This is a genomic window from Photobacterium chitinilyticum, from assembly GCF_004104355.1.
GTDB classification, from domain to species: Bacteria; Pseudomonadota; Gammaproteobacteria; order Enterobacterales; family Vibrionaceae; genus Photobacterium; species Photobacterium chitinilyticum.
This window is the reverse complement of record NZ_RJLM01000001.1, coordinates 1-56,865: the sequence shown is the minus strand read 5'-3', so window position 1 is coordinate 56,865 and position 56,865 is coordinate 1. Positions and strand designations below refer to the sequence as shown.

Below are 56,865 nucleotides of genomic sequence, written 5' to 3'. Positions count from 1 at the left end.
TTTCAATTCATAGGACAAATTGCGGTCGCCAATCGTCATTTCTTTCCCGCCAAGAGCCAATGGATCCATCGACAAGTCTGTCGATTTATCCAGATCAGAACTGGCAGTCTTCTTGGCCTGAGTCTTCTCTTCCAGCAAAATAGTGACAATATCACCAATCCCACGCGGCTTGGTATCATCATAGAGATCCTGAGCGCCCGCCACATCGAACAGCGAACCTGTAGCCGTCGCATAGTGCTCAGGCTTCTCCTGAGGTCGAATACTTGCCCAGGCCGGATCACCAGCCTGCGGATCCTCACGGCGGCGCAGCATATCAATCAACCCCGTACTTGGATCGGTAGTCCCCTCGACCGCATCGACCGAGGTCGTTGCCTGAGCGACATCCGACTCTTCCGTCTGCAGTTGAGAGCAACCAGAAAGAATAACAGCCAAACCTATAATGATTTTCTTCATCACGACATTAACTCCCTGTTATAACTGCTGGTTGACGTAGCTTAGCATCTGGTCAACGGTTGAAATCACCTTCGAGTTCATCTCGTAGACTCGCTGCGCCTCAATCATATTGACCAGCTCTTCTGTTACGTTAACGTTGGATGTTTCCAGCATCGACTGACGAACCGCCCCCAAGCCATCAAGGCCCGGAACACCTTCCTGAGCGTCACCACTGGCACCGGTTGGCAAAAACAAGTTCTGGCCAATCGGTTCAAGGCCGCCGGGGTTGATAAAATCAACCGTCGTGATCTGCCCCAACACCTGATTTTCCTGCTGACCCCGAATACGCGCGGAGACTTCACCATCGGTACCGACCGTTACACCGACAGCATCTTCAGGAACAACAATTTCAGGCTGCAGTACATAACCGGATCCGGTTGTAACAAGCTGACCATCGCCATTAATCGTGAACTGACCATTACGGGTATAGCCCATATTGCCGTCCGGCAAGAGGATCTGGAAGAAACCATCTCCCTCGATCATCATATCCATCGCATTGTTGGTCGTTTGAGTATTACCCTGGGTAAATACCTTCTGCGTAGCAACCACTTTAGAACCGGCACCCAGCATCAAACCTGAAGGCAACTCAGTATCTTGCGTTGACTGGCCCCCCGGCTGATTAATGTTCTGATAGAACAAATCTTCAAAAACGGCCCGGCTTTTCTTAAAGCCCACTGTTGAGGCGTTAGCCAGGTTGTTAGAAATGGTCGAGATATTCGTTTGCTGAGCGTCAAGACCTGTTTTACTTACCCATAAAGCTGGATGCATGTTCGATTCCTTTTATCGGTTTAGCCTAAACGCAGCAGTGAAGATGACGCAGCATCCATTTCTTCTGCCGTTTTCATTAATTTGACCTGCATTTCGAAATGACGCTGCAAGTCGATCATGCTAGTCATTTCTCCGACAGCATTGACGTTACTGCCTTCCAGCGCACCACTAAGCAGGGTTACGCCCGCATCTGCATCGAATACTTCACCGGGGGTCTTAGATTTGAATAAACCGTTAACGTCTTTATAGACATCACGATTACCTGGGCGAACCAGCTTAAGACGATCCACGGTTTCCATAGCTTCAGGCGGCGCGCCCTGAGGGAGGACAGAGATCGTGCCATCGTTACCGATTTCAATTTTACTGATTGGAAGAGGAATAAAGATCGGCCCGCCATTCTCACCGAGCATCAGGTTACCATTGCTGTTTTGCAGCATTCCCGTCTGGTCGATTTTCAAATGGCCGGCGCGGGTGTAGGCTTCCTGGCCCGAGGGATCCAATACGGCTAACCAACCGTCTCCCTCGACAGTAACATCCAGATCTCGCCCAGTTGTCATCACTGAGCCCTGGGAGAAGTCCTGCCCCGGACGCTCTGTCATCGCGAAGACGCGTGACGGCAAACCTTCACCGTATGCCTGCATGCTACGAGCCTGCTCGAGATCTGCGCGAAAACCCGTGGTTCTCACGTTAGCAAGGTTGTTGGCATGAAGCTGCATGCCATACATATCCTGTTTGGCACCACTCATGGCTAAATACAGTGAACGATCCATTATTGACTCTCCAATCACAATCTAGTGTTTTCGAAGCAATAACTGTGCCACCATTAATATAGTGCAATAAATCAACGAATTGAGAATTTTAGCCCTGAATAGGGGCAAAGAAGGGACAATTTTATGACGGGCAAGGACAAGACTTGCCGCTTATTCGACACTAGGCCAATCAAGCGGCAAATCTTAAAGACTTACTGGCAAGCAGGTAATTATCGGATCTGCAGAATCGTCTGCTGTAGCTGGTTATCGACTTCCAATGCACGCGAGTTGGCCTGGAAGTTACGCTGAGCTGTGATCAAATCCACCAGCTCCTGCGTCATATCGATATTCGATTGCTCAAGCGTACCACTCTTGATCCCACCGAATGCCCCTTGGCTGGCTTCACCCCAGATAGCAGCACCAGAATCCTGGCTGGTAACCCACTGTGTACCACCTTTAGAAACCAAGCCCTGCTCATTCGGCACTCGTACCATACCAACACGCCCCAGCGTAACGTTCTCGCCGTTACTGTATGTCGCGACAATCGAACCTTTAGGATCAATATCAACTTTAGCCAGGTAGCCTGTGGTTGCACCGTCCTCGCTAAAGCGACGGATCTCAAATGGCGCCGCATACTGAGTGGGTTCGTCAAACTTAATGTTCAGTTTCTGGGCTTCACTCGCACCGTTCATTTCCAGACCGGCACCAGCCGCCCCGAGTTCTTCGGTAACGATAGGGTTACCATTATTAACCGACTTCACTGAGCCATCAGTATTAAATTCCACATAGTGACCCTGGTGGCCACTGCTGGACAACGGACCATTTGCATCACCAGAAGCAACTTCGCCATCACCTTCCGGAGTCAGATTAACATCTACCGCCTTTTCACCAGAGGCATCTGTCACGGTATAGTAAACTGCCCAGCGGTTATCGGCACCGCCAGCATCAGCAGCAGCGTCCGCCGCACCATCGGCAGCCGGATCAGCCGGAATGGGATTTCCATCGGCATCAAGTGCCGGAGGCGCCGCAGCCTCACCGCCATTATCCTTGACATAATACGTAGTCATTTTGTACGGCTGACCCAGAGAGTCGTACATGGTCAGCGAGGTTGACTTGTTATAGGTGCTTGCTTCATTGAAATCGAAGTTGCCCGGATTTTTCGCCTCGGCCGATGCCGGAAGATTCACACCAATGTCGATGTTCTCTGATTCTTTTGGCTGGCCAAACTGATCCGGGACTTTCATCGACTGGGATTCATACGATGTAACCTGATCGGTTTCCTGGTCGACCTTATAGCCCAGCAGGTACTGCCCTTCCGAGTTAACAATATTATTATCTTTGTTCAGGTGAAAGGCACCGTTACGTGTCAAACTGTTGTTTTGTGGCTGCAGCTTGTCTTCAGCGACAGCAAAAAAACCGCTCCCCGAGATCCGAAGATCCATTGGGTTATTGGTATAAATACTGGAGCCTTCGTGGAATTGCTGTGCAACCACTGAAGTCTGAACACCACCACCGGTTGTGGTTTTGGCATTCGAAAACACCGAGCTTGAATAAACATCACCAAACTCGGCACGTGACTCTTTAAAGCCGTAGGTATTTGAGTTGGCAATGTTGTTACTGGTGGTATTCAGGTCTTTCTGTGATGCCCCAATACCACTTAGTGAAATATTAAATCCCATTGTATGAATCTCCTAAGACCTGTTATACCTTGCCGACTTCAAGCACTTCAGCAAGTTTGAATGGCGAGTCAAAGCCCGCAAGGTTAAGCATGACATTGCCATCACCATTACCAAGCAACACACTGTTTACATTTGCATAGGTAGACACATCAAATTCCCGGCTTTCACCATCAACCAGCCCGGCAACCTTTAGCTGATAGCGGCCTTCCGGCAAGACATTGCCTCTTTCATCGGTACCGTCCCATTCCAGGCGGTGCTCGCCTGGCGGTTTGGCCCCCATATCGAAGGTTTTGATTAACTGGCCCTGCTCGTTTTCGACCCTGACCATCATGTTATCCAGCGCCTGAGGCAGTTTCACCATTCCGGCCATACCACCTTCCGCTTGCTTCACCCCAGTAGAGCTAGGAATAAGTACATCACGCCCAACCAGTGAAGATGCCTGCAGGGCCTGATTTGACGTCATGGCCGAGTTAAGGCTGCCAAACTGCTCATTCATCTGGGTGATCCCGTCAACCGTGGCAAATGATGCCATCTGGGCAATCATCTGATCATTGCCGACAGGCTTGAACGGATCCTGCTGGGCAAGCTGCTTGGTCAGCAACGAGAGAAAATCTTCCTGCTTCAGTTCATTCTGACCGGTGGTGACTTTCTGATCTTCCTGCAGCTTTTTCTCTTGCATCCCCTTGAGCTGATCAAGGTAGGACAAGTTGCTTTGACCTGCGCCGTTAATACTGGTCATAACAGTTACTCCTTACCTTATTTACCCATCTGCAATGTGCTCATCAGCATCTGCTTACTGGCATCTGCTACCTGGACATTACTTTGATAGGATCGAGAAGCTGAAATCATGTTGGCCATTTCTTCCATCACGTTGACATTCGGCTTATAGATATAGCCTTCCGCGTTCGCCAGCGGGTGCTCTGGATTATATTCAGCACGTAGCGGCTTCTGGCTTTCAACAATGCCTTTAACCTGAACAGGTACGCTTTCATCACGCTGATAGCTGGCATTCTGCAACGCTGCCGCAAATATTGGGTGGCGTGCTTTATACGTTTCTTCCGCAGAACTACTTACACTGTTGGCATTGGCCAAGTTACTGGAAGTGGTATTCAGACGGACTGATTCCGCACTCATAGCCGATCCGGTGACATTAAAGACGTTAAACAAACTCATTTATTATTCTCCTTTTAATGCCTTGCTCAGGTTTTTAAACTTGGAGCCCAGAAAGTCGAGTGAAGCCTGGTATTCCAGTGAATTCTGCATAAATAGGTTTTGCTCCAGCTGTGCATCAACCGTATTGCCGTCGCCGGTATCAGGTTGATTGGGTACACGGTACTTTTGTTCACCCATTATTTTTGTAGAGGCAGATATATGCCGACCATCAGTGCGACTCAGGCCAATCTTTGCCTCTGAGGTTGCCGCATTCAACGCCCGCTGGAAGTCGATATCTTTTGCTTTGTAGCCAGGAGTATTGGCATTGGCAATGTTGCTCGCCAGTGTTTCCGCACGTTTGCCACGTACGCCAACTGTATGCTGGTGAATACCTAATGCTTTATCAAAAGAGATGGACATAACTGCCTCCAAAAATCGTTATCGATATAGAAGCAAATGGTATGCCAAGTTTTATACGGAAAGAGGGATTAAAGAGGAAACTGAGTATCGAGGAACATAGGGCGTTCCTCGATGACTCATTGGGTCTTGCAAGACTGGCTCACCGAACCGAAAAGCTCTTACTTTTCCTAGAGCCTAGGCTCTGTGCTTTCTCGATTCTATTTTAGCTTGTAGATAATCCCAGGATTACAGCGGATCATCTCAAACTTGTCAGTCAGCCCGGTGAGTGACTCTGACGCACCTAGCAGCAAATACCCGCCTGGGTTCAGGCTGGCAGCCATCTGGTTCAATACTTTTCCCTTCATCTCAGGCGAAAAGTAAATCAGTACGTTGCGACAGAAAATCACGTCGAATTTACCCAATAGTGCATAACTGTCTTTCAAGTTCTGCGGACGGAAACTTACCATCCGCTTCACTTTATCGTTCACCTTCATTCGGCCGTCGCCATTATTCTCAAAGAAAACACGACGGCGATCCGGTGAAAGTCCACGGCTCAGTGCCAGATTGTCATAAATACCGGCGCGACACGTATCTAGCATTGTCTGCGATATGTCTGTTGCCGTGATCTGAACGCCACCGGCGATCATTCCCGGACGACGATTCTGAGTTTCCAGCACTGTCATCGCTATCGAATACGGTTCCTGACCTGAAGAACTTGCCGATGACCAAATCTTAATCGGGCGCTTATTGGCAGCAAGCTCCGGTAAGATCTTGTCACCCAGTACCGCATACGGATAGGAATCACGAAACCACAACGTCTCATTAGTCGTCATAGCATCAACTGCTGCGACACGTAGCTCTCGGTTACGGCCGCTGATCACAACTTGCAATAACTCGGAAAGAGATGATAGCGAAAATCGGCTGACCAATGGACTCAGGCGGCTACGAACCAGGTATTGCTTACTGTCGCCAAGTACAATGCCGCATTGCGCTTCTAAAAAGCGGCAAAAATCACGGTATTCCTGGTCTTTAATTGTTATGGCTGTCATCTACTACTCTTTAATCAGATTATTCCGGCATGGCGGCCTTAACCGCAGCCCCCAGCTCATCCGGGTTAAACTTAGGGATGAATGCATTGGCACCTACACGCTCAACCATTGCCTGGTTAAAAACACCACTCAATGAAGTGTGCAGGATAACATGTAAATCTTTCAAATTGGCATCATTACGAATTTCTGCCGTTAAGGTATAACCATCCATCTCCGGCATTTCAATATCTGAAATCACCAACGCAAGCTGCTCATAGATACTTGCCTCTTTAGCCATTTCCCTTAGCTTGTCGATCGCTTCCTTACCGTCTTTAACTAGCACACACTCACAGCCTATTGCCTCGATCGCCCGTTGCACCTGCTTGCGAGCCACACTGGAATCATCGGCAACCAATACACGGCGAAGAGCAGGGAGCTCATCAATCAACTCTTCAAGTACAGTGCCGGTAATATCGGTATTAACAGGAGAGATATCATCCAGGATTTTTTCAACATCCAAGATCTCGACTAGCTCATTATCGATTTCAGTCACCGCTGTCAGGTAGTTATCCTTGCCAGCACCTTTTGGCGGCGGCAGGATTGATTCCCAGTTCATGTTGATGATGCGCTCTACGGATGACACCAGGAAGCCCTGAATCGAACGGTTAAATTCCGAAATGATCACAAAGCAATTATCTAAATCCTCGATTGGGCGGCCACCGGTTGCCAGGCTCATATCAATAACAGAAATAGTTTGTCCACGAATATGAGCAATGCCTTTTACGAGCGGGTGCAAGTTAGGCATCGTTGTCAGTTTCGGGCACTGAAGCACCTCTTTGACCTTAAATACATTTATCCCATAGCGCTGACGTCGGTTGAGCCGAAAGGTTAACAGTTCCAAACGGTTTTGGCCGACAAGCTGGGTGCGCTGATTCACTGAATCAAGTATCCCCGACATAAGGTGACTCCATATTATGCGTTTTTATTTCTATACGTGTTAAATGAGAATTCTCATTACAAATCACATATGATGAGCTGAGGCTAATTGTAGCCCCTTAGACCTTGCATTAAAGAGTAAAAACCGTGACCCAAAGAACACATTTAACACTCTTAACCATTTTTTTCGGCCTACTGGTATTTTTCTTTAGTACTTTTGTATCAGCTGCACCTCAAAATACCTTAAATATGGTACAGCATACCGCTGAAGAATACGTCAAAACAATTGTCGATTTCCCGCCAAAAAGCCAACTGACTGTTAAGGCTGCAAATTTAGATTCTCGACTAAAACTCACGATATGCCCAGAGCACCTCGAGAGCTCCGTTCCCGGCAAACAATCCTTAACAGGAAATGTTACTGTACTGGTAAGTTGCCGTTCGGAAAGCTGGCAAGTCTATGTACCGGTACGTATCCAACTTCTTCTTCCCCGCGTCGTCGCTACCAAGCCACTGGCTCGAGGAGTCGTATTATCCGCCTCCGATCTTGCCGTGCAAATGGTGGAAACCCGTTTTCAACGTGGTGTAGTTTTCGAACACCCGCAACAAATCATTGGCTCTAAAGTAAAACGGAATGTTAACATGGGCGACGCTATTCAAGGCAGTGATATCTGCCTCGTTTGCCGCAATGATTCTGTCCTTATCAAGGCTGGTCGCAGCGGACTGAATATAGTTACCAAAGGGACAGCACTTTCTGACGGCTCTCTCGGGGAGCAAATCCGGGTTCAAAACACCAAGTCAAAACGGGTTGTCGATGGTACTATTACCGGCGTTGGTGAAGTAACTGTAAACTTTTAATTTAATGCTAAAGTTATTACAGACCCTGCCGAAGTAATGGCTGTCTCTAGTAAATTGTTCAAAGGCTTTATTTATGGCAAGTATTGATCAGCTACGCTCAGGTCATCCGATGACCACGACACGCAGCAATCATGGCAGCGTATCGGGCTCAACATCAGGGGCTGCAAAAAATCAACAGCCTACGTCTGTTGGAAGCGGCCAGAAAGATGCAGTTTCGCTAAGTTCGCAAGGCAAGGCGGTCGGACAGATCCACCAGCAGCTTGCAGCCGAGCCAAGCTTTGACAGCGCCAAGGTAGCGGCGATCAAAGACGCCATTTCAAATGGCTCTTACGTTGTCGATGCCGACAAGCTGGCATCTAACATGATGAAATTTGAAGATGAACTCCGTGGTATCTGATATTCAGATTAACGCGTTGCTATGTATAACGAGAGAAGTAAATGGCCCAAACTATTGAACAGTTACTAGAGCTGCAATTAGCAACACTTGTTTCTCTCTCCCGTCTTCTAGAACAAGAAAAAGCCGCCATCGTCGAACGCAAGGCAACTGATATTGCCAGACTTGCAACCGATAAGCTCGCCCTGATCAATCAGGTGCAGCAGCAGGATCACCTGATTGCAAGTCATACCCAACGACAACAGCTCACTGATAATCCTGAATTGGCACAGAAAGTTGAGTCAATTAAGGCAACGGTCAATCGCTGTAAAGAAATCAATGAAGTTAATGGGGAGGCACTCCAGCGTGCCCAGCTCAGCTTCCATAAGCTAAATAACTTATTCCAACAGAGCCGTGGCAAACAACAGATGACCTACAACAGTGAGGGAGTTGCACAAAACATCCGTTCGCTGGGTACTAATATCAAAGCGTAGCGCAAACCAGTATCTTAAATTCTGCTCTCTTAACCTTAAAACTTAGCGATAAAACACTTCGCCACTAAAACATAGTCTCTTGGTTAGTCGGCACATGGTAAACTTCACCGTGCTGCTTCATTCGATCCATCTTACGAAGATCCAACTGCATCTCAGTAACGAAACTGTCACCAACCGGGTAGCTTCGAAGTACCTCTGCGCCACGAATAATTCCATCTACCGCACCGTCGGTGTTTTCAACACCAAGCTGCTGATCTTCCAAGCCGGCACGAGCACTAATCCGCATTCCGTAAACCTGCTCCGTCAGCTCACGATATGCATCAATTTTAGATGCACGCATCGCACGGACACGTTTCTCTTCAATTGTGCGGCCTCGCTGCTCGCTGATGGATGCATAGCCTACCGAGGTGATCAGATCATCATTACGGATCTCTGTTAAAGGCTGACAGCCCGCCAACGCGAAAAAAACTAGCAGAAACCAGTAACGCATAACAACTCCTAAGGTTTTAAGACAACGGTATTACGATCAAAAGTAGTCACTTCGTTGCGAATAATAACACCATTTTGGACCCGCATTTTATTCAATGTATCCAAGTCACGTCCAATTCTATCTGCCGGTAAAAAACCTTGCGCAGAAGCAATCACAACACGAGATCGCATGCCGATGATCCGGGCGTTGACCAGTACACCTGCGCCCTGGCGCAGCATCGTTCCTGTCAGCACATAATCAACAGGCTGTTCACCAGCTAGCTCACGCCAGTTTCGGCTAATGGCAAAGTCACCGTCAGCAGTCACTTTAATTGCCCCTGTGGCTTTGTAGTCCACTACGGTATAGCCGCGCTGCTGCATTTGATACATAAAACCTTCCGTCACGGTATTACCCAGCCAGTTGGTTTCATTCATTTCTTGCAAATCCACAAATGATGTCACAGCAAGGGGGGTTTTTGCACTCAGGTACTGATTCGATGTCACCAACTGCTCGGTTAGCCCTTCAATAAAGAAATCCATCGTATGACGTGGCGTTTCCGTTAACAGAAAAGAACTTCCCATATAGGGCTCTTTACCGTTATATATCGGAGAGTATGAGCAAGATACAGTCATCGCTGCCAGTATCAGGACTATCCATTTTTTCATTCTTGCCAGCTCCGGATGAAAAGAGAGTTGTAGCCTGTTATCGTTTATATAAAGAAAAACTTTACTCATTTATACCTAGCCATTTCAAAAAGTGCTATCAGGAACACTCTTTGCATGAATGTTCCGTACCTAATTAAAGAAACGGCAATTTTTCTTTAGCTAGTCACTGAGTAAGCAATTTTCATACCTAAGTTGAAACTAATGAATAGAAAACTATTTAACACCCTAAGCAGCCTATGCCTTCTTGTCACATTCCAGCTCAACGCCGCCTGGCTAGAAGTCACAGGTTCTGCCGTGCTACTTGAAAGTGAAAATACAGCCAGAACTAATGCGCTGGAGGATGCCGTTTATCAGGCTATGGGATATGCAGGTGCCGATCTTGGCAGCTTCCCTAATCTTAGACCTTACCTGTCTTCGGAGCGTGCAGAGTATCAGTTTAGCGGTAATGAAGTACGTCATGTCATGGTAATCCAAACGCGCAAGAAAAGCGGCAAGTTTTACCTAACAGCACGAATCGATGTTTACCCGTCGGCAAATAGTTGCCACAAGATCCAATACAAGAAAGGGGTGCTGCTGGCTGGCTTTAAGATTATCTCACCGCAACACGCCGCGATGGGTGGAATTTATCAGCTCGGTGATGATTTCTCTACAATGCTAAAACGCCAAATTGAGCGAAAATCACAGAGCTTTGTTGTTTCGGGTACCACGCGAGTTCCTGTCAATGCAGGGCAGCCATCCGCCATGATGATGCTGGCTGAAGATAATGACGCACAGTATATTATTAACGGTCAAATTACCGACCTAACTTCAACCCTGGACCAAAAGTTACTGAAGAGTGACCAGGTAAACCGTCAATTTGCCGTCACGATCGAGATTATGGATGGCAAAACGGGTGAAGTGCTGATGCAGAACAATTATCGAGAAATCGCCGAGTGGCCCTTCTCGCGAGTCAGCCAGGTTGACACTAAAAGTGCCCGTTTCTGGCAGTCCAGCTACGGACAGGCAATACAACGCGTTAGTCGCAACATGATGTTAGATCTTGAGAGCTCATTGTCATGCAGGACTAGCTTACCGGAGATCGTGAACGTTTATGGCAACAAGGTTCAAATCAATATCGGTCGTATTCACGGGGTGAAGCGAGGTGATCAGCTGAAACTTTGGCATAGCGCAGGCTTTATCGATCAGCAGGGAATTCCACGCAATCGTATGGTCCAGACGGACATTACCCTAACGGTAGATCGCGTTTACGAGAAATCGACAGAGCTTTCCGTCGAGCAAGCTGATCTGGCTAGTAGTATCCAACCTGGTGATTTACTGACCAAGCAGCTTCCGCGTTAACACTAATTACTTAAAATCAGTAATATTTTAGGTATAATGGTATTTCAAGCCCAGTCTTGAATGCTCCCTTAGCTCAGCTGGATAGAGCGTCCCCCTCCTAAGGGGAAGGCCGCAGGTTCGAATCCTGCAGGGAGCGCCATTTTCTCTCTTAAGATCAAACCGTACCATCCGTAATTTTTATCCTACGGGCACTGTTCTCAACTTACCGAAACAAATCTCTTCACAGCAACTCTATGAGAAACTCGGCATATACCGTAGCACAACTCCTATTATGCCAATGTGGATATTTTCAAACGCCAGATAACAAAAAACCCCGCATAAATGCGAGGTTTCGTGTCTGCCGAACTTTCTCAACAAGAAGAAAATTCAGATAAATTTGGTGGAGCTATGCGGGATCGAACCGCAGACCTCTTCGCTGCCAGCGAAGCGCTCTCCCAGCTGAGCTATAGCCCCAAATTGTTGCGCCATAATAAAAACTTAACGAATTCATGTCAATAGGCTAAACCTAATATGCAAGCACTAGAGCCATTAGTGATAACCACATCACATTTTTCAAATTCGATAACTAAGAGCAACAATCATGACCTTATGCGTTTGCTTCACGCTCAGCAATAAAAGCCAATGCCATATTAATCCGCGTCACAACACGTTCTTTGCCGATCAGCTGCATTACCGCATCTACCGACGGAGATTGGCCCTGGCCGGTAACAGCAACACGTAAAGGCATACCTACTTTACCCATACCTAGCTCAAGCTCCTCACACGTTTCTTTGATCACGCTGTGAAGATTCTCTGTCGTCCATTCCGCTAATGCTTCGACTTTTGAAAGCGCTAGAGCAAGTGCGTCTTTTGCCACTGGGCGTAGATGCTTCTTCGCTGCGCCAGCTTCAAACTCGCTGAAATCCTGATAGAAATAGCGAGACTGCTCTGCAAGTTCAATCAACGTATTACAACGTTCACCCACTAAAGCAATCACATCAGTAATCGCCGGGCCGTTGGCGGTATCAATTTCTTTCTGATCAAGATGCCACTGTAGATATTTAGCCACATACTCAGGTTCAGCGGTCTTGATATAGTGGTTATTTAGCCACAATAGCTTATCTGTATTAAATGCAGACGCAGACTTACTGATCGAATCAAGAGTGAACAGCTTGATCATTTCCTCGAGTGAGAAGATTTCCTGATCACCATGAGACCAGCCCAGGCGTATTAGGTAATTGAGCAGAGCCTGTGGCAAGTAGCCTTCGTCACGGTACTGCATAACACTTACTGCCCCGTGACGCTTGGACAATTTAGCCCCGTCATCACCAAGGATCATTGCGCAGTGCGCAAACTCAGGCACAGGTGCGCCTAGAGCAGTATAGATATTGATCTGACGAGGAGTATTGTTGATATGGTCTTCACCACGAACTACCTGTGTGATCCCCATATCCCAGTCATCAACTACCACACAGAAGTTGTACGTCGGGCTGCCATCAGTACGGCGGATGATCAGATCATCAAGCTCGCTGTTGGCGATTTCGATACGTCCGCGAACATGATCGTCAAATACAACCGTGCCCTCTTTCGGATTACGGAAGCGAATAACAAATGGTGACTCTTCAGTCGCCACACCGTTCGCCGCGACAATTTTAGGATGGTTAGCATCGTAGCGAGGCTTCAGGCCTGCAGCCATCTGCTCTTCACGTAGCTCATCAAGCAGCTCTTTCGGACAGTAGCACTTGTAAGCCTTGTCTTCGGCAATCAGCTGATCAATTAGCTGGTTATAACGATCAAAACGCTTGGTTTGATAATGAGGACCTTCATCCCAGTCCAAACCCAGCCACTCCATACCTTCAAGGATGGCATCGATCGCTTCCTGTGTAGAGCGTTCAAGGTCTGTATCTTCAATACGAAGAACAAATTCGCCACCCATATGTTTCGCGAATAACCAAGAATATAGAGCCGTACGAGCACCACCTACGTGCAAAAAGCCTGTTGGGCTCGGTGCAAAGCGAGTTTTAACCGTCATCTGAAAGTACCTAAATGAAATAGTAGAGTCCGACAGCACAAATAGCTGCCTGACAACAAATTGGCTGCTATTTTAGCACTGTGAATCAATTGTACAAATATAACAAAACGGAAGATGTTTTCAGACCGGTAAATAATGACTGACTAAGTCAAAAGCAGTCGCTTGAAAAGCGAAATACTTCCAAGCGACTCAAGTTACTAGAAATATGTCTTACCACCTTTCTGCAGGCAAATATGATGCGGTACCCACTCTTCTTTAGCACTACTATCAGTATCAATAACACACCGATAGATTGGCATCGCTGGCGCACCACCGGAGCCATTGCTTGCAATAGCCAAGTTTGAGGAAAGCGACATCATAAGAACAAGACTTGCTGCAAATAGCGTTTTCATACACCCTCTCATCAATGTGGTTCAGATCCACACTGAGTATAGGACAGTGGCCATTTGACAAATAGGACAGGATTATTTTTTGAAACAAAGAAATAGTTCCTCTCATATCTGACACGTTTTGTGTTTCTCCTGTGATACAAGAGAGCCGGGCTAGCGGCCCGGCTCGAGAACTAACAACGGATATACGTATCGTTCTTACTTAATGGTAAACGGAATCGTTAGGGTTACCTTGATATCAGATTCGTCCTGGAACAAGTTGGTATAAGGTGCCCAGTTGCCAGCGTCGGTATCGTTGATGTATTCAGTGTAATAGAAACCTAGATTCGCCCCCTGCAGTGTCCCGCCCTGTATCGCATAATTCGCGAACACGCTGCCGGCATATTCAAACAGGTCATCGACACCACTAATATCGGAAGAAGCGAAACCGAATGCGCCCGAAACACCGGCACTGAACCCTTGAGCGCCAACATCGCTAAAGTCGCGTGAGACAGATGCAAATCCGGCAAATTCGCCATCATGGTTAAAATCAGAACGGTTGTTCCACCAAATATCATAAGTGCCGTTTGAACCACCGTACGCAGAAGTCAGGCGATACGACATGTTCCCGACAGCCGTTGAATCAATAGACTCCGCCGCTGTATAGGTCGCTTCGGCACGAACAGAATAAGCCCCGTACGTTTTCGCAGACATAAACGCTAACTGATAAGCCGTACTGTCAAACTCCTCATCATCATCGACAACATATAATTGACCAGCAAGGTACCAACCGTTATCCAGAGTATCGTTCACTTTCACATGAGCATTTTTACGGTCGCCATCAGTCAGACCGGCATAGGCCACATCAAGCAGCAAACCATTATTGAAGGTGTAACGTGCACCGACAGAGTAGGCATCTCCGGCGTCTTCACCGTTAGTTGTTTGTAGACTGTAAGTATCTTTAAACCATGGCGCTTTGTATTTGGCACCGTATACAACACCCAGCTCTAAGTTATCGAACTTATAGCCAACCTCACCACCAAGCCAGGTGCCTGCTGCATAGCTCCAGTTTACGCCGATAGCCGAAGGAACCGATGGCTGAAAATAACCCAGTTTAGCAGTACCGTCCTGGCCTAACTTGAACTTAGCCGCCACGGTCTGATAGCTGATGCCATTGTCGGTACAGCTGCTATTCCACTGGCTATTACTCTCTTCCAGCTCCCCTGTTTCCGGGTTGGTTGTGACATTCTGACATTCATTGTTAGCTGGGTTCATATCAAATGGATTGTCAACATTCCAGAAATTCATTTCATGATCAGGTGAAGCGTTTTGCCACATATCAAAGGTCGCATAGACATTTAAGTCCAGACCAACGACATCATTCGCGTATCCCGAATTAAAGCCTAGGCTGGTATAAATCGAGCCGTGGTCGAGATTGGGAGTTTTACTTGTATCTTGACCCGTTTCAGCATCAAAACCACCACGAGTACGATCACGCATCCAAAAGTTAATCGCACCGTTAATTGACGAGTCTTCAAAAAAACCACTCGCATGCGCCGAAGGGGTTATGGTGACGGCCGTGCCTGCCATAATACCGACAACAACAGCACTGAGCAGCGAACGCTTGAACATGTTTTCCATGGAAATACTCCTAAAATATTAGCTGTATTTGAATGCACACCTCAGTTGGCCGCCGAAGGAGTACAAGCAAATTTTCATAGTGATTAATCTAATCACAGCTAAGCCTACCTTCTTTTTTTTTGCCGTGAAGATAGAAGCAAAATAACCATGACAACCATCAAACAACGAAGATATAAAAAAATGTAAAACCATAAATAACAACAGTTTATAGATAAAAACTCAGAAAGCATGAAAATAACTCGACATAATTTTCTGTGCGAAACACCGCAAAAATCATGTGGAATCTAATTTATGAGTCACAACTGAAACAAAAAACAAAGGTCAGATTTGAAGCAATTAGAAGTATTTAGATGAAAGGTGTGATCTAACGCAGATATTGCGGGGAGCTAAACGCAAAGCGCTTATTGTTCCGAGACTAATTAAAATAAGTAGAAAGTAAGAGGTAATATTTAGTTAGAGCTTAAATATACAATGAAAAGGTAAGAGTTATGTGGAGAATCCATTCTCCATAAAAATAACTCAGAAGTCAGTCTTCTCCCCTTTTCCACCTTGTATTTTACAATAATGCCAAGGCACAAAAATAAGCTTTCCTGATGGCAACTCGCAAACAGTCTGCCCGAACCCACCAGCTCCACCCGAATTATCAGCACGGACAGAAAATGAAGTTACGCTCGCTAACAATATTACGGGTATAAAGAACGCCAGTGTCTTTTTCATATACAGCCCTCACACATGATTAATGTCACATTTAGTATAGGAGCTACTTGCTATCTGGCAATTTTATAGAATTATTTTTCTTAGAAAATTAATGGCTTATATTTCATTAATAAAAATATCTTGTACAACACGCAAAAAAGCCAGTCATAAAATGACTGGCTTATATTCTTAAATCAATAAACTCGATTAGTTAAAGCTATATGGGATAAGCACTTGGAAACGTAGGTCAGTTTCGTCGTAACCACCAGCTACATTTTGATCAGCAAACTCATCACGCACTAAGTATGTACCGTGGAGACGAACTGTCGAACCTTTCAACGAACCGCTCTGTAGGGAGTATGATACCGTACCGTTTACAGCATACTCACTTTCGAATGCAGAGCCCGCTTGACCATTCTTCGCCTCATCAGCTCCCGTACCGTATCCGAAGCCAGCGTAATAGTTCCAGCCATTACCGGCATCGTAAGCTACGCGGTTATACCAGGCAAGTTCGCCATCCTGGTTCCAGTCAGACAGGGCATCCCACCACTGTGACCAAGTACCATTGTTCGAACCATACGTTTGGATAGTACGTGGCACAAACTCAGCGCCGTTCTTAGTATCGGTATAACGTAGTTCTGATGTCCATGAGATCTTATCAAAGCTCTTATTAAGAGATAAACCCGCATGGTAACCTAAACCATCATATTGGACATCATCAGTGACACCGTAAAAATCGAACGCAAATGTCGTGGTATCATTAAAAGTGTAGCGAGTATAAGCCCTATACGATGTGTTGTCGTTTTTGTCACTATATCCATTAACGACCGAATTATCCCAGTCAACGTCAGTTGCATATACAACATTCGTTGCCTGACCTACACCAAGAGCAATATATAAATCATCATTTACATTGCCGCTAAAACCAAGTGAGTGCAAGTAGCTCCATGTAGTATCAGCCCAAAGAGTTGGAGCGTAATCATCTTCATGAAGAATCCATGGTGCAGTGTATTGATCAGCACCAAAATATGACAAGGTGAAGTCACCAATCTTGCCATTTAATTCAAACCCACGGTAAGTACCTGGAACAAAACTCCATACGTTACCGATAGTGCCGTTGCCACCTGATTGCAGCATACCGAAGCGACCATCAACTTCTTCGGTGGCTTTGAATTTTAGTGCCGCTTTATAGACTTTCAGCGGGTTGCCTTCACCTGAACCCCAGTCAAGGTTATTACAAGTTGAGATTTCGTTACATAGATACTCATCAGTGTCGCCATTCACCTGACTAGAGTTATATAAGTCACCAGAGAAGTAAGCACCGACATCAGCACCTAGCCAGCCATCATGATAACCTGATGAGAAATCAAGAATGGCATTGTATGAGCCATAATCAAAACGGCTCCATACATCATCACCTACGTTCCCGCGATTACGGGTACGGGTACGCGTATCCACAACAAATGTGGCATTTAACGCGGAGTCCTTCATGAACTCGTTAACTGCCTCTACATACTTATCACCAGCCGCACTTTCAGACGATGCGTGCACAGGCAGAGCAAGAACACCAAACATTGCTGCTGTTAATGCTGATACCTTAAAAAGTTTTGAACCTTTTTCCATGGAATAACTCCTAAAAAATACTAGCTGTTTATTCGTGTCTTTATGGTTGGCCGCCGAAGACACCGAATAACTCTCCCATATGTCAGTCAAAATCTAAATTTGACCCAATCATATTTTTTTAGTTTCTCACGAACCCGTGTTTAACTTCAGCTACAAGACTACTTTTGCAGCGCAAAACATCAATAAGAACTTAATTTGCCGTTTGAAAAATATGACTCAGTGCAAACTTTCCCGTTATTAGTGATCCATATCATACCTTTCTATATGAATTTATAAATAAATACAAAATACATATAAAACAAACACTTAAAAATATAAAAATTTATAAATGCGAAGTAGCCCTAATTAATTAATGCACACTGAAATCGTTACGTTACAAAAGAGATATAACTAATATTTGCTTTATGTGGGATATTTTTATCGAGGAGAAAATGAAGAAGGCAGAGAGATAATAGAAAAGAAACAAGGCTCAAAATAAGATTGTGAGCCTTGTTGTTACTTATATAATTAATGTATTGGTATCAATAAAACCAACGTTATACCCAGATACGATACTTGCCGCTATCGATTCATAAAGTCAACAAGAGCCTGTTCATCCCAAATTTCAATTCCCAGGTCTTGGGCTTTCGCTAGTTTCGAGCCTGCCGCTTCGCCTGCCACGAGTAAGTCCGTCTTCTTAGAAACGCTTCCAGTTACTTTTGCCCCAAGATTCTGAAGCGCAGCTTTCGCATCAGTACGAGTAAGCTGAGATAGCGACCCCGTCAAGACTACAGTTTTTCCGTCTAACGGAAGCTCCGCCCCCTCTGGCGCTTTTTCGACTGCAGGCCAGAAAATACCGACGTCAAGCAACTCATTAATAACCGTGAGATTGTGCTCTTCACGGAAAAAGTTAAATAAATGCTCAGCGACAATAGCACCGACGTCAGAAACCTCTATCAACTGCTCCTTGGTCGCCTGCGAAATCGCATCTAGCGTTTCAAAGTGGTTCGCCAAGTTTGCTGCAGTTGCCTCTCCAACCTCACGGATCCCGAGTGAATATAAAAATCTCGCCAGTGTCGTCTGCTTCGACTTCTCCAGGGAATCGACTAGGTTCTGGGCTGACTTCGGTCCCATTCGCTCAAGTACCGTCACGACACCGGCCGAGAGCTTAAATAGGTCTGCTGGCGTTGTGACCATTTCACGATCCACCAGCTGTTCAATGACTTTTTCTCCGCAACCATCAACATCGAGAGCCTTACGGGAAACAAAGTGCTTCAGGGCTTCTTTACGCTGAGCCTGGCAGAACAGGCCTCCGGAACAACGAGCAACGGCTTCACCCTCGACACGCTCGATCTTTGACGCACATACCGGACACTCGGTAGGGAAAACGATCGGCTCGGCGTCCGCCGGACGGCGTGATTCAATCACCGATACAATCTGCGGGATCACGTCACCGGCACGGCGAATAATTACGGTATCCCCAACCATCACTCCCAGCCGTGCAACTTCATCGGCATTGTGAAGCGTGGCATTGCTTACCGTTACGCCACCGACAAATATAGGTTCCAATTTGGCAACTGGGGTAATGGCACCAGTTCGGCCAACCTGAAACTCAACATTATTCAACCGGGTCATCTCTTCCTGTGCCGGGAACTTATAGGCAATAGCCCAACGGGGAGCACGGGCAACAAAGCCTAATTGATCCTGGAGCGCAACATCGTCTATCTTGATCACCACCCCATCAATCTCATAAGGCAGCGACTGGCGCTTTTCACCGATCTTCTGATAGTACCCTATTACCTTATCAAGGCTATCCAGCAGACGAATCTCAGGGCACATAGGTACCCCCCAGCTCTTCAGCTGGACCAAACGCCCATACTGACTCGGCGCAAGCTCCAAGCCCTCCACAATGCCCACAGAATAAGCATAAAAGCTTAACGGACGAGTTGCCGTGATCTTTGAATCTAGCTGACGAAGACTCCCGGCGGCTGCATTACGCGGGTTGGCAAAGGTCTTTTCCCCTTTTTTGAGCGCCCTTGCATTTAACTCGTCAAAGCCTTTTTTCGGTAAAAAGACTTCGCCTCGAACTTCTAGCCGAACAGGCCATCCCTCTCCTTGAAGCTTTAACGGTATCGAGCGAATAGTGCGGACATTGGCGGTAATATTCTCACCGGTTGTGCCGTCGCCGCGCGTCGCCGCCTGCACCAAGATGCCATTTTCATACATCAGGCTGACAGCCAAGCCATCCAGCTTAGGTTCACAGCAATAACTCAAAGAGGCAGGAGCAATCAGGCGATCTGTCATTCGCTTTTCAAATGCCTGTAACTCTTCATCGTTAAAAGCATTATCCAGCGATAACATCGGCAATTCATGGGTCACCTGAGTAAAACCACCAAGTGGCTTACCGCCAACACGCTGGCTAGGAGAATCAACAGTCACAAGCTCAGGATGCTCAGCCTCCAAAGTCAACAGCTGCTGCATCATTCGGTCATATTCTGCATCAGGGATTTCAGGGTTATCTTCGACGTAGTAGCGATGGCCATGATATGCAAGTTGTTCGCGCAACGTTGAAAGTTGCAGCTCAATGTCGTGACTCATTATTCTTCCTATCGTATAAAAATAAGGCCCCTAGAAAGGGGCCTGATTATATCTCATTCAATACCCGCGTTACGGCCGAGTATAAAGCTTGGCTTTTTCTCGATACTCGTTAATACGGTGCGGGGTGATCATCGCTCGCTCATGGTCGAGCACATCAGCACCCAGCTCGTCAGCGACACGCTGAACAGTCTGAAGCATCTGGTTAAAATTAAGATCAGGGCGACCATGACAAGGCAGCATTAGATAAAATGCAATACCCGGTGTTTCAAAACCATCACTACCACCGTCAGGAAAGTGAGCCGGATGGATCATATTGGTTACAGAGAAAATAATCGGCCCGGTGCCAGCAACATCAGCATGGCGGTGATAAACCGAATTTTCACCATAAAATAGATCGTTTTGTTCCAGGCTATTGAACAATTTGGTACCACGCAGGCTGTCACCTTTTCGAGCATGCACATTCAGCACCAAATAATCAGGCTTAAGCTCTGGCTCTGGCTCTGGCTCTGGCTCTGGCTCTGGCTTAACAATGATTTGCTCTTCGACGACAGGCTCAACATGAAGTGGCTGCTCACTTGGCTGTACGACTGTCATTTCTTCAGGGGCTATCAATGTCTGCTGAGGCAGTTCAGGCTCAGCGGTCACCTCTACCGGTGCAACAAACTGCGGCGGCTGGGGGTTATCAGACGCTACATACTCGGGAGCCACAGACGACGATTCAACAGGCACAGGATCAACAGGTGAAGACTGTGGAAGCTCAGTCTGTACTGCTGGCGCACTTAGCGAGTCAGGCTTGACCACAGCAGGCTGTGAATCAGGCTTGGCCGACATTTTAGGCAAGTCTAACGCAGACTCTGGAGAGAAATCACTGGCGCTTGGTTCCATCAACGGATCCGCCTCGATTTTTTCCCCAAAATGGAGTTCAGGCTCTCTTCGAGATACCTTTTCAGGTGCTGGAATATCACTATTCACCACCCTTACGTTACCGACACCATCCTGATCAAAGCCTTCAGCATCGACATTGCTCGCATCATCTAACTTGCCCAGCGGCTTCTCACCAAACTTAGCGGGTTTTTCCTTTCGGCTACTCCACAAGCCATGCAACAATAACGCTGCAATAGCCAGAGCGCCGACAATAATAAGAACCAGACGCAATTCCTGCATATGAATACTCTGAATTTACTCGTTACCCATAACGGGATTAATGACAATACAATAAATGTTTCATCAGGCGATTCAATGGTCAATACATCACATTGAACTAACCTGATAACTCTCTACTAATTCCTTTGATTATCTGCCTAAGTAGTGCAGATAATCAAAGGAATTAGTAGTAATGTACCAAATCTCAAATCAGAAAGAGAAGATGATTATCGTGATTCGTGCAAGATAGTGCTCCTGAGCACAAAATCGAGCAAAATACAGTCAGTTCCATGGCGTTTTTCTACTTTCCTTCCTAAGACCGCTTCAATGAAATTTGATTCTGTGCCCTGCACACCGTTAACATGCTCTTACTATTCTTTTCTTGGCTAAAAAAACCGACCTAGAAAAGCTCATAAAGGAGAATCAGATGCAACAATCACCAGCAATGCAAAGTCCGGTCAGCGGAGCCGGGTATTTCTTTAAGGGAATGTCGTTAGCGATGCAGCCAGGTACCCGCCGCTTCGTCATTTTACCTCTGCTGGTGAATATCGTCCTGTTCGGAAGCGCTTTCAGTTTTGTATTGAGTCAGCTGAGTGACTGGATCAATAGCTGGATGGCTTATCTCCCGCAATGGCTAGACTGGCTTTCATACCTACTGTGGCCACTACTGGCAGTTGCGGCACTAGTCACCTTTTCATATTTTTTCAGCACCATAGCCAACTGGATTGCCGCCCCGTTTAACGGACTGCTAGCCGAACACCTCGAGGCTAAGTTAACCGGAGAGCCTGCGCCAGATGCAGGGCTAAAAGATATTCTCAAAGATCTGCCACGGATCATGAACCGAGAATGGATAAAACTGAAATACTACCTGCCAAAGGCACTTGGCCTGTTTATCCTGCTATGGATCCCCGCAATCGGTCAGACTGTAGGTCCGGTACTGTGGTTCCTGTTCAGTGCCTGGATGATGAGCATTCAATATGCCGACTATCCGTTTGACAACCACAAGGTACCATTTTCCACTATGCGCGATGCGCTGAAGGTAAAGCGCGGCAAGTCCCTCAGTTTTGGCAGCCTGGTAATGCTATTCACCATGACACCGCTGCTTAACCTTATCGTTATGCCTATCGCAGTCTGTGGTGCCACGGCAATGTGGGTAGATCACTACCGGGCGCAGTATAAGCTGCACTAAAGACAAACAGATTCGATTGACTGGTTTCAAGGTTCAAGAAAAAGCGAAAGGTATTAGCCTTTCGCTTTTTTAAAGCCCTCTGGACATATAGCCTTAGGGCTGATCTTCTGCTCTTTTTCACCTATCAAAACGCTGCACCACTTGCTTCCTAAAGCGAAAAATACTTTCTGGTACCCAAGGAAGGCGAGGCCTTCCGCCTATATAACAATAAGATATAACAATAAATTACTTTCCAAATGCCAATCACGGTTTATGCTTTATTTGTCATTTGTTGAAACGTGTCACGAAGGAACGACAAGCATGAGCAAGATTTACGAAGATAACTCCCTAACGATTGGTAACACCCCGCTAGTTCGTCTTAACCGTGTAAGTAAAGGTAACGTACTGGCTAAAATTGAAGCTCGTAACCCTAGCTTCAGCGTTAAATGCCGTATCGGCGCAAACATGATTTGGGATGCAGAAAAGAAAGGCATCTTAAAAGAAGGTGTTGAGCTAGTTGAACCAACGAGTGGTAATACAGGTATTGCCCTTGCTTTTGTTGCATCAGCGCGTGGCTATAAGCTTACTCTAACCATGCCAGAAAGCATGAGCCTAGAGCGCCGCAAGTTGCTGAAGGCTCTGGGTGCCAATCTGGTACTAACGGAAGCACCGAAAGGTATGAAGGGTGCAATTGAGAAAGCGGAAGAAATTGTGGCATCTGATCCATCCAAATACCTTCTTCTTCAGCAATTCAACAACCCGGCCAACCCAGAAATTCACGAAAAGACAACAGGACCAGAACTCTGGGATGCTACTGATGGCGAAATAGATGTGTTCGTTTCAGGTGTAGGAACCGGTGGTACACTCACAGGTGTCAGCCGTTTCATTAAGCAACAGAAAGGAAAAGCCATCACAACAGTTGCCGTTGAGCCTTCCGAGTCTCCGGTGATTACCCAGACAGTAAACGGCGAAGACATTCAACCTGCCCCACACAAAATTCAAGGGATCGGTGCCGGCTTTATTCCTGGTAACCTCGACCTTTCACTAATCGATGAAATCGAGCGCGTTAGTTCCGAAGATTCGATTGAAATGGCACGCCGCCTCATGGAAGAAGAAGGCATTCTTGCCGGCATATCTTCTGGTGCCGCAGTTGTAGCTGCCAACCGAATCGCTGAACGGCCGGAATTTGCCGGAAAAAACATTGTTGTAGTGCTACCAAGTTCAGGTGAGCGCTATCTGTCCACGGCACTGTTTGCTGGTATCTTTACTGAAAAAGAAACCCAACAGTGATCACACTTTATAATGATAGATTGCTAATTGTTGCTTAAAAGCCCCCCTTGAGGGGGCTTTTTTGTTGCATTTTGATCCGAGCTTTAATATAAATCCGTTGCGTTTTATTTTTAGCGTCGAAATAAAAGGTCAAAGATCGACCTTTTTGATGCAACCAAAACAATAAAAGTCACAAAAAATTGACTTGGATTAAGCTAAAACGTCGAACTGTTGGGTAGTTTATACTCCCAGTTAGCAAGCATACGTTATCCACGTTAAGCTTACTTTCAGTTACGTTAATATTAAATAAATACTATATCTACATCGGGGTGAAAAATGTATCAGAAGCAAGTTGAGATCACTGCAGAGAATGGCCTACACACTCGTCCAGCGGCCCAGTTCGTGAAAGAAGCTAAAACTTTCGAAGCGGACATCACAGTGACATCTAACGGTAAGAGTGCAAGCGCTAAGAGCCTGTTCAAACTACAAACTCTAGGTCTAGTTAAAGGTACTGTTGTGACTATCTCTGCAGAAGGTGCTCAGGCACAAGCAGCTGTAGATCACCTTGTAGCACTAATGGACACACTGCACTAATCTGCAGCTGTTTATTACTACTTCCCCTAGTTTTTAGTCAATTTAAGGTAAGGCTATGATTTCAGGTATCCTGGCATCTCCTGGTATTGCATTTGGTAAGGCATTACTGCTGCAGGAAGAAGAGATTGTTCTGAACAAGACTCCAATTGCTGCAGACCAAATCGAGAGCGAAATTCAATGTTTCTTCGACGCTCGAAAAAAATCTTCTGAGCAACTAGAAGAAATCAAAGAAAAAGCACGTGCTACCTTCGGTGAAGAGAAGGAAGCGATCTTTGAAGGTCACATCATGTTGCTTGAAGATGAAGAGCTTGAAGAAGAAATCATAGCCTTCATTAAAGATAACAAAGCGTGTGCAGCCCTCGCAATTCACTCAATCATCGAAGAGCAGGCAACAACGCTAGAGTCACTTGACGACGAATATCTGAAAGAGCGTGCAACGGACATCCGTGATATCGGTAACCGTTTCGTCAAAAACGCACTGGGTATCAGCATCGTCAACCTAAGTGCTATCAACGAAGAGGTTATTCTGGTTGCTAACGACCTGACACCTTCTGAGACTGCACAGATTAACCTGGATTACGTACTGGGCTTCATTACCGATATTGGTGGCCGTACCTCGCACACCTCTATCATGGCGCGTTCTCTAGAGCTACCTGCCATTGTGGGTACAAACAATATTACCGCTCAGGTTAAGAACGGCGATATGCTTGTTCTTGATGCAATCAACAACACGATTGTTATCAACCCAACCGAAGAAGAGCTAACCAAATTCAAAGCAATCCGTGACGCTCACATTGCAGAGAAAGAGGAACTAGCGAAGCTTAAAGATCTTCCGGCAATTACTCTTGACGGTAAGCAAGTAGAAGTTTGCGGTAACATCGGTACAGTAAAAGACTGTGACGGCATCAACCGTAACGGCGGTGAAGGCGTAGGTCTGTACCGTACTGAATTCTTGTTTATGGATCGTGACTCTCTTCCTACCGAAGAAGAGCAGTACCAAGCTTATAAAGACGTTGCTGAAGCAATGCACGGCGAAGCTGTAATTATCCGTACCATGGATATCGGTGGTGACAAAGATCTACCGTACCTGGATTTACCAAAAGAAATGAATCCATTCCTGGGTTGGCGTGCAGTTCGCATCAGCCTAGATCGTCGTGAAATCTTACGTGACCAGCTTCGTGGTATCCTACGCGCTTCTGCACACGGTAAAATCCGCATCATGTTCCCGATGATTATTTCTGTTGAAGAAATTCGTGAACTAAAAGCGGCTATCGAAGAGTACAAAGCAGAGCTTCGCGCTGAAGAACTGGCATTTGACGAAAATATCGAAATCGGCGTAATGGTTGAAACACCAGCTGCGGCAGCCATTGCTCACCACCTTGCCAAAGAAGTTGCCTTCTTTAGTATTGGTACAAACGACTTAACCCAGTATACTCTTGCAGTTGACCGCGGTAATGAGCTGATTTCTCACCTGTATAACCCGCTATCACCAGCAGTACTTACCGTGATCAAGCAAGTAATTGATGCTTCTCACAAAGAAGGTAAGTGGACTGGTATGTGTGGCGAGCTTGCCGGTGACGAACGTGCTACCCTATTGCTATTAGGTATGGGGCTGGACGAATTCAGCATGAGCGGGATTTCAATTCCACGCATTAAGAAAGTTATCCGTAATGCTAACTTTGCTGATGTTAAAGCTATGGCAGAACAAGCACTTGCAATGCCAACAGCAGCTGAAATCGAAGCACACGTAGAAAAATTCATCGCAGAAAAGACCATCTGCTAATATAGCTGCAGATAGAATAACAACGCTTAGGAGCAACGATATGGGTCTGTTTGACAAATTGAAGAAGCTGGTTTCTGATGACAACAACGAAGCTGGTGCAATCGAAATTATTGCACCACTATCTGGTGAAATCGTAAACATCGAAGATGTGCCAGATGTTGTTTTCGCAGAAAAAATCGTTGGTGATGGTATCGCTATCAAACCTACTGGCAGCAAAATGGTTGCACCAGTAAATGGTACTATCGGCAAGATCTTTGAAACTAACCACGCTTTCTCTATTGAGTCTGACGATGGTATCGAACTATTCGTTCACTTCGGTATCGACACCGTTGAACTGAAAGGTGAAGGCTTCACTCGTATCGCCGAGGAAGGCCAAACTGTTAAAGTTGGCGACACAGTCATCGAATTCGATCTTGCTCTACTAGAAGAGAAAGCGAAATCAACTCTGACTCCTGTTGTTATCTCTAACATGGACGAAATCAAAGAGCTGAATAAACTTTCTGGCGCAACAACTGTGGGTGAAACTCCAGTTCTACGCATCAAAAAGTAAGATTGTTTCAGTCTTAGCGAAAACGCTGCCTTCGGGTGGCGTTTTTTGTTGGGGAAAGGAAAAAATGAACTTCTAGGTGCAAGTCTTGAATCGTTACTCGCACCTAGCTTCTCAGAGTTTCTACAGACTATTTAACATTTCTGCAGCTGGTGCAAAGAAGTAAGCACCAGTAACCGCATTAGTGAAACGTAACATCGTATCTGTCTTACCATCAGTTTCGCCATACATACTCTCTAGCATCGCTTTAAAATTATGCTGTGTATTGCAATAGGCAATAAACAGCAGGCCATGCTCGCCCGTTACAGAGCCGTATGGCAGGCTGTGGCGCACGATCTTCAGGCCTTTTCCTTCTTCCTTGATATCGACACGGCCGACGTGAGAATTTTCAGGAACATCGTCCAGCTCAATAGAATCCGGCTTGGTACGACCTATCACTTTCTCCTGCGCCTGCACGCTGAGACGGTGCCATGCCGGTAGGTTATGGACAAATCGCTGAACCATTACAAAGCTACCACCGGCAAAGTCACCCTCTTTGATCAATGCTACATCACTGCGGGATTCCAATGTTTTCGGATTCTCTGTACCGTCAATAAAATCCGTCATATCCCTAGAATCAAGATACTTATAACCATATGTCTCATCCAACACTTCAACAGCTTCAGCAATCGGCTGTAAAAATTGGCGCAATACATAGAAATTCAAATCATGGCGGCTCGAATTAACATGAAGAAGAATATCGCCGCCGGTAGCTGGGGCTGTCACCTCGCCTTCCCCCAGGGCGCGAAAACCATCAAATTCAGCAGGGCCCCCCTTGCCTAGGGAAAGCCAGAAAGACTTGCCAAAAGAAACACTCGCACGCAAGTTTGCGTCTGCTTGCTGCTCATTCAACACGGTCAAGCTCTGGTGGAGGCTCTGACACTGCTGAAGGACAGCTCGCTTATCTCCTACAACCTTCATAACAACATACAAGGCAAAGGGACCGGCTTCCGGTAAGATTGCAGGTTGTGCGATAGCCATATTATTCTCCTAATTAGCCATTTTACAAAAAAACATTTGAGTATATCGCGCTTCTATAGCGTGATTTTGATCGTGGTCATTGCTCTCAATAAATCACATCCCCTCTTTACTTCACAGCATTAGTTCACCAAAATTGGCTCCGGGCAAAAAACGAATCCAGCAGTTGCATATTGTGAAAAGAATACTATCTCTGCTTCTCTCCATAAACCTAGCATTACTGGCTATGCCAGCTACTGCACTGGAAAGTGTATCACTGCAGCTACGATGGTTACATCAGGCCCAATTTGCCGGGTTTTATATGGCAAAAGAGAAGGGCTTCTATCGTGATGCCGGACTGGATGTAACAATTAGAGCTGGCGGCAATAGTAAAGTCCCGCTCAATGAAGTCTTAGATAGAAACGCTGATTTTGGCGTCGGAAACACCGAGGTTCTCGTTGCCTACGGACACGGCTTTCCGCTCACAGCCCTCGCTGCAATTTTCCAGAGCTCCCCCTCTGTGCTCGTCGCGAAAGCCGATAGTGATATTCAAACTATCCATGATTTAATTGGCAAACGCGTAATGATGTTCTCGGGGACCGAAGATGCTGAACTGATTGTACTACTATCGCGCAATAACATCGCGCTATCCGATCTGGAGCAGGTTACAACCTCTGCAAATATTGATGACCTGTTAGACGGTAAAGTCGACGTATTTAATGGCTACCTCACCAACGAGCCCTTCTATTTGCAAGAACACGGAGAGCAAGCCCTTACTTTTGCACCTTCGGATTACGGTATTAATTTTTATAGCGACGTGATCTTTACCCACCAAGACTTCGCAGATAGCAATCCGAAGACCATTGAGAACTTTCTCGCAGCTAGCCTGCAAGGCTGGAATTATGCGCTCGCTCATATAGAAGAAACTCTTGATATCATAGAGCTGCAATACCAGCCGCAAAAAACACGGGCCAACCTCGCCTATGAGCTGAAGGCAACTGCGCAACTGATCATGCCCGATCTCATTGAAATCGGACATATGAATCCCAACCGCTGGCAATCCATCGCCAACGAACTGACAAAGCTAAATATTATTCCCCAAACCACGATAGATGACGATTTTCTATATCCGCTACGAGCCCAGCTTTCCTGGCAAGGCTTCAGGTTATGGATTCTGCTTGGCGGTTTGCTCTTAGCCGTGACGTCATTGACCACAGGCTATTTTTCATATGTCAATCGACAACTCAAACTGGAAATTTCACGCCGTATCAAAGCCGAACAAAAAGCGGAAGAAATGGCCAGGAAAGATACGCTTACAGGAATAGCCAATCGCTATGCCCTCGTTGAAGAGCTGCATCGTGTGGTCAATGGCATCAAACCCCGCCAGGCCAACCCCGCCTTACTGTTTATCGACCTCGATAACTTTAAAACGGTAAACGATACTTATGGTCACCATGCTGGTGACCGGGTATTACAGCAGTTTTGCTTTCGAATAGAAGGTCTTTTGAACGATGAGCACAGCTTTTTTTCCCGGCTGGCAGGCGATGAGTTTGTCATCTTGTTGAATACGACATCGGAAACTGATGCCATGAAGCTGGTAGAGGAGATTTCTTCTATTGCCCGCAAAATCTTTACCGTCGGTCCCCATAGAATCCAAATTGGTGCCAGTGTTGGGATCACCTTCTACCGCCAGGGAGATACACCCGACTACTTCCTGTCCCGGGCCGACAACATTATGTACCAAAACAAAAAGCGCTCCCAAAAGGAGCGCTTTGAAGCAACAATAAAAGCGGAATAACGATTACACAGAGGTCACTTCGACCTGAAGTTTTACTTGCTCGTCTGCGTCACCGTTCGTTGTTTCAAATGAGGTTGGTGAATTCAGCCCCGTCGACAAAGTCGGCGAGATCAGCGTTCGCCACGCACCATCATCCAGTCGCTCCTGGACCTTAAACGCAATTTTTACCTCATCGGCTGATATTTCAAGCAACTCGGCGCTGCCAACCAACTCTCGCGGATTACTGCTTTCATCGGTAGTACCGAAAAATACGGTTTCTTCGCCAGGCAACAAAGACAATGAAGTATTCACCGTTTGCGTATTGCCAGCGCTTGATAATTCAAAATTTACATCCAGTAGCCAGTCTGCCATAGCCAGAGGGCTTAAGAAGGCACTAAAAAGGACTAGGCCTTTACTCCAATCATTCATTTGCATTACCTCTCCAAGGGCTTATCCGCAAATGTATTCCTGACCCGGGTGCTCCGAGCTAAATAAGCGCTTAACCACAGCGTCAGTAACAGATTTACCGCCTGGGTCCAGCTGAAAGCACCATCAATAAGAGAAAGTTGATACACTTGCAAAGCACAATCAGTCATATAAGCAGCAAGCAAAATGGTCTTCCCGTGCTGCCATAGTCTATTTATTAGTTTTTTATTTTTATATCGTTGTCCGGTTAGCCACATTAACAGTAATGCAGGTAACCCTATTGCCATTGCGAAATACAGGTTCTCTCGCAACGGATATAAAAGCTCAAGAATCCGCGCACCTTGCTCTCGGCTCGCACCGGCCATCATAAAAACGACCCACGCCTTGGCGCTAAAAGCCAATGTCAACCAAAGCATCGCTGACGGTTTTAACAAACCATATTTGTCATAAGCATCAATCGGATATAACAAACTGTTTCCCCATATACCATTTATCTATAAGCAATGGAGGTTCAGCCTGACAATTTCAACCATTAACAAAGTAGCACGTTATATTATTTATGCTGACACGATAATTCATCTAGCTTCAATCGCAACCCTACAGTGATTAATTCTGTGCTTTACCGCACTTATCAATTGTTCATCTTGTAGCCAAGATCACGATTTTGGTAATAAAAATCGTATTTCTCCACATTTAATAACACATTCCATATAACACGGGGCTTGAAATAAAACGCACAAAAACAGCATTTAAATATAAATTTATCAACCCCTTACAGGGAGGGTGGACAGTTATTCATTAGAAGTTACACATCAATTACATGTTGAAATATTCCTACATTTTCAATGGCTTTTATTTTGATAATGACTCTTACAACCCATTTGAAGCAAGGTATAATCACCTAAAAGACTGATATCAAATACCCTCAACGGACCGAGTATGAACAAGCCAAACCAGCAAACAAGCCCATCACCAGAAACCCAGGCTGAAGCATTGAAGATTGCCCGTGCAACGCAAAAGCCCGGCCAGACGAAAGAGCAAACCAAACTTATCGCCCAAGGTATTCAAAAGGGTATCGAACAATACAAGAAGCAACAAAAAATCAAATCGCGAGAAAGAGATAAGCAGCGTAAAAAGCAGACCAAAGACAGGCATGCTCCAATGCAGCAAGAGGCCCAGACACAACAAGAGATACCAACTAACACTGAAACCCAGACTGCCTATAAACAACACTGGCTCCCTTGGCTACTGCTTGTGCTTTCATGGGGCGGATTTGCCGCATTTCTGCTGCAATAGCCAACAAGTTGATGTATTCACAAAGACAGACACAACCGTTTGATGGTCGCTTCCTCTCAAGACAAAGGACTGCAAAATGATTAAGCCGTTACTGCTACTACTGCCCAGCCTGGTACTACTTGGCTGCTCAAATGCGGACACCGAGGCTCTGGTACTGCCAGATCGCACGGTTGATATGTGTGGTGAAAAACCCAACTGCGTCTCGACCATTGAACCGCGAGGTGATTTCAGCCTAGCGGCATTCAAACTGAACCAGCAAGGGTTGAGTCAGTGGCTGGCGATCAAAGACATCGCCCTGTCCCTTCCCGGCGCTAGCCTGGGACAACAAAGCAATCATTACATTCGGGTAGAGTGCCGCAGTAAAATCTTTGGGTTTGTCGATGACTTTGAAATCAAACTACAAGGTGATGAGCTGATCGTTCGCTCCGAATCACGAACCGGGTACTCCGATTTCGGCGTCAATCGTGAACGCGCAGAGCAATTCCGCCAGCTTCTGGCGGCTGAAGAATACCTCCAAAACTAAATCCAAGTTGCAAACAAAGCAATTAAGAATAAAATATACTTGATAATGATTACCATTTAGATTTATATTTGCTGTATAGTTCTAGAGGAAATCTTATGGATAGGCCATCGTTTCTGGTATTCAGCTTTATTGGCTTAATAAGCATGGTCACCTTGCACTTGGTCGATATTTGGCTGCTAGAGTATGAAGGCTCGCTACTCAGGCAGTTTCTTCTGGAGTGGCTACCGCTATACCTAATTTGGATGGGTATGATGCTGATAGGGATATTCAAGCGAGTATCAGCTCCCCCTCGGAACCAATAAAAAAGCCATGTCTTACGACATGGCTTTGTCAATTAGCAAACACTGACTTAGGCGTTCTTGTCTTTACCTAAAGCCAGAAGCCCTACAGATATTGCAGCAACTGCCGCGAATCCCGTCAGGATGATCACTGGCATTGCGGCATAACCCAGCGTGTGCCAGATAAGCGATTCTAATGCACTCATCGTATACCTACCTTTATATTATTGCCGGATAATAAGGCTTTACTGCCAGCCTTCAACGTTTTTCATATCAGGTAGCTTATGCGCAATACCTTTATGACAGTCTACACAGGTTTTCTCACCCGAAGCCAGTGCCGTGGAGTGTTGTTTCACACTACGAGGGCCCTGCTCCGAAAAGTCCATGTATTCAAAGTTATGGCAGTTTCGACATTCCTGAGAATCATTTTCTTTCATTCGGTGCCATTCCCGGTTCGCCAGATAGCCCCGTCGTTCCTTGAACTTCTCTTCGGTACCAATCGTTCCCATAGCAAATGCCACCAGCTCTTTCGATGCCTGCACCTTGCGAACAATCTTATCTGTCCAGTTATGCGGTACGTGGCAGTCAGAACAGATTGCTCGAACCCCTGAGCGGTTGGCAAAGTGAACCGTTTCACGAATTTCTTTTACAATCGGCGCATGACAGCCCGAACAAAATTCTTCGGTATTTGTCGCTTCCATACCAGTATTGAATGCACCCCAGAACAGTAAACCGCCCATAAAGCCCATAAACAACACCAGACCAACCGCAACCTTACTTGGTGACGTTAACCGGCGCCAAAATGCTTTTAAAATATTCATCTATAGCCTCTCTTTAATTAATGGCTATAACTAGCGCAGCGCATCAACACGTTGGAAGTCATTTTCAACTAATGGCTTAGCATCTGCCTGAGGCACGTGGCACTGCAGACAGAAGTAACGACGAGGTGAAACATCTGAAAGCACCTGACCCTCACGCGTTTGGTAATGAGTCACACTGATTTTAGTTGCGCCCATTTCATTAGCATTCTTCCAGCTATGGCAAGCCAGACACTTATTGGCATTCAGTGACACTTCATAGTTTCGAATGGTGTGCGGTACCAAAGGTGGCTGGTAGACATAATCGCTATCAATCGTGCCCTGATCGCGAGGATAACGTTTGAAATCATCGGCTGCGCGCGTTGCTTCCAGCTCGCTGACACCACGCAATGATTCTACTCCGCCAATACCGCCCGGGTTATGAAGTTCTTCTGCACTCTGTGCGGCACCGGCTAACAACATACCTACAGCCATGACCGCTAAAACTAGTCGTTTCATTGTATTCTCCGCCTAATGGCTAAATTCGAGTCAAGAGAGTGACTACCCAATCGCATATCATGGGCAATCACCGCTGATATCATTCGATTACTTATACTTTGGTGATCTTGATTGGGCACTTCTTGAAGTCTGTCTGCTTAGACAGCGGATCCGTGGCATCCAAAATCAGCTTATTAACCAAAATACGAGCATCAAAGAAAGGAACGAAAACCAAGCCAACTGGTGGACGGTTACGACCTCGGGTCTCAACTCGACAACGAACTTCACCACGACGTGATGCAAGCAGCACTTCATCTCCGCGACGAAGGCCACGTGACTGGGCATCATCTGGGTGGATGTAACACACCGCATCAGGTACTGCTTTATACAGCTCAGGAACACGACGAGTCATCGTCCCTGTATGCCAGTGCTCAAGCACTCGACCAGTACATAGCCACATGTCGTAGTCTTTATCTGGCGTTTCTGGTGCTGGTTCAAACGGTGCAAAGATGATATTTGCCTTGCCATCTGGTTTACCGTAAAAACGATAGCCTTCGCCAGCAGGTACATATGGATCAGATCCTTCGACAAAGCGCCACTTAGTCTCTTTGCCGTCAACAACAGGCCAGCGCAGACCGCGTACCTGATGATAAACATCGTACGGAGCCAGGTCATGACCATGATCGCGACCAAATGCAGCGTATTCTTCGAACAGGCCTTTTTGCAGATAGAAACCCTGAGCCTTGGCATCATCGTTAAGCTCTTGCGCTTCAGAAAGCGGGAACTTATCAACCTGGCCATTACGGAACAGCACTTCATACATACTCTTACCGCGATATTCAGGCATTTTCGCAAGTAGATCCTCACCCCACACTTCTTCAATCGTGAAGCGCTTGGAGAACTCCATCAGCTGCCACAAGTCAGACTTCGCATCACCCTGAGCTTCAACCTGCTGATACCATGCCTGAGTACGACGCTCGGCATTACCGTAGGCACCTTCTTTCTCTACCCACATTGCGGTTGGCAAAATCAGATCAGAAGCCTGAGCTGTTGCTGTTGGATATGGGTCAGAGCAAACAATGAAGTTTTCTGGGTTACGGTAGCCAGGAAGTCGCTCTTCATTAATGTTCGGTCCAGCCTGCATGTTGTTGTTACACATTACCCAGTAAGCATTTAGCTTACCGTCTTTAAGCATGCGATCCTGAACAACGGCATGGTAGCCAGGCTTCGGTGGAATGGTGCCTTCAGGCAGTTTCCAGATTTTCTCGGCGATTGCACGGTGCTTAGGATTTTTAACTACCATGTCCGCAGGAAGACGGTGAGAGAACGTACCTACTTCACGCGCCGTACCACATGCAGACGGCTGGCCTGTTAGCGAGAACGGGCTGTTACCCGGCTGAGAGATTTTACCGGTTAGCAAGTGAATGTTGTAAACCAGGCTGTTCATCCACACACCGCGGGTGTGTTGGTTCATACCCATGGTCCACAGTGACATGACCTTGATTTTCGGATCGGCGTACTGCTTAGCCATCTCCAGAAGTTTCTCTTCGGAAACGCCTGACATTTTCGAGGCTTTTTCTACCGTGTACTCTGCAACCGATGCTTTATATTCCTCAAAGCTCATTGGATGCATTTTGCCAACGTTAGGGTTTTCTGCCTTTTGCTGAAGCGGGTGCTCATCACGCAAGCCGTAACCGATATCTGTCGTTGCACGCTTGAAGTGAGTATGCTTATTGACGAAGTCCCAGTTTACCGCATCGTTCTGAATGATGTAGTTGGCGATGAAGTTGGCAATGGCCAAGTCAGTCTGAGGTTCGAAAATCATTCCGTTATCAGCCAGTTCGAATGAACGGTGATAATAGGTAGACAACACGTTTACTTTTACATGAGGATTACTTAGACGGCGATCAGTAATACGTGTCCAGAGTACCGGGTGCATTTCGGCCATGTTTGAGCCCCAAAGCACAAACGCATCGGCATGCTCGAAGTCATCATAACAGCCCATAGGCTCATCAATACCAAAGGTACGCATAAAGCCACCAACAGCAGATGCCATACAGTGACGAGCATTTGGATCGATATTGTTTGAGCGGAAGCCCGCCTTCATCATTTTTGAAGCGGCATAGCCTTCCATTACCGTCCACTGGCCTGAGCCGAACATACCAACACCCGACGGGCCTTGCTTCTTCAGTGCCGCTTTCCATTTATCAGCCATCACGTCAAATGCCTGATCCCAAGATACCGGCTGGAAATCACCATCTTTGTCAAACTTACCGTTCTTCATACGTAGCATCGGTGTTTGCAGACGGTCTTTACCGTACATGATCTTCGACAGGAAATAGCCTTTAATACAGTTCAGGCCCTTGTTGACTGGTGCTTCCGGATCACCCTGGGTTGCAACAACACGACCGTTCTGCGTACCAACCAGTACCGAACAACCTGTACCACAAAAACGACAAGGCGCTTTATCCCATTTAATTTTGGTTTCATCAGAACTAACAATTAAGTTAGTTGCTGATGCTGGTAACGTAATACCAGCTACAGCTGCAGCTGATGCAGCGGCGTTTGCCTTAACAAACGCACGTCTTGTCATTTTCATGAATCATCCTCAGATTGCGAATCAAAGTGTTCAATTTGGTGATACACTAAAAAAGTTATTAAAACATGTTCTAAGTTATTGATTTTATCGATGGTGTCCGTCACGTAACCCTGATTAGCTGTCTCCAGAACTACAATGATTTTCCCCTCTTCACTTTCGCCGTGAATCTCGGTATTTGGCAATTCAAGTATTTGAGCTTTTACCACATCTAGATATTCAGGTTTAACATGAACAACCAGGCTCGAAATGTGTACTTCCTCTTGTGCCATAAGCTATTTCTCTTCTAATTCTGTCGTGAGCATACTGATGGCTGAAGCCGGGCAAACAGACAAGCAAGCCCCACAACCATTACATACGTCCGTATCAAGCTCAGGTAGTGCGACACCACCCACTTGTAGCTTGAATCGAATCGCCTGTACCTCGCACATATCTCCGCAACTTCTGCATTCAATTTTGTTCTGAGCCAAGCAGCTGGCATTGATTTGCGCTTTTATATCCCAAGGTTGCTCCGTAGTAGGGCGGAACAGCATTTCAGGACATACTTCGGCACAACGGGTACAGAAAGTACATTCACCGTGTGTAAAGTCGACGGTAGGAAAACCGCCATCGCCTTTGACAATAATCTGTGTTTCACATGCACTGATACACTTGTTACAGCGGGTACAGCTATCGACAAATGTATCTTCGTCAACAACCCAGGGCATTCGCTGTAATGCTGGTGTGCGACGCCGAGAGAGTAGATTTCGGCGAGTACGGTCAAACATTCGCTTACCTTTCGTAAAGTAATATGAATAAAATACACATTACGGGTTGTTGTTGATGCATAGACATGGTCTTAAACACTTAAAAGCTGTTCATAACCCGTCATCTTTTTACACGGTAAGTGTAAATCCCGTAATAAATGCTTAAATACCCAGTTAGGGCTAATTAGGGGGTAAAATTGTTTTGGATCAAGAAACAGAAATGACAACCCTCACAATATTGTCTACGACCATTACAACTATAGTTCAATTAATAGCCTAACCAATTGATTTACAGTCAGCTGTAATCGTTAATAAAAAGAAAGGATTTTCAGTGCAAAATCGGCCGCTCAAGCCCGTTACGACAACTATTGCCCGCGCTATGCTGGCAATCCTGCTGCTATCAGTTACCACGACCAGCTTCGCACTGTTGACACTGGCATCCAGCCTCAACGATGCAGAAGCCGTAAACGTATCCGGATCCCTACGAATGCAGAGCTACCGTCTGGCCTATGATATCCAGACCGGCTCCACTCAGCTTTCTGAACACCTCGACCAATTCGAACAATCTCTTTTCTCACCATCTATGGCAGCTTTGGAGCACTGGACTGTACCCACTGATATCAAGGTCCACTACTACAATCTCATCGGCCAGTGGGAAAACCTACATCCACTACTCGATAATGGTGAAAAACAGCTTTTTCTCAACGAAGTTGCCAATTTTGTCGACAGAATCGATAAGTTTGTATTTGAACTTCAGGAGTTTTCCGTCATTAAGCTTCAGGTGCTTTCAATCGCAGGGGGGATAGGGCTAAGCTTGATCCTGATTGTAGCCCTTTTCACAATCCACTTTACCCAGCGAAAGATTGTCTCTCCGCTCAACCAGCTGGTAGCGGCCAGCGAACAGGTACAAAGCGGTCACTTTGATGTCAGCCTGGATGTACAAAGCGATAACGAACTCGGCACCCTGGCCGGAACGTTTTCTAAAATGGCTTCAGAGCTCGAAAAACTTTATCGGGATTTAGAAAAATCAGTAGACGAGAAAACCCGCCGCCTGCGCCACGCCAACGAATCATTGCAGGTACTTTACAACTGCTCTCAGGAGCTTTCGGTAAGCCGCCTGTCATCACAGAATTTTTCGGCCATGCTCGATACCCTCATTGAAATAGAAGGCTTAACTGCAACCAAGCTGGTTATTGACGAAAACAACGGCGTAAACACCGAAATCATCACAGGCACACCGTCTGAAAAACAACAATGGCACTACCAAGATTTGGAACTTGACGGCCAGGTTCTCGGCCAGCTTTGGTGGCAGTACACCCTGCCCTGCCCGGACAAAAACCTGATCGACAATATTGCCCGTACACTGGGACGGGGGATCTATTACAATCGAGCGCAAAAGCAAGCAGAGCAATTATTGCTGATGGAAGAGCGGGCTACCATTGCCCGTGAGCTTCACGACTCACTGGCACAATCGTTGTCATATCTTAAAATTCAGATGACGTTGTTGAAAAGACAACTCGGCAAGAACGAGACTGAGAGTGCCATGCAGATTATTACGGATATCGATAGTGGCCTGTCGGGTGCCTATACTCAGCTACGGGAGTTACTCAGTACGTTCAGGCTGACAATCAAAGAAGCCAATTTTGGCGAAGCTCTCGTTGAAATGTTAAAGCCTCTTGATGAGCAAACCGATGCTATGCTCATCATAGATAACCATTTATCATCATTAAATTTAGATGCTCACCACCAGGTCCATTTATTGCAGCTGATCAGGGAAGCCGTACTCAATGCGATCAAGCATGCAGAAGCTGACGAGATTATTGTTTCCTGTAATCAGGACGGCGATCAAGTTAACATCAAGATCAACGACGATGGAGAAGGGTTTGACCCTGCCAACGAAAAACTCAATCACTATGGTCTGGCAATCATGACAGAACGGGCATCACGCCTGAATGGTGAACTGAAGATTAATACCACCCAAGGCTCTGGCTGTGAAGTCGCCTTAAGCTTTTCGCTTGAGTCTTAAGGATTATAACTATGACATGTTGGAAGATAATGATTGTGGACGATCACCCGTTAATGCGCCGGGGGATCTGCCAGTTACTTAGTTTTGAACCAGATTTTGAAATTGTGGGTGAAGCCAGCAACGGGGCCGATGCTGTATTGCTCGCCAGCGAGCAAGAACCAGACCTTATTCTGCTCGATCTCAATATGAAAGGGATGTCCGGACTCGATACGCTTAATGCCATGCGCGCCGAAGGGATCCAGTCCAGCATTGTGGTTCTCACTGTTTCTGATAGTCGTGCAGATGTCAAAGCACTGATCCAGGCCGGTGCCGATGGCTACCTGCTCAAAGATACCGAACCGGAGCAACTGATTGAGCTGCTAAAGCAGGCCCTCTGCGGTGGAAAGGCCTATAGTGACTTGGTTCGAGAATACCTTACTGATAATTCAGAACAAGATTCTTTGCTGAACTCACTAACTGATCGGGAAATGCAAATTCTGAAAGAAGTTGCCAAGGGCTATCGCAACAAGCAGATTGCCGATTCACTATTTATCTCGGAAGCGACAGTCAAAGTACACATGAAGAGCCTACTGAAGAAGCTTCAGGTGAAATCGCGTACAGCCGCGACTGTTCTGTATCTTGAATATCAAGGCCAGTAATGCTGAATAAAACCTTAGTTGGATGCTGTATGTTGATACTTGTTGGCTGCGAAACAACGCAGCTGCATAGCGACAGTAACAGCGTTCGAATTCGCTGGGATGCTGCTGAACAGCTAGAGGGCTGTAGCGATAAAGGCACCATTATCGGATCAGAGGGAAGCTGGTATTCATTTTGGCTTATCAGCAACAGAGCATTAACTGACGGCGCTTTGAACGACATAAAAAACCAAGCCGCCCAGCGTGGTGCCAATACCGTAGATCTCTATAGTCCGCAGAATTTCGGCACCTCGGTCACGCTACTGGGCAATGCCTATGATTGCCCGTAACGACGGCCAGCCGTTCCAGATATTGAGCTGAAAATTCAACAGAAAAATAAACCGCAATCATGCGGTTTATTTTTAACAGGATACGGATGTGATGATGTCCTGTTCTCGCGATTCAACCCACTGCAAGTCAAACGGTCCCCAATCACTTAATTGGTAATAACCATCATTATGGCGCTTGCCATCCTGTACAAATGCCAATTCAATGCCAAAACCCGGCAGGGCTTTTAATACATCCTGAATAGTACGACGCGGCCAGCCTGTAATTTCAATAAGTTTAGGAACATTAGGGCGTTCAAGCTGTTCAACAAGAAGCGCTAAATAAAGACGACGGGCAAAAACCGGATTCAATTCCATTGAGACCTCCATAATTCTGAGGCTTTATTATTCCGTCTTTGACGAATTGGATGTTGAGTTTGATCAAGGTGCAATTAGATTTATGGGCACCACAAGTACGATTCAGTGACCGACATCTCAATTCCTTGGTTATTCTCGCTATAAAACGGCACCTTTAATTTTCTAACAAACTTTTTATTATCAACAAGTTGTAACAAACTTGTTCCTAGTAAGTTCAATTCATTCCAAACAGAACAGGAACAATAAAGGCGTCAGTAATGTCCCTCTCTCTCACTAGAAGGAATATCCAGCTGATACCATAAAGATAACCGCAGCTAATACCATTGCGAAGCCAGAGTAATCTCGCTATAAAGGAAGGCTAATTCGAAAATAAAACTAAGTCAGCAACACTATGAGTACAATTACATACGGCATTAAAAACTGCGACACTATCAAAAAAATGAAAAAGTGGCTGGACGCAGAAAACATAGAATACCGCTTCCACGACTATCGTGTAGACGGCCTGGATCAAGCCATGCTAGAAACGTTTGAAGCTCAGCTAGGCTGGGAAGCGATGGTCAATAAACGTGGTACCACTTACCGCCAGCTCAATGACGAGCAGAAAGCCGACCTGAACCGTGAGACGGCGATTGCCTTGATGCTGGAGTTCCCGGCAATGATCAAGCGCCCGCTGCTAGTACACAATGAATCCTACCACCTAGGTTTCAAGCCCGCTCAGTACCAAGATATTTTCCACTCTTCTCTTGCAGATAAATAGTTAAGGATACAAGGATGTCAGATAGCCCGGTTATCGCCCTGGCGAAAGATTTTATCAGCCGAATTTCGGTAACCCCGGAAGATGCAGGCTGCCAGGATGTGATGATTGCACGTCTTGAAAAGCTCGGCTTCAAGATTGAAAGCATGATCTTTGAAGATACCACCAACCTGTGGGCGCGACGGGGCACGGAAGCACCTCTGTTCGTCTTTGCCGGGCATACTGATGTCGTGCCTGCCGGACCATCAGAGCTCTGGCATACTCCGCCTTTCGAGCCGACCATCATTGATGGCTACCTTCACGGCCGTGGCGCTGCCGATATGAAAGGCTCACTGGCTTGTTTCATTGTCGCGCTTGAGCGCTTTTTGGCTGACAATCCGGATCACAAAGGCTCGATTGCACTGCTTATCACCTCCGATGAGGAAGGGCCGTTTATTAACGGGACAACTCGGGTGATTGACACCCTGGAAGCCCGTAACGAGAAAATTGACATGTGCATTGTCGGCGAGCCCTCCAGTACTCACGCGGTGGGTGACGTGGTCAAAAACGGTCGCCGCGGCTCAATCACCGGCGATGTTACGCTCAAGGGCATCCAGGGCCATGTTGCCTATCCGCACCTTGCCGATAATCCGGTCCACCGTGCTATGCCGGCACTGGCAGAACTGGCGGCAACAACCTGGGATAACGGTAACGCCTACTTCCCGCCAACCAGCTTCCAGATCGCCAACCTGCATGCTGGTACCGGGGCGTCGAATGTCATTCCTGGGGAGTTTCACGTTCAGTTCAACTTCCGTTTCAGTACCGAGCTCACGGCAGGCTGCATCAAACGTAAAGTGCATTCGGTCCTCGATGCCCATGGATTGGATTATGACCTGAAGTGGACCTTCAGTGGTCACCCGTTCCTTACCGATCATGGCACTTTGCTTGACGCTGTCGTCGAAGCCATTGAGGAAGTCAACCACAAGAAACCGGAACTACTCACCACCGGTGGTACTTCAGACGGACGTTTCATTGCCCGTACCGGGGCCCAGGTTATTGAACTCGGTCCGTGCAATGCCACCATCCATAAAGTGAATGAGTGTGTAAAAGTCGCCGATCTTGAGAAGCTGACCGACATGTACCAAAAAGTATTGGAAAAAGCGCTTTAATGTCTCACTCACCTTCAGCCCGGCCGCTCAGCGCCGGGCAACTTACCGGACAAGCCGACACTCACCTGGTCAGCCACCAGCAACACTTGCTGCACCGGGACATGCAACCATCATTTATACAATTGCAACAAGCCGCCGCCCTAGCCGGATTTGACTTGCAAATAGCCAGTGCCTTTCGTCCTTTCGAGCGCCAGTTACTGATCTGGAACAACAAGTTCAGCGGCTCTCGTCCGTTACTGGATAGCAACAGCCAGCCCATTGATGCCAGCCAGCTCTCGGAGCTAGAAAAAATCCATGCCATCATGCGCTGGTCGGCGCTGCCCGGAGCCAGTCGGCACCACTGGGGAACCGATGTCGATGTCTATGCCGCTAATTGTCTGCCCAATGGAACCGACCTTCAGCTGGAGCCATGGGAATATGCCATTGGCGGCCATCAGGCAGGGTTCAGTGTCTGGCTCAACGAGCACATGAATCAATTTGGCTTCTACCTACCCTATGCCGAGGACAGAAACGGGGTTGCCGTCGAGCCCTGGCACATAAGCTACTACCCCGTTAGCCGACACTTGCTGCAACAGCTGACGCCAAAATTGCTTTACCACACACTTAACGCAAACCAAATCGCTGGAAAGTCGCAGATTTTGGCAAACCTTGGTAATCTTTATAGTAAGTACATAGAGAATATCTGTGAGGTCTAAATGGTGGAATGGCTACTCAACCCCTGGGTTATCAGCATCATCATCGTCAGCGTAATTGTCAGCAACATTGCGGCCTTGAAATATACGGCGAATATGAAGTTTGGTTACCGCGACAAAATCAAATACCTGCATGAAAAGCAAAAGCGCGAAGAAGCGCTGAAGGAAGAAGAGAAAAAAGACAAGCAAGCATGAAGCTAGGCAGGTAAAAGATAAAGAAGCTAAGCTGAGTAAAGAAAGCTCTTCCCACTTTTAAAGAGTGAGGCCGGGAGGGAGCTCGCGCTCCCCCACCCTAGCCCTGCCCTTAAAAACGGGATGGGACAAATTACTAAGAGCGAATCAGGTAGTCAGCAACACCCACCCACTTATAACTGGTCAACTCTTCTAGCCCCATCGGGCCACGAGCGTGCAGCTTCTGAGTCGACACAGCCACCTCGGCACCAAGACCAAATTGCGCCCCGTCAGTAAAGCGCGTCGAGGCATTGACGTAAACAGCGGCTGAGCCTGCCGCATTGACAAAACGTTCAGCCGAACGAATATCATTGGTCAGGATCGCATCGGAGTGGCTGGCATTGTGCTTGCGCATATGGGCGATAGCCTCATCGACATCTTTAACCACCTTCACTCCGAGGGTGAAACTCAGCCATTCAGTATCGAAGTCACCATCGACCACTTTACGAAGATCTGCCGCTTTGCCTTCCAACAGCGCATAACTGGTTCCGTCTGCCACCAACGCGACCTTGCTCTGATTCATGCGCTCAGCCAAGCGAGGCAGGAACGCTTCGGCAACATCTTCACTGACTAATAGCGTATCCAGCGCATTACAGGCTGACGGGCGCTGAACCTTCGCGTTTTCCACTACATCCAGTGCGCGCGCCAAATCTGCCGTTTGGTCGACATAGATATGGCTGATCCCGAAGCCGCCGATAATGACAGGGATCGTGCTATTTTCCTTGCACATCTTATGCAGGCCAGCACCACCGCGAGGAATAATCATATCGACATACTGATCCAGCTTAAGTAACTGTGAAACCAGCTCTCGATCCGGCTTGTCAATGTACTGTACCGAGGCCGCCGGCAAACCGGCTTTCTCCAAAGCAACCTGAATCACTTTCACCAGCTCCATATTGGAGTGGAACGTTTCACGGCCACCACGCAAAATACTGGCATTACCGGTTTTCAGACACAAAGCAGCAATATCGATGGTCACGTTCGGACGCGCTTCATAAATAACACCTACTACACCCAGAGGGACACGGCGGCGACTGAGGCGCATACCGTTTTCCAGTACCTTGCTATCCAGCTCGGAGCCAACCGGATCATTCAGGCTGATAACATTACGCACATCACTGGCAATACCGGCTAGGCGTTCTTTATTGAGCAGCAGGCGATCAACCAAAGCATCCGACATGCCCGATTCGCGTGCAGCAGCAATATCTTTGGCATTCGCCGCCAGTATCACGTCACAATTGGCTTCCAGTTCATCGGCAATAATTGCCAGAGCCTGATTTTTCTGCTTGGTCGCTGCAGTAGCAAGTTCGAAAGCCGCCTGTTGAGCAGCTTTACCCATAATTTCAAGATTCACACTCTTCCCCTATCATCAAAATATTTTCAGTTCGTCACCGAGTACGTGATCAGATAACCACCAAATCATCACGGTGCACGGCAACCGGACCGTATTCGTAGCCCAGGACCTGATAAATATCCTGACTGTGTTTTCCGGCAATCTTTGCCATATCTTTGCTTGAGTAACGGCAGATACCACGAGCCAGCAAAGCCCCTTTGGTATTAAAAATTCGGGTCACTTCTCCGCGTTCAAATTGCCCCTTCACTTCGGTGATCCCCTTTGCCAGCAGACTACTCCCACGCTGTTGTACCGCAATCGCTGCACCGTCATCAATCACGATATCGCCTGCAGGTGGAGGTCCGGCCAAAATCCAACGCTTACGGCTCTCCAATGGTGACTCCAGCGGTAGAAAACGAGTGCCAACCGACTCCCCTTTAACCAGATCATCAATCACACCAGGTCGACTACCAGCAGCAATAATTACTTCGATACCCGCCCGGCGAGCCACATCAGCAGCTTGTAGCTTGGTTGCCATACCACCGGTACCCAAACCACCCACACTGCCACCTGCCAACTTGTGCAGAGTTTCATCGATAGTATGGACTTCGCGGATCAGCTCTGCATCGGGGTTATTGCGAGGGTCGGCGGTAAACAGACCAGGCTGATCGGTCAGAAGCAACAACTTGTCGGCACTCGCCAAAATACCGACCAGTGCTGATAGGTTGTCGTTGTCGCCAACTTTTATTTCAGTGGTAGCTACTGCGTCATTTTCATTGACGACGGGAATGATGCCGTTGTCCAGCAACGCCACAATCATATCGCGGGCATTGAGATAACGTTCACGATCATCAAGATCAGCGCGAGTCAGCAACATTTGGCCGACATGCAGACCATAGATACCAAACAAACGCTCCCATTCCTGAATCAAACGGCTCTGACCAACTGCGGCCAAGAGCTGCTTGCTCGCCATCGTTTTGGGTAGCTCGGGGTAACCTAAATGCTCGCGGCCTGCGGCTATCGCACCAGACGTCACCATGATGACCTTATGCCCCTGACGACGCAGTGATGCGCACTGACGAACCAGCTCCACCATATGGGCCCGATCCAACTGTAGCGTACCACCGGTTAACACACTGGTGCCCAGCTTGATGACTATTGTCTGCCGAACGGGGGAAGATTGTCTAACCGCCTGGGTCTCTGAAGAAGAGTGAGCACCCACGAGGTTCTGCTCTGTAGCGTTTGAATGTTTAGTATCTGCCATTGGGATTAAACAATTGTGATGAATAAATTTATATTCAGATGTTTTATCAATCCGCTTGCTAGATCACAAGAAAAATGCGCTATAAAAGCGCATTAATCTTTCATCTGACTGCAGATAATATATTCGGAGCAAGATCAGGCAACCGTTCCCAGCTCGGCTTCCTCAAGATCACTGGCAGCAGTTACTGTCAGTTTGAACTCATCTTGCAGCAAACTGGTCAATTTCGGATAAAAGTCGTCCAACGTCTGGATCACTGCTTTCTCATGCTTGGCAGGGACACTGTCTTTGAGCCAGTCACCGTTACTATCATAACGGCCAAAATGATACCGATATTCAAAACCGGTATTTGTTACGGTCAAGATCAGCCACCACCCCCAGAACTCGCGTTCTTCTGGCTCTTTCTTCGCGCTGATACAGCTTGCCAGACAATCAAAAAAGAAATGGCCTTCTGACGACTGCTGCTGGCGCAGGTAGGGCCCCAGCGCGGTTAGTTTCGTCATCAGACGCCCATGAGGCGGAAATGTTGTTGTAGTCGTCATAGCGTATCTCCATCCATAGTAATAGCACAATAACAGCAACCATCGGGTGCCAGACAGAGCGCTAAGACTCGATCTCTGCCTAGCCTCTCTATCTCTCGTCATTCCATTTAAGCCATAAAGCCAAGATATAGCAACATTTTATTTACATCCCCGAGACTTAAACAACATGCCTCAGGCCAATTTTTCTTTCAACCAATCCACCACGGTCTCTAGTGAACGATGATAACCATCGTGAAGCGGTTTTTCCGGCAACGTAATTGCCTTGCCACCCCGGCTAGACATCGCTATCAGCTGGTTATCGATATCAGTACAGACCGGATCGTTCTTAAGGCTGATCCCCAGCATCGGTACCTCGGTCTTGCGACGCCCTAGCAACCCCTGTTGTTTGAGAGACCAAGCCGGAAGATGAGAAGTCAGGCTTGCCCTGGACACACCTTTTTTACCCATTCGCGACGCAATCATATCAAGATACATCTGTGGCATAGCATCAAGCCGCTTGGGATCGGCCAGTACGCTGTGTATCGCCCCGCCCAGACTGATGCAGGTTTTGAGGCGGGTTGGTTCAATGAAGCCAAGACGAATAGCCGCATTCCCCCCAAAGCGTAAACCCAGCATGGCGACACGAGTATGGTCTACCCAGGGTACATCTCGAATTTGCTGTAACAGCGCCTGATGCAAGCGACTGGTATCTTCCGTCAATGCCCACGCCGAGCTATGGCCAACAGAAGGCATATCCAGTGTGACCATCGCAAAGCCTGCCGGACCTAAATAATCATAATATAATCGCCACAAATCCGACTGAAGGGTATCTAGACCCCCGCTAACAACAACGGTCGGCAGTAATTTATCGGTACAGGGCAGATGAATAAATGCCTGGAAGGTTTTGCCTTCATATTTGACATCAATCGTCCTCATTGTATGAGGCATATACTCCATGGCTTCACGGTAGGTCTGATTCGCCTGTAGCTCCGCCTGCGCCGCCAACGTATCCCCTTTAAGGTGGGGATACGCCGCTACGCTGTAATACATACTGGCAGTTAGCAACATCTGTGCAGCCTTGTCTTTTTGGTCGGAATTAACAAGTTCCCGGGCTGTTTTATGGTACATCGCCCCAGATTGACTCCACTCGTAAATCCAGTTGCCAGGCTTGTAACCAATAACAGTATCTAGCAGTTCATCATTGGTGCGAAAGGCTTCAGAGTTAGCCATGCGCGAGAAAATCGCTTCCATCTCTATCGGATCGATTCCCTGCCAAGCCCACTGCGGGCGCCTCAATATCCGATACCATCCCGCCTCGCTATCACCATCAATCGCATTATGCATTGGCTTGGAAGAAACATTAGCCAGCTTTACCAAGCTAGACGTCTCCTTCGATGTTTGCCGCGGTGCAAACAGCTTTTCAGATAAATTAGTTTTAGAGGGTTCAGACACGGTAAGCTCCATTGTTCGAATTCTATCTACGCGCAGTGACTCAATCGGTGCTCCTTAGCCGAAGGAGCAATGGTATTCACCAAACAGGTGATCAGTCAGGATACGCAAAGAGATTGATACCAAAAGTATATCATCCAACAGTCTATTGCAGTGTGCCCAAAACCAAAAATGGATAACTGACTTTCCATCCTGAACTATGCTGATATTACTGTTAGTATTTTATACGGTGGTCTTTGTATGAAAAAAATACTCGGTATCTGCGGTATGTTGCTTTTTTCAAGTTCAGTGCTGGCCTTTGGCAGCGGCGGAGTCCTTGGTGGCAACCCTGGTGAGGCATCTGGGGCCGTCAATGCAAAAATAGGCGTTTGCCTCGATGCATCTGGCGAACAGATTCAAGGCTCTTACCAAACCAAGCTTGATAGAAAATGTGAGTTGACCGGTCACGATATGATAGATCTCATCAACTACAATAATTTCTATCGCAACAAGCCTAATGGCGAGTCTCTGGCTGACATCCGATCCATGCGTTAGCCGTATTTGTTTCGTCGAGGCTTGACACGAAAATCCACTTCGGCCATGAAACCAAGCCAAAGTGAATAAATTCAGACCTATGTTAATAACAAAAAAAGGAGCCTCATCGGCTCCTTTCGTCATTTATCAATCTGTGATTATTTTTTGGCAATCGGATCAACAAAAGTAACAGCCATATCCCATGGCTGCTCAATCCACGTGTCCTGAGTAATATCGACAACATAGTCATCAACGAGATGCTTACCAGCAGGTTTGGCACATACCGTCACAAACTTCGCTTTTGGGTACATCTCACGGATAAGCTCAGCTGTACCGCCAGTATCTACCAAGTCATCGATAACGATGAAACCTTCACCATCACCTTCAGCTTGCTTTAGCACTTTCATTTCGCGCTGGTGGTCATGGTCGTAGCTTGAAATACATACCGTATCAACATGACGGATGTTAAGCTCACGGGCTAGGATCGCAGCAGGAACCAAACCACCACGACTAACTGCAATAATACCTTTCCACTGATCAGCCGGAAGCAGTTTTTCTGCCAGCTGACGTGTATACATTTGCATGTTGTCCCAGGTAATGATGAACTTATTACTCATATCCGATGAACCTCTGAATCAGCGATATTGTCGCTGGATATATTTATAAACTGTTATAAAAAGATAATTTTAGCAATAAATAGAGCTGCTATAACCCATACGCTAACATTTACATCTCTTCCCTTGCCACTCATTACTTTAACTGCAGCATAAGTGATAAAGCCAAGGCCGATACCTTCAGCGATGGAGTATGTTAACGGCATCAATAGACAAACTACAACTACAGGAGCCGCTTCTGTTAAGTCACGCCAGTCTACACTCACCAAGCCTGACATCATCAGGATAGCAACGTAGAACAAGGCGCCGGCAGTGGCATAGGCTGGAACCATACCTGCCAGTGGAGCAAAGAACAATGCCAGGAAGAACAATACACCGACGGTGACAGCCGTCAACCCAGTACGTCCACCGACCGCAACACCCGATACACTCTCGACAAAAGATGTCGTATTTGATGTACCTAGAATCGCCCCCACAGAGGTCGCCGTACTATCAGCGAGCAGCGCACGGTTCAAACGAGGCAGCTTGCCATCTTTATCCATAAGATCTGCTTTTGTTGCCACTCCCACCAGCGTACCAGCCGTATCGAACAGATCGACAAACAGGAAAGCAAACACAACAGAAATCAGACCGACTTCAAGTGCACCGCTAAAATCCATCTGCATAAATGTTGGCGCAATGCTTGGCGGCATCGACATCACACCACTGTAGGTAATATCACCAAACAGAATACCCATTACTGTTACCGCAAGAATGGCGATCAGCACCGCGGCTTTATAGCCTCGATGGACTAATGCAATGGTCAGGAAAAAACCCAGTGAAGCCATCATTGCCGGAAAACTGGTTAGATCACCAACGTGTACCAGTGTTGCCGGGTTATCAACTACAATGCCGGAGCTCTGCAATGCAATAAACGCCAAGAACAAACCGATACCAGCCGAGATACCGGTACGTAAAGCCATCGGGATCGCATTGATGATCCACTCACGCACCCGCAGCACACTCAACACGATAAAGCATAAGCCAGATAGGAATACCGCAGCCAACGCAACCTGCCACGTATGTCCCATCCCAAGAACAACGCCATAGGTAAAGAACGCATTCAAGCCCATCCCCGGAGCCTGAGCAACTGGGTAATTGGCGACAAAGCCCATAATGAAGCAACCGACCATCGCAGCCAGACAAGTCGCAACAAACACCGCCCCTTGATCCATCCCCGTCGTTGCCAGCATGGTCGGGTTTACAAAAATGATGTAAGCCATTGTCAGGAAGGTCGTCATACCCGCTAACAGTTCGGTGCGGACATCCGTACCATGCTCTGTCAGTTTGAAAAGTTTCTCAAGCATTGCTCTCGGTTCCTTGGAGATAATACACGCAAGTTAAAGTTGAAATAGAAAACGTTTGCGTGATCTATTTTTGGGGGGCGATTATATGCTCCTTGGCAAGCAATTTCCAGAAAATAACGCAACTATCAGTAGCACACAGGGCTAACCGGATAAAAACCAACCAAATAAGAAAAGTGAAAACCACAACCGCTTTAAATTCATAGAGTTAACATTAGTGTATCATGTTGTTTTTTTGACCATTGAAATTTTTTCACAGCTACGCAAACGATAATATGCATCAGGATAATTATGAATTCCCCACCCCAGGCGAGATGTAATCGAATTCATAGCTATAACAGAAAAACTGTGGAATTTATGTGCTGACAACGAGGGCGTTTTGAGAGAAAAAAACGCCACCCCAATAAGGAGTGGCGTAAGAATGTATTGAATAGCCGAAAAGCGGATATTCTAAATTCTCAATAAAGGGGGGGGGGTGAACAATACTGCTCGAGACACCATGCCTGAACCACTAAGACTCAGGCACAACATCATGAATTAATAGCCGAATGGGTTCGGGTACTGGAAGTTACCAGTGTATACAGAACGGTTATTCCAAAAACTTGCAATTGAATCGAATGCTTTCATCTTTATCACCTTAATTATTAAGTTATCAAAACACATAAAACGTTTAGTGCTCAGCCATCTGGGCTTTACTTAATCTCAGTTCCCTGGAGGCGATACCTCGGGCTCATCCTAGAGCGGTTTACTGTGTTATTTCATCTTCACCAGAAGATGGTTAAACTATACCCATCACGTAATAAACTTACAAGTATTTTCTTTAACCTCGTCACACTTTTCTGATTTATGTGCGCAAGACCTCCTTTTACTGTAATTTTATTACACCAGTTAAACGTGCAACTTTAGCAATTCGCGACTAAAGTGTTACAGTCTGGTTCTTGATTTGTTGCGTCTTATCCAAAGACTCCCGGGCAATCAATACCAACCTTGCTCAACTGACAGAACACAGACAAAAAACTGTTCAGCAAGAGGAACAAATTTCGGCAGCCAGCGAGCAACTTCTTGCGAGCGGTCACAATCTTAACGTCCATATTTCGCAATTTAAGATTTAACTGTTCCCGTATCAGACGCAGTGGTATCCTTTTAGTTATCGCGATAGTTTATTCTGCTGACCTTGTTAGCTCATTAGCCGATATTCAGCTAGTGAATCGCTTAAGCCCAATAGTTTATAAAGGAGACTGCTGTGTCTGAAATCAGTCAACTGTCACCGCAACCTGTGTGGCAATTCTTCGATCAAATCTGTTCTATTCCTCACCCTTCCAAGCATGAAGAGCAACTCGCTCAGCACATCATCAAATTTGCTGAAGGTGAAGGCCTAGACGTACGCCGTGATGCGGTTGGCAACGTATTTATCAAGAAGCCTGCTACACCAGGGATGGAAGACCGTAAAGGTGTCGTTCTTCAAGCACACATTGATATGGTGCCGCAGAAGAATGAAGACACTGAGCACGAATTCACCGAAGATCCTATTCTGCCTTATATCGACGGCGAGTGGGTAACGGCGAAAGGGACAACTCTTGGCGCTGACAACGGTATGGGCATGGCGGCATGTCTGGCTGTGCTGGCAGCAAAAGATGTTGAGCACGGTCCATTGGAAGTACTACTGACTATCGATGAAGAAGCCGGTATGACAGGTGCTTTCGGCCTTGAAGAAGGCTGGCTTGAAGGTGACATCCTACTGAACACTGACTCTGAGCAAGAGGGCGAAGTGTACATGGGCTGTGCCGGCGGTGTAGACGGTTCTATCACGCTAGATATCGAGCGCGAGGCTGTACCGGCTGGACACGCAGCAGTTAAGCTAGTTATTAAAGGTCTTAAAGGCGGCCACTCAGGCTGTGATATCCACACCGGTCGTGCCAATGCCAACAAACTACTGGGTCGCTTCCTGTTTGCCCACGCTGAAGAGCTAGGCCTGCGCCTGAATAACCTGACAGGCGGTAGCCTGCGTAATGCGATTCCGCGTGAAGCATTTGCCCTTGCAACACTGCCAGCTGCAAATGTCGACAAGCTAAACGAGCTGTTCACGTACTACCAGTCAATTCTGACTACCGAACTGGGTAAAATCGAAACAGACATCAACCTGTTTGTCGAACCAGTTGAACTGCCTGCTGATGTACTGACAGAAACGGCACAGAAGCGCTTTTATGCGGTACTGAATGCCTGCCCGAACGGTGTGATCCGCATGAGTGATGACATCGAAGGGGTGGTTGAAACATCACTGAATGTCGGCGTCATCACCACAGATATTGATAAGATTACGATCCTGTGTCTCATCCGCTCTCTGATCGATTCTGGCCGCAGCAATGTTGAAGGCATGCTAACGGCCATTGCTGATCTGGCTGGTGTCCAGTGTGAGTTCTCTGGCGCCTACCCAGGCTGGAAACCAGATGCCGATTCTGAAGTCATGCACCTGTTCCGTGAAACCTACAACGCTATCTACGGTAGGACCCCGAACATCATGGTGATCCATGCCGGACTCGAGTGTGGTCTGTTCAAAGAACCATACCCAACAATGGATATGATTTCTTTCGGCCCGACGATCAAGTTCCCGCACTCGCCAGACGAGAAAGTGAACATCGAGACGGTTGGTCTGTTCTGGGAGCAGATGGTTGCTATCCTGAAGGCAATTCCGGCTAAGTAATCAGTTACTGAGTATCGAGTGATAGGGGCGAGTTTCTAAATGATAGAGACTCGCCTTTTTTATACCTAAAAGCCCTCAAATGACAGCTGCTGTGCCTTGAGCCCCAGCTCCAATCCGACACTGAGCCCTATCAATCTGATCTCCCGATCCTTCTGCCGGGTTAACGCCTCGTTGAGCAAACCGACAAACTGTGCTTTATCCAGTTTGGCTTGGCTATGCTCGACCGTTGTTTGCTGAAAATCAGCAAACTTAACCTTAATGCCTTGCTTGGCAATATTTAACTCCGGCCTCACCTGTTTGAGCCGCCTTTCAAGCTCAGGGTACAAAGCCTCGACTACCTGCCAGCACTGCTCATAGCTGATAATATTTTTTGAAAATGTCCGTTCGACACCCACCGACTTTCGCTCACGTTCAACCACAATCTCACGGTTATCGACGCCATGCGCACGCGACCATAAAGACTGGCCAAACTTGCCGAACTGCTGCAGCAGCAAATTACGATCATATCCTTGTACATCCTTGCCGATATACAAGCCCTTTTCATGGAGCTTCTGAATCGTAACCTTGCCAACACCGGGGATCTTCTCCAGTTTTAGGTTCGCCACAAAATCAGGAATATCGTCAGGGGTAACCACATACTGACCATCGGGCTTGTTCAAATCAGAGGCTATTTTGGCAATGAACTTAACAGGAGCAATGCCTGCCGAAGCTGTCAGGTCTAGCTCGTCGCTTATTGCCCGGCGAATATCCTGAGCTATCAGGGTCGCAGAGCCATGTAGTAGTTCACACTCCGTTACATCAAGGTAGGCTTCATCCAGTGACAGCGGCTCTATTTTATCGGTATAGCGTTGAAAAATTTCCCTAATTTGCTTAGAAACCTCTCTATACACAGCCATCCGGCCAGCAACAAGGATCAGGTGCGGGCACAGCTTCATCGCCTGGGCTGTTGGCATTGCCGATCTGACTCCATACTGACGGGCAAGATAGTTACAGGTGCTGAGTACCCCTCGCTGCTCAGAACGCCCTCCAATCGCTATCGGTTTGTTCTTCAGCTCTGGGTTATCACGTATTTCAACTGCTGCAAAAAAACAATCCATATCGACATGAATAATTTTACGCTGCACAGGAGCTGTTGATGAGGCGTTTGACTGCGGCATAGCTCTCAGAGTTATTAGTCGCTTGGGCGATAGGTAAATCTCATTTAATTAGACTCATTATACCACTGTTTTTTTATACAGTTACCATTATCTGGTACAAACCATAAATAGAACTCCCACCACAACTCAAATATGAATAGATAGGGTTGCCGCCTTAACAACAAAAATGCTATTAATCGATGAATCAATTCGCGAGGATAGCTAAAACACCCAGAAGTATCGGGTAAAGGAATAAGATGTCGCTGTATAAGATCCTTGTCGTAGAAGACAGCAGAGCCTTTCGTAACTACCTCAACATCCAGCTAACTCAAGCAGGCTTTGAGCCCGTTTTTGCCGAAACCATCGCTCAGGCCCGACAGATCCTTACGAAACAAAGAGATTTTCTTTGTTCCGTACTGGATTACTGCCTCCCCGATGGCCAGGATGGTGAAATTATCGATTTGGTCTTGAGCCAAAATCTTAAGGTCATTGTACTTACGGCTCAGTTCAGCAATCAAATCCGCGATACCGTCCTGTCCAAAGGAGTCATCGACTATTTGCTGAAAGACAGTCCGGCGTCGGTGTCTTACCTCATACCGCTACTACAGCGACTGGAAGCTAACCTCCATCACAAAGCAATGGTTGTGGAAGACTCTGCCACGGTACGTCACCACCTAGTCAATCTGCTCAAGAGGCAAAACCTCAGGGTATTAGAAGCGTGTCATGGCCAGGAAGCCCTCGAGCAATTAGAGCTGCACCCTGATATCAGTTTGGTCATCACAGACCACGATATGCCGGAAAAAGACGGCATTACTATGGTCCGTGACATCCGCAAAAATTATAACCGTAACCAGCTAGCCATTCTCGGCCTCTCGGGTAGCAACGATGATGCAATGACAGCCCTGTTTCTGAAAGCTGGTGCCAATGACTTCCTAAAAAAGCCATTCAATCAAGAAGAGTTCTATTGTCGGATACACCATATCCTGAATATGAAAGATACCGCCGACAAACTTTATCGTATGGCCAACCAAGATGCGCTGACCGGGCTTTGGAACCGACGCTACTTCTTCGACCAAAATTGTAACAAAGATCGCTGTGAGCATCGGAATATCGCCATGTTAGATATCGATTTCTTCAAAAAGGTCAACGATACATATGGCCATGATGCCGGGGATGAAGTGCTAGTCCAGATCAGCCAGCAGCTACAGTTACACTTTCCCGATGCCATCGTCGCTCGTTTTGGCGGCGAAGAATTCTGCATTCAGAGCTGCAGAAACCCACAACAGTTCTTACTTCAGCTTGAACAACTTCGGCAATCCATCGAACAGTTAGTCATTACTTACCAAAATGCATCGATCAGGGTAACTATCAGCATCGGCACAGCGGGCGGAACCCATCATCAACTCAGCGAGTTGCTTAAAACCGCTGATGGCTATCTCTATCGAGCCAAGCATAACGGCCGAAATCAGATACAGGTAGCCCCGCATTCTTAAACCACACAACCAACAAAAAAAGCCTGAGCATGCTCAGGCTTTTTCAATTGGTTGGTATCAGATTATCTGATTTTTCTGCCACTCAGCTTGCTTAGCTTCACGTGCCTCGCGCTTTTTACGCGCATCGCACGGTTCAGGGCAATCACATTCTTTGGCGATACCAATACCGTCAAGGCCTCCACAGCTACCGCTTACCGTTTTACGCTGGAAAATGTATCCTACTGCCATCGCAACGATAACCAGCAAAAAGACTACAAAGGTGGTTAGATATACGACCATGATAATTCTCTACTTCTTCTGCAAATAAGGTACAAAGGCATCAGAGGTATACTCTTTGTAGCCCTGTTCGGTTTTAACAACGAGTAAAACCGGCAAATTCTCTTGCTGTGCCAGCGCCAGTGACTTCTCTTCCCCCATCACCGAGAATGCCGTTGCCAATGCATCGGCCGTCATACTGGATGGGTGTAAAACGGTTACCGACACCACACGGTTGGTGATCGGCTTGCAGGTCTTCGGATCGATAAGATGCGAGTAACGAACACCGTCTTGTTCGAAGTAATTTCGATAATCACCTGATGTTGCCACAGCCATATCGCCCGGTTCAATGATTTCCTGCACCGAACGGCTACCGTCATCTGTTGGTTTCTCGATGGCAATGCGCCATGGCACACCCTTGAGATTGTTACCTTGAAGACTAAGCTCACCGCCGATCTCAACCATGTAGTCGGCAACATTCAGCTCATCAAAATAACCGGCAACGATATCAACACCAAAGCCTTTGGCGATCGACGACAAATCAACATACAACTCCGGGATCGCCTTGGATAGCGTATTGCCATCAACAGATAAATGACGAACACCCACGATTTCACGGCGCTTGGCAAGCTCTTCAGCTGTCGGTGTTTTTTCCGGCCGAGCTTCAGGTCCAAAGCTCCACAGGTTAACAACTGGGCCAACGGTAACATCAAGCGCACCATCCGTCAGCTCGGCCAGGCGAATGGCTTCAGCAATAACTTTAGCGGTATCAGCAGACACTTCGAACGGCTGGTTACTCGTATGCTGATTAAACCGGCTGAGCTCGGATTGCTTGCGGTAGGTCGACATTTGATCGTTGACCAATTCAAGACGACGGTCAATCTCAGCCTGCAACTCACTTGCTGCCGGCAAGCCTTCCTGCTTGATCAACTTGATTGAGTAATAGGTACCCATCGTCGAGCCATTCAGGTGGATCAGCTCACGCTGATCACCACACCCTGTCAAGGTAACGGCAAAGACAAGCAATAATATTGATTTACGCAGGAACATCTTCATTCAACAACTCTCAACAATTAAAGGGTCACTTTTTGTTATGGTCAGTACGTCTCCCAAAAGAGAACCATAATTGAAATAACCACAATAAAAAACGCTTTAGTATTCTGTTTACGAAAAAAGGCTGACCCGAAGCGGGTCAGCCAATTTCTTATTGGGGTGCAGCTAATTTAGCCACCGAAGTCATCCAGCAGGATGTTTTCGTCTTCGACACCAAGATCTTTCAGCATGCCGATAACGGCTGCGTTCATCATTGGCGGACCACACATGTAGT

The 56,865-nt window shown here is 46.9% G+C and carries 60 protein-coding genes and 2 tRNA genes (1 of these 62 only partly in view); 24 read left to right on the top strand and 38 right to left on the bottom strand.

The genetic code is table 11. The features are described from left to right. The 9 genes from flgH to EDI28_RS00270 all read right to left on the bottom strand — a co-directional run. Window positions 1-453, bottom strand: partial view of a flagellar basal body L-ring protein FlgH gene (flgH, locus tag EDI28_RS00310; RefSeq protein ID WP_128781855.1) — the 5' portion only. It extends 312 nt beyond the left edge of the window; 453 of the gene's 765 nt are visible here — the first part of the coding sequence; it begins with the start codon at window positions 451-453; the stop codon falls past the left edge of the window. 18 nt (window positions 454-471) lie between these two features. Then, a complete protein-coding gene (flgG, locus tag EDI28_RS00305) occupies window positions 472-1,260 on the bottom strand; it encodes a flagellar basal-body rod protein FlgG (protein ID WP_128781854.1) in 789 nt (262 codons plus the stop codon). A 20-nt stretch (window positions 1,261-1,280) separates the two neighbouring features. Then, the gene (gene flgF, locus EDI28_RS00300; protein ID WP_128781853.1) at window positions 1,281-2,030 is read right to left on the bottom strand and encodes a flagellar basal-body rod protein FlgF; all 750 of its coding nucleotides are present in this window, start codon (window positions 2,028-2,030) and stop codon (window positions 1,281-1,283) included. 209 nt (window positions 2,031-2,239) lie between these two features. Beyond that, window positions 2,240-3,688 (bottom strand): flagellar hook protein FlgE, encoded by a 1,449-nt coding sequence (locus EDI28_RS00295; RefSeq protein ID WP_128781852.1) that lies wholly within the window; start codon window positions 3,686-3,688, stop codon window positions 2,240-2,242. Between the two features lie 22 nt (window positions 3,689-3,710). Next, entirely contained in the window at window positions 3,711-4,427 is a 717-nt protein-coding gene (flgD, locus tag EDI28_RS00290) for a flagellar hook assembly protein FlgD (RefSeq protein ID WP_128781851.1), read from the bottom strand. A gap of 17 nt (window positions 4,428-4,444) precedes the next feature. After that, complete coding sequence (gene flgC / locus EDI28_RS00285) at window positions 4,445-4,861, bottom strand: flagellar basal body rod protein FlgC (RefSeq protein ID WP_128781850.1); 417 nt, start codon at window positions 4,859-4,861, stop codon at window positions 4,445-4,447. A 3-nt stretch (window positions 4,862-4,864) separates the two neighbouring features. Beyond that, entirely contained in the window at window positions 4,865-5,260 is a 396-nt protein-coding gene (flgB, locus tag EDI28_RS00280; RefSeq protein ID WP_128781849.1) for a flagellar basal body rod protein FlgB, read from the bottom strand. 197 nt (window positions 5,261-5,457) lie between these two features. Further along, window positions 5,458-6,288, bottom strand: a complete 831-nt coding sequence (locus EDI28_RS00275; RefSeq protein WP_128781848.1) for a CheR family methyltransferase — start codon at window positions 6,286-6,288, stop codon at window positions 5,458-5,460. A 19-nt stretch (window positions 6,289-6,307) separates the two neighbouring features. After that, the gene (locus tag EDI28_RS00270) at window positions 6,308-7,225 is read right to left on the bottom strand and encodes a chemotaxis protein (protein ID WP_128781847.1); all 918 of its coding nucleotides are present in this window, start codon (window positions 7,223-7,225) and stop codon (window positions 6,308-6,310) included. A 125-nt stretch (window positions 7,226-7,350) separates the two neighbouring features. On the opposite strand from EDI28_RS00270, the gene flgA reads away from it, so the two are divergent. From flgA to EDI28_RS00255, 3 genes are all read left to right on the top strand, one after another. After that, window positions 7,351-8,058 carry a flagellar basal body P-ring formation chaperone FlgA gene (gene flgA, locus EDI28_RS00265; protein WP_128781846.1) on the top strand — a complete coding sequence of 236 codons (708 nt, stop codon included), beginning with the start codon at window positions 7,351-7,353 and terminating at the stop codon, window positions 8,056-8,058. A 73-nt stretch (window positions 8,059-8,131) separates the two neighbouring features. After that, window positions 8,132-8,455 (top strand): flagellar biosynthesis anti-sigma factor FlgM, encoded by a 324-nt coding sequence (flgM, locus tag EDI28_RS00260; RefSeq protein WP_128781845.1) that lies wholly within the window; start codon window positions 8,132-8,134, stop codon window positions 8,453-8,455. Between the two features lie 41 nt (window positions 8,456-8,496). Next, window positions 8,497-8,925, top strand: a complete 429-nt coding sequence (locus tag EDI28_RS00255) for a flagella synthesis protein FlgN (RefSeq protein WP_128781844.1) — start codon at window positions 8,497-8,499, stop codon at window positions 8,923-8,925. Between the two features lie 64 nt (window positions 8,926-8,989). On the opposite strand, the gene EDI28_RS00250 is transcribed toward EDI28_RS00255, so the two are convergent. Both EDI28_RS00250 and EDI28_RS00245 read right to left on the bottom strand, forming a co-directional pair. Further along, the gene (locus tag EDI28_RS00250; RefSeq protein WP_128781843.1) at window positions 8,990-9,415 is read right to left on the bottom strand and encodes an LPP20 family lipoprotein; all 426 of its coding nucleotides are present in this window, start codon (window positions 9,413-9,415) and stop codon (window positions 8,990-8,992) included. 8 nt (window positions 9,416-9,423) lie between these two features. Then, a complete protein-coding gene (locus tag EDI28_RS00245) occupies window positions 9,424-10,059 on the bottom strand; it encodes a FlgO family outer membrane protein (protein ID WP_128781842.1) in 636 nt (211 codons plus the stop codon). Window positions 10,060-10,260: 201 nt separating this feature from the next. On the opposite strand from EDI28_RS00245, the gene EDI28_RS00240 reads away from it, so the two are divergent. Both EDI28_RS00240 and EDI28_RS00235 read left to right on the top strand, forming a co-directional pair. Then, window positions 10,261-11,397 (top strand): flagellar assembly protein FlgT, encoded by a 1,137-nt coding sequence (locus tag EDI28_RS00240; protein ID WP_128781841.1) that lies wholly within the window; start codon window positions 10,261-10,263, stop codon window positions 11,395-11,397. Window positions 11,398-11,459: 62 nt separating this feature from the next. Next, window positions 11,460-11,536, top strand: a tRNA-Arg gene (locus tag EDI28_RS00235). Window positions 11,537-11,774: 238 nt separating this feature from the next. Here EDI28_RS00235 and EDI28_RS00230 read toward each other — a convergent pair. From EDI28_RS00230 to zipA, 8 genes are all read right to left on the bottom strand, one after another. Then, window positions 11,775-11,850: transfer RNA gene (locus tag EDI28_RS00230), tRNA-Ala, on the bottom strand. A gap of 133 nt (window positions 11,851-11,983) precedes the next feature. Next, the gene (gltX, locus tag EDI28_RS00225) at window positions 11,984-13,408 is read right to left on the bottom strand and encodes a glutamate--tRNA ligase (protein ID WP_128781840.1); all 1,425 of its coding nucleotides are present in this window, start codon (window positions 13,406-13,408) and stop codon (window positions 11,984-11,986) included. A gap of 197 nt (window positions 13,409-13,605) precedes the next feature. Beyond that, on the bottom strand, window positions 13,606-13,800 hold the full coding sequence (locus EDI28_RS00220; RefSeq protein ID WP_128781839.1) for a hypothetical protein: 195 nt from the start codon (window positions 13,798-13,800) through the stop codon (window positions 13,606-13,608). Between the two features lie 195 nt (window positions 13,801-13,995). Beyond that, the gene (locus tag EDI28_RS00215) at window positions 13,996-15,417 is read right to left on the bottom strand and encodes a multidrug transporter (protein WP_128781838.1); all 1,422 of its coding nucleotides are present in this window, start codon (window positions 15,415-15,417) and stop codon (window positions 13,996-13,998) included. A gap of 519 nt (window positions 15,418-15,936) precedes the next feature. Next, a complete protein-coding gene (locus EDI28_RS00210) occupies window positions 15,937-16,134 on the bottom strand; it encodes a hypothetical protein (RefSeq protein ID WP_128781837.1) in 198 nt (65 codons plus the stop codon). Between the two features lie 186 nt (window positions 16,135-16,320). Continuing rightward, window positions 16,321-17,736: a porin gene (locus EDI28_RS00205; protein ID WP_128781836.1), complete on the bottom strand. Its 1,416-nt coding sequence runs from the start codon at window positions 17,734-17,736 to the stop codon at window positions 16,321-16,323. 561 nt (window positions 17,737-18,297) lie between these two features. Beyond that, window positions 18,298-20,313: an NAD-dependent DNA ligase LigA gene (ligA, locus tag EDI28_RS00200; RefSeq protein ID WP_128781835.1), complete on the bottom strand. Its 2,016-nt coding sequence runs from the start codon at window positions 20,311-20,313 to the stop codon at window positions 18,298-18,300. A 69-nt stretch (window positions 20,314-20,382) separates the two neighbouring features. Further along, window positions 20,383-21,477: a cell division protein ZipA gene (zipA, locus tag EDI28_RS00195; RefSeq protein ID WP_128781834.1), complete on the bottom strand. Its 1,095-nt coding sequence runs from the start codon at window positions 21,475-21,477 to the stop codon at window positions 20,383-20,385. Between the two features lie 406 nt (window positions 21,478-21,883). Here zipA and cysZ point away from each other — a divergent pair, with 406 nt between their 5' ends. The 5 genes from cysZ (at window position 21,884) to crr (ending at window position 26,820) form a co-directional block, all read left to right on the top strand. After that, entirely contained in the window at window positions 21,884-22,645 is a 762-nt protein-coding gene (gene cysZ, locus EDI28_RS00190) for a sulfate transporter CysZ (RefSeq protein ID WP_128781833.1), read from the top strand. Between the two features lie 300 nt (window positions 22,646-22,945). Beyond that, window positions 22,946-23,914 (top strand): cysteine synthase A, encoded by a 969-nt coding sequence (cysK, locus tag EDI28_RS00185; protein ID WP_128781832.1) that lies wholly within the window; start codon window positions 22,946-22,948, stop codon window positions 23,912-23,914. Window positions 23,915-24,229: 315 nt separating this feature from the next. Continuing rightward, window positions 24,230-24,487 carry an HPr family phosphocarrier protein gene (locus EDI28_RS00180; protein WP_128781831.1) on the top strand — a complete coding sequence of 86 codons (258 nt, stop codon included), beginning with the start codon at window positions 24,230-24,232 and terminating at the stop codon, window positions 24,485-24,487. Window positions 24,488-24,542: 55 nt separating this feature from the next. Then, a complete protein-coding gene (gene ptsI, locus EDI28_RS00175) occupies window positions 24,543-26,270 on the top strand; it encodes a phosphoenolpyruvate-protein phosphotransferase PtsI (RefSeq protein ID WP_128781830.1) in 1,728 nt (575 codons plus the stop codon). A 40-nt stretch (window positions 26,271-26,310) separates the two neighbouring features. Further along, the gene (crr, locus tag EDI28_RS00170; RefSeq protein WP_128781829.1) at window positions 26,311-26,820 is read left to right on the top strand and encodes a PTS glucose transporter subunit IIA; all 510 of its coding nucleotides are present in this window, start codon (window positions 26,311-26,313) and stop codon (window positions 26,818-26,820) included. Between the two features lie 120 nt (window positions 26,821-26,940). Here crr and EDI28_RS00165 read toward each other — a convergent pair whose 3' ends face one another. Further along, window positions 26,941-27,837 (bottom strand): Dyp-type peroxidase, encoded by an 897-nt coding sequence (locus tag EDI28_RS00165; protein WP_128781828.1) that lies wholly within the window; start codon window positions 27,835-27,837, stop codon window positions 26,941-26,943. A gap of 172 nt (window positions 27,838-28,009) precedes the next feature. Between EDI28_RS00165 and EDI28_RS00160 the strand changes: the two genes are divergently transcribed. Further along, entirely contained in the window at window positions 28,010-29,611 is a 1,602-nt protein-coding gene (locus EDI28_RS00160; RefSeq protein WP_128781827.1) for a GGDEF domain-containing protein, read from the top strand. Window positions 29,612-29,614: 3 nt separating this feature from the next. Here EDI28_RS00160 and EDI28_RS00155 read toward each other — a convergent pair whose 3' ends face one another. Further along, complete coding sequence (locus EDI28_RS00155; protein WP_128781826.1) at window positions 29,615-30,019, bottom strand: hypothetical protein; 405 nt, start codon at window positions 30,017-30,019, stop codon at window positions 29,615-29,617. 5 nt (window positions 30,020-30,024) lie between these two features. Then, a complete protein-coding gene (locus tag EDI28_RS00150) occupies window positions 30,025-30,486 on the bottom strand; it encodes a DUF2919 domain-containing protein (RefSeq protein WP_128781825.1) in 462 nt (153 codons plus the stop codon). A gap of 469 nt (window positions 30,487-30,955) precedes the next feature. Between EDI28_RS00150 and EDI28_RS00145 the strand changes: the two genes are divergently transcribed. The 3 genes from EDI28_RS00145 (at window position 30,956) to EDI28_RS00135 (ending at window position 32,137) form a co-directional block, all read left to right on the top strand. Beyond that, the gene (locus tag EDI28_RS00145) at window positions 30,956-31,312 is read left to right on the top strand and encodes a DUF2956 domain-containing protein (protein WP_128781824.1); all 357 of its coding nucleotides are present in this window, start codon (window positions 30,956-30,958) and stop codon (window positions 31,310-31,312) included. A gap of 76 nt (window positions 31,313-31,388) precedes the next feature. Continuing rightward, window positions 31,389-31,835: a DUF1499 domain-containing protein gene (locus EDI28_RS00140; protein WP_128781823.1), complete on the top strand. Its 447-nt coding sequence runs from the start codon at window positions 31,389-31,391 to the stop codon at window positions 31,833-31,835. 95 nt (window positions 31,836-31,930) lie between these two features. Continuing rightward, window positions 31,931-32,137, top strand: coding sequence for a hypothetical protein (locus EDI28_RS00135; protein ID WP_128781822.1), 207 nt, complete (start codon window positions 31,931-31,933; stop codon window positions 32,135-32,137). A gap of 47 nt (window positions 32,138-32,184) precedes the next feature. On the opposite strand, the gene EDI28_RS00130 is transcribed toward EDI28_RS00135, so the two are convergent. The 6 genes from EDI28_RS00130 to napF all read right to left on the bottom strand — a co-directional run bounded on the left by EDI28_RS00130 (window position 32,185) and on the right by napF (window position 36,771). After that, window positions 32,185-32,319 (bottom strand): TIGR02808 family protein, encoded by a 135-nt coding sequence (locus EDI28_RS00130; RefSeq protein WP_128781821.1) that lies wholly within the window; start codon window positions 32,317-32,319, stop codon window positions 32,185-32,187. 39 nt (window positions 32,320-32,358) lie between these two features. Beyond that, entirely contained in the window at window positions 32,359-32,934 is a 576-nt protein-coding gene (locus tag EDI28_RS00125) for a NapC/NirT family cytochrome c (RefSeq protein WP_128781820.1), read from the bottom strand. A gap of 30 nt (window positions 32,935-32,964) precedes the next feature. Then, window positions 32,965-33,429 carry a nitrate reductase cytochrome c-type subunit gene (locus tag EDI28_RS00120; RefSeq protein ID WP_128781819.1) on the bottom strand — a complete coding sequence of 155 codons (465 nt, stop codon included), beginning with the start codon at window positions 33,427-33,429 and terminating at the stop codon, window positions 32,965-32,967. 91 nt (window positions 33,430-33,520) lie between these two features. Further along, on the bottom strand, window positions 33,521-36,007 hold the full coding sequence (napA, locus tag EDI28_RS00115; RefSeq protein ID WP_128781818.1) for a periplasmic nitrate reductase subunit alpha: 2,487 nt from the start codon (window positions 36,005-36,007) through the stop codon (window positions 33,521-33,523). Next, window positions 36,004-36,276, bottom strand: a complete 273-nt coding sequence (locus EDI28_RS00110) for a chaperone NapD (protein WP_128781817.1) — start codon at window positions 36,274-36,276, stop codon at window positions 36,004-36,006. Before EDI28_RS00110 ends, napA begins: the two co-directional genes overlap by 4 nt. A 3-nt stretch (window positions 36,277-36,279) precedes the next feature. Beyond that, on the bottom strand, window positions 36,280-36,771 hold the full coding sequence (gene napF / locus EDI28_RS00105) for a ferredoxin-type protein NapF (RefSeq protein WP_128781816.1): 492 nt from the start codon (window positions 36,769-36,771) through the stop codon (window positions 36,280-36,282). Window positions 36,772-37,081: 310 nt separating this feature from the next. Here napF and narQ point away from each other — a divergent pair, with 310 nt between their 5' ends. Genes narQ through EDI28_RS00090 form a run of 3 tightly spaced genes read left to right on the top strand, consistent with a single transcriptional unit; the run spans window position 37,082 to window position 39,740 of the window. Next, window positions 37,082-38,776, top strand: a complete 1,695-nt coding sequence (narQ, locus tag EDI28_RS00100; protein WP_128781815.1) for a nitrate/nitrite two-component system sensor histidine kinase NarQ — start codon at window positions 37,082-37,084, stop codon at window positions 38,774-38,776. An 11-nt stretch (window positions 38,777-38,787) separates the two neighbouring features. After that, the gene (locus tag EDI28_RS00095) at window positions 38,788-39,414 is read left to right on the top strand and encodes a response regulator (RefSeq protein ID WP_128781814.1); all 627 of its coding nucleotides are present in this window, start codon (window positions 38,788-38,790) and stop codon (window positions 39,412-39,414) included. Between the two features lie 29 nt (window positions 39,415-39,443). After that, on the top strand, window positions 39,444-39,740 hold the full coding sequence (locus tag EDI28_RS00090; RefSeq protein ID WP_233353240.1) for a DUF4156 domain-containing protein: 297 nt from the start codon (window positions 39,444-39,446) through the stop codon (window positions 39,738-39,740). A gap of 72 nt (window positions 39,741-39,812) precedes the next feature. Here EDI28_RS00090 and EDI28_RS00085 read toward each other — a convergent pair whose 3' ends face one another. After that, the gene (locus EDI28_RS00085; protein ID WP_128781812.1) at window positions 39,813-40,094 is read right to left on the bottom strand and encodes a winged helix-turn-helix domain-containing protein; all 282 of its coding nucleotides are present in this window, start codon (window positions 40,092-40,094) and stop codon (window positions 39,813-39,815) included. A gap of 391 nt (window positions 40,095-40,485) precedes the next feature. Between EDI28_RS00085 and EDI28_RS00080 the strand changes: the two genes are divergently transcribed. The 4 genes from EDI28_RS00080 to EDI28_RS00065 are packed head-to-tail and all read left to right on the top strand — an operon-like array spanning window position 40,486 to window position 42,883. Next, window positions 40,486-40,851, top strand: a complete 366-nt coding sequence (locus tag EDI28_RS00080) for an ArsC family reductase (protein WP_128781811.1) — start codon at window positions 40,486-40,488, stop codon at window positions 40,849-40,851. Between the two features lie 14 nt (window positions 40,852-40,865). After that, window positions 40,866-41,996, top strand: coding sequence for a succinyl-diaminopimelate desuccinylase (dapE, locus tag EDI28_RS00075; protein WP_128781810.1), 1,131 nt, complete (start codon window positions 40,866-40,868; stop codon window positions 41,994-41,996). Beyond that, window positions 41,996-42,691, top strand: coding sequence for a M15 family metallopeptidase (locus tag EDI28_RS00070; RefSeq protein ID WP_128781809.1), 696 nt, complete (start codon window positions 41,996-41,998; stop codon window positions 42,689-42,691). The genes dapE and EDI28_RS00070 overlap by 1 nt, the downstream gene beginning before the upstream one ends. A 3-nt stretch (window positions 42,692-42,694) precedes the next feature. Further along, window positions 42,695-42,883 (top strand): DUF2897 family protein, encoded by a 189-nt coding sequence (locus tag EDI28_RS00065; protein WP_164918477.1) that lies wholly within the window; start codon window positions 42,695-42,697, stop codon window positions 42,881-42,883. Window positions 42,884-43,016: 133 nt separating this feature from the next. Here the strand turns inward: EDI28_RS00065 and EDI28_RS00060 are convergent, their stop codons facing one another. The 4 genes from EDI28_RS00060 to frsA all read right to left on the bottom strand — a co-directional run bounded on the left by EDI28_RS00060 (window position 43,017) and on the right by frsA (window position 47,486). Then, a complete protein-coding gene (locus EDI28_RS00060; protein WP_128781807.1) occupies window positions 43,017-44,273 on the bottom strand; it encodes a glutamate-5-semialdehyde dehydrogenase in 1,257 nt (418 codons plus the stop codon). Between the two features lie 49 nt (window positions 44,274-44,322). Continuing rightward, complete coding sequence (proB, locus tag EDI28_RS00055) at window positions 44,323-45,516, bottom strand: glutamate 5-kinase (protein ID WP_233353239.1); 1,194 nt, start codon at window positions 45,514-45,516, stop codon at window positions 44,323-44,325. A gap of 134 nt (window positions 45,517-45,650) precedes the next feature. Beyond that, complete coding sequence (gene crl, locus EDI28_RS00050; RefSeq protein WP_128781806.1) at window positions 45,651-46,055, bottom strand: sigma factor-binding protein Crl; 405 nt, start codon at window positions 46,053-46,055, stop codon at window positions 45,651-45,653. Between the two features lie 171 nt (window positions 46,056-46,226). Further along, window positions 46,227-47,486: an esterase FrsA gene (gene frsA / locus EDI28_RS00045; protein WP_128781805.1), complete on the bottom strand. Its 1,260-nt coding sequence runs from the start codon at window positions 47,484-47,486 to the stop codon at window positions 46,227-46,229. 237 nt (window positions 47,487-47,723) lie between these two features. Between frsA and EDI28_RS00040 the strand changes: the two genes are divergently transcribed. After that, on the top strand, window positions 47,724-48,017 hold the full coding sequence (locus EDI28_RS00040; protein ID WP_128781804.1) for a hypothetical protein: 294 nt from the start codon (window positions 47,724-47,726) through the stop codon (window positions 48,015-48,017). Between the two features lie 137 nt (window positions 48,018-48,154). Here the strand turns inward: EDI28_RS00040 and gpt are convergent, their stop codons facing one another. Beyond that, window positions 48,155-48,613, bottom strand: a complete 459-nt coding sequence (gene gpt, locus EDI28_RS00035) for a xanthine phosphoribosyltransferase (protein WP_128781803.1) — start codon at window positions 48,611-48,613, stop codon at window positions 48,155-48,157. Between the two features lie 53 nt (window positions 48,614-48,666). Next, window positions 48,667-49,956, bottom strand: a complete 1,290-nt coding sequence (locus EDI28_RS00030) for an NCS2 family permease (RefSeq protein WP_128781802.1) — start codon at window positions 49,954-49,956, stop codon at window positions 48,667-48,669. 1,240 nt (window positions 49,957-51,196) lie between these two features. Here EDI28_RS00030 and EDI28_RS00025 point away from each other — a divergent pair. After that, window positions 51,197-52,654, top strand: coding sequence for an aminoacyl-histidine dipeptidase (locus EDI28_RS00025; protein ID WP_128781801.1), 1,458 nt, complete (start codon window positions 51,197-51,199; stop codon window positions 52,652-52,654). A 65-nt stretch (window positions 52,655-52,719) separates the two neighbouring features. Here EDI28_RS00025 and dinB read toward each other — a convergent pair whose 3' ends face one another. Next, window positions 52,720-53,811 carry a DNA polymerase IV gene (dinB, locus tag EDI28_RS00020; protein ID WP_128781800.1) on the bottom strand — a complete coding sequence of 364 codons (1,092 nt, stop codon included), beginning with the start codon at window positions 53,809-53,811 and terminating at the stop codon, window positions 52,720-52,722. 236 nt (window positions 53,812-54,047) lie between these two features. Here dinB and EDI28_RS00015 point away from each other — a divergent pair, with 236 nt between their 5' ends. Then, window positions 54,048-55,283, top strand: a complete 1,236-nt coding sequence (locus EDI28_RS00015; protein WP_128781799.1) for a diguanylate cyclase — start codon at window positions 54,048-54,050, stop codon at window positions 55,281-55,283. A gap of 57 nt (window positions 55,284-55,340) precedes the next feature. On the opposite strand, the gene nqrM is transcribed toward EDI28_RS00015, so the two are convergent. Continuing rightward, on the bottom strand, window positions 55,341-55,562 hold the full coding sequence (nqrM, locus tag EDI28_RS00010) for a (Na+)-NQR maturation NqrM (RefSeq protein ID WP_128781798.1): 222 nt from the start codon (window positions 55,560-55,562) through the stop codon (window positions 55,341-55,343). Window positions 55,563-55,571: 9 nt separating this feature from the next. Continuing rightward, entirely contained in the window at window positions 55,572-56,582 is a 1,011-nt protein-coding gene (locus tag EDI28_RS00005) for an FAD:protein FMN transferase (RefSeq protein WP_438942780.1), read from the bottom strand. Window positions 56,583-56,865: the final 283 nt, after the last annotated feature.

What these genes read in the sequence shown, in the direction of transcription:
- EDI28_RS00120 (WP_128781819.1), bottom strand. Translation starts at nt 33,429, where the DNA reads ATGAAACGACTAGTTTTAGCGGTCATGGCTGTAGGTATGTTGTTAGCC.
- flgB (WP_128781849.1), bottom strand. Translation starts at nt 5,260, where the DNA reads ATGTCCATCTCTTTTGATAAAGCATTAGGTATTCACCAGCATACAGTT.
- EDI28_RS00180 (WP_128781831.1), top strand. Translation starts at nt 24,230, where the DNA reads ATGTATCAGAAGCAAGTTGAGATCACTGCAGAGAATGGCCTACACACT.
- nqrM (WP_128781798.1), bottom strand. Translation starts at nt 55,562, where the DNA reads ATGGTCGTATATCTAACCACCTTTGTAGTCTTTTTGCTGGTTATCGTT.
- EDI28_RS00130 (WP_128781821.1), bottom strand. Translation starts at nt 32,319, where the DNA reads ATGAGTGCATTAGAATCGCTTATCTGGCACACGCTGGGTTATGCCGCA.
- EDI28_RS00090 (WP_233353240.1), top strand. Translation starts at nt 39,444, where the DNA reads ATGTTGATACTTGTTGGCTGCGAAACAACGCAGCTGCATAGCGACAGT.
- EDI28_RS00255 (WP_128781844.1), top strand. Translation starts at nt 8,497, where the DNA reads ATGGCCCAAACTATTGAACAGTTACTAGAGCTGCAATTAGCAACACTT.
- EDI28_RS00140 (WP_128781823.1), top strand. Translation starts at nt 31,389, where the DNA reads ATGATTAAGCCGTTACTGCTACTACTGCCCAGCCTGGTACTACTTGGC.
- EDI28_RS00250 (WP_128781843.1), bottom strand. Translation starts at nt 9,415, where the DNA reads ATGCGTTACTGGTTTCTGCTAGTTTTTTTCGCGTTGGCGGGCTGTCAG.
- flgM (WP_128781845.1), top strand. Translation starts at nt 8,132, where the DNA reads ATGGCAAGTATTGATCAGCTACGCTCAGGTCATCCGATGACCACGACA.
- EDI28_RS00095 (WP_128781814.1), top strand. Translation starts at nt 38,788, where the DNA reads ATGACATGTTGGAAGATAATGATTGTGGACGATCACCCGTTAATGCGC.
- napF (WP_128781816.1), bottom strand. Translation starts at nt 36,771, where the DNA reads ATGTTTGACCGTACTCGCCGAAATCTACTCTCTCGGCGTCGCACACCA.
- EDI28_RS00215 (WP_128781838.1), bottom strand. Translation starts at nt 15,417, where the DNA reads ATGGAAAACATGTTCAAGCGTTCGCTGCTCAGTGCTGTTGTTGTCGGT.
- EDI28_RS00135 (WP_128781822.1), top strand. Translation starts at nt 31,931, where the DNA reads ATGGATAGGCCATCGTTTCTGGTATTCAGCTTTATTGGCTTAATAAGC.
- EDI28_RS00110 (WP_128781817.1), bottom strand. Translation starts at nt 36,276, where the DNA reads ATGGCACAAGAGGAAGTACACATTTCGAGCCTGGTTGTTCATGTTAAA.
- dinB (WP_128781800.1), bottom strand. Translation starts at nt 53,811, where the DNA reads ATGCCGCAGTCAAACGCCTCATCAACAGCTCCTGTGCAGCGTAAAATT.
- zipA (WP_128781834.1), bottom strand. Translation starts at nt 21,477, where the DNA reads ATGCAGGAATTGCGTCTGGTTCTTATTATTGTCGGCGCTCTGGCTATT.
- flgD (WP_128781851.1), bottom strand. Translation starts at nt 4,427, where the DNA reads ATGACCAGTATTAACGGCGCAGGTCAAAGCAACTTGTCCTACCTTGAT.
- proB (WP_233353239.1), bottom strand. Translation starts at nt 45,516, where the DNA reads ATGGCAGATACTAAACATTCAAACGCTACAGAGCAGAACCTCGTGGGT.
- dapE (WP_128781810.1), top strand. Translation starts at nt 40,866, where the DNA reads ATGTCAGATAGCCCGGTTATCGCCCTGGCGAAAGATTTTATCAGCCGA.
- EDI28_RS00070 (WP_128781809.1), top strand. Translation starts at nt 41,996, where the DNA reads ATGTCTCACTCACCTTCAGCCCGGCCGCTCAGCGCCGGGCAACTTACC.
- EDI28_RS00270 (WP_128781847.1), bottom strand. Translation starts at nt 7,225, where the DNA reads ATGTCGGGGATACTTGATTCAGTGAATCAGCGCACCCAGCTTGTCGGC.
- EDI28_RS00240 (WP_128781841.1), top strand. Translation starts at nt 10,261, where the DNA reads ATGAATAGAAAACTATTTAACACCCTAAGCAGCCTATGCCTTCTTGTC.
- cysK (WP_128781832.1), top strand. Translation starts at nt 22,946, where the DNA reads ATGAGCAAGATTTACGAAGATAACTCCCTAACGATTGGTAACACCCCG.
- EDI28_RS00080 (WP_128781811.1), top strand. Translation starts at nt 40,486, where the DNA reads ATGAGTACAATTACATACGGCATTAAAAACTGCGACACTATCAAAAAA.
- flgF (WP_128781853.1), bottom strand. Translation starts at nt 2,030, where the DNA reads ATGGATCGTTCACTGTATTTAGCCATGAGTGGTGCCAAACAGGATATG.
- EDI28_RS00125 (WP_128781820.1), bottom strand. Translation starts at nt 32,934, where the DNA reads ATGAATATTTTAAAAGCATTTTGGCGCCGGTTAACGTCACCAAGTAAG.
- EDI28_RS00155 (WP_128781826.1), bottom strand. Translation starts at nt 30,019, where the DNA reads ATGAATGATTGGAGTAAAGGCCTAGTCCTTTTTAGTGCCTTCTTAAGC.
- flgG (WP_128781854.1), bottom strand. Translation starts at nt 1,260, where the DNA reads ATGCATCCAGCTTTATGGGTAAGTAAAACAGGTCTTGACGCTCAGCAA.
- crl (WP_128781806.1), bottom strand. Translation starts at nt 46,055, where the DNA reads ATGACGACTACAACAACATTTCCGCCTCATGGGCGTCTGATGACGAAA.
- cysZ (WP_128781833.1), top strand. Translation starts at nt 21,884, where the DNA reads ATGCAACAATCACCAGCAATGCAAAGTCCGGTCAGCGGAGCCGGGTAT.
- EDI28_RS00145 (WP_128781824.1), top strand. Translation starts at nt 30,956, where the DNA reads ATGAACAAGCCAAACCAGCAAACAAGCCCATCACCAGAAACCCAGGCT.
- EDI28_RS00295 (WP_128781852.1), bottom strand. Translation starts at nt 3,688, where the DNA reads ATGGGATTTAATATTTCACTAAGTGGTATTGGGGCATCACAGAAAGAC.
- EDI28_RS00030 (WP_128781802.1), bottom strand. Translation starts at nt 49,956, where the DNA reads ATGCTTGAGAAACTTTTCAAACTGACAGAGCATGGTACGGATGTCCGC.
- EDI28_RS00015 (WP_128781799.1), top strand. Translation starts at nt 54,048, where the DNA reads ATGTCGCTGTATAAGATCCTTGTCGTAGAAGACAGCAGAGCCTTTCGT.
- crr (WP_128781829.1), top strand. Translation starts at nt 26,311, where the DNA reads ATGGGTCTGTTTGACAAATTGAAGAAGCTGGTTTCTGATGACAACAAC.
- gltX (WP_128781840.1), bottom strand. Translation starts at nt 13,408, where the DNA reads ATGACGGTTAAAACTCGCTTTGCACCGAGCCCAACAGGCTTTTTGCAC.
- EDI28_RS00275 (WP_128781848.1), bottom strand. Translation starts at nt 6,288, where the DNA reads ATGACAGCCATAACAATTAAAGACCAGGAATACCGTGATTTTTGCCGC.
- ligA (WP_128781835.1), bottom strand. Translation starts at nt 20,313, where the DNA reads ATGAGTCACGACATTGAGCTGCAACTTTCAACGTTGCGCGAACAACTT.
- EDI28_RS00040 (WP_128781804.1), top strand. Translation starts at nt 47,724, where the DNA reads ATGAAAAAAATACTCGGTATCTGCGGTATGTTGCTTTTTTCAAGTTCA.
- EDI28_RS00210 (WP_128781837.1), bottom strand. Translation starts at nt 16,134, where the DNA reads ATGAAAAAGACACTGGCGTTCTTTATACCCGTAATATTGTTAGCGAGC.
- EDI28_RS00085 (WP_128781812.1), bottom strand. Translation starts at nt 40,094, where the DNA reads ATGGAATTGAATCCGGTTTTTGCCCGTCGTCTTTATTTAGCGCTTCTT.
- ptsI (WP_128781830.1), top strand. Translation starts at nt 24,543, where the DNA reads ATGATTTCAGGTATCCTGGCATCTCCTGGTATTGCATTTGGTAAGGCA.
- EDI28_RS00165 (WP_128781828.1), bottom strand. Translation starts at nt 27,837, where the DNA reads ATGGCTATCGCACAACCTGCAATCTTACCGGAAGCCGGTCCCTTTGCC.
- gpt (WP_128781803.1), bottom strand. Translation starts at nt 48,613, where the DNA reads ATGAGTAATAAGTTCATCATTACCTGGGACAACATGCAAATGTATACA.
- EDI28_RS00205 (WP_128781836.1), bottom strand. Translation starts at nt 17,736, where the DNA reads ATGGAAAAAGGTTCAAAACTTTTTAAGGTATCAGCATTAACAGCAGCA.
- napA (WP_128781818.1), bottom strand. Translation starts at nt 36,007, where the DNA reads ATGAAAATGACAAGACGTGCGTTTGTTAAGGCAAACGCCGCTGCATCA.
- EDI28_RS00245 (WP_128781842.1), bottom strand. Translation starts at nt 10,059, where the DNA reads ATGAAAAAATGGATAGTCCTGATACTGGCAGCGATGACTGTATCTTGC.
- flgC (WP_128781850.1), bottom strand. Translation starts at nt 4,861, where the DNA reads ATGAGTTTGTTTAACGTCTTTAATGTCACCGGATCGGCTATGAGTGCG.
- EDI28_RS00220 (WP_128781839.1), bottom strand. Translation starts at nt 13,800, where the DNA reads ATGAAAACGCTATTTGCAGCAAGTCTTGTTCTTATGATGTCGCTTTCC.